The sequence below is a fragment of the Pseudomonas sp. MF6755 genome (genome assembly GCF_016405635.1).
Classification (GTDB): domain Bacteria; phylum Pseudomonadota; class Gammaproteobacteria; order Pseudomonadales; family Pseudomonadaceae; genus Aquipseudomonas; species Aquipseudomonas haemolytica.
Genome location: NZ_JAEKDA010000019.1, coordinates 1 through 57671, shown reverse-complemented (window position 1 = coordinate 57671; position 57671 = coordinate 1). Strand labels below are relative to the sequence as shown.

The following is a 57671-nucleotide window of genomic DNA, read 5'->3' as shown; positions in this document are numbered from 1 at the left end:
ATGACCAAGCTGGCCCAGTGCGACCTATGCATCATGAGCCCCGAGCGTTGCCATTACGACGCCGGCACCTGCCGTGACCCGGGCTGGGGCGAAACATTCTGCATGACCGACCATGTGGTGTACCTGGCCAATTCGTCGGGGGTCAAGGTCGGCATCACCCGCGCCACCCAGTTGCCCACCCGTTGGTTGGACCAGGGCGCCAGCCAGGCGCTGCCGATCATGCGTGTCGCCACGCGCCAGCAGTCTGGCTTCGTCGAAGATCTGTTCCGCAGCCAGGTGGCCGACAAGACCAATTGGCGCGCCTTGCTCAAGGGGGACGCGCAGTCCGTGGACCTCAAGCAGGTGCGTGATGACCTGTTCGCTTCCTGTGCCGAAGGCTTGCTGGGTTTGCAGGAGCGCTTTGGCCTGCAAGCCATCCAGACCATTGCCGACATCGAGCCGATTGAAATCCGCTACCCGGTCGAGCAGTATCCGACCAAGATCGTCAGCTTCAACCTGGACAAGAACCCGATTGCCGAAGGCACGCTGCTGGGGATCAAGGGCCAATACCTGATCTTCGACACCGGCGTTATCAACATTCGTAAATACACGGCTTACCAGCTCGCCGTGCATCAGTAGAAGGATCCCACGCATGCGCACCGAACAACCGAAGATGATCTACCTTAAGGACTATCAGGCGCCGGACTACCTGATCGACGAGACGCACCTGACCTTCGAGTTGTTCGAGGACCACAGCCTGGTCCACGCGCAGTTGGTGATGCGCCGCAACCCTGAGCGCGGCGCCGGCCTGCCGCCGCTGGTGCTCGATGGCCAGCAGCTTGAGCTGTTGAGCGTGAACCTGGCCGACCAGGAACTGACGGACGCTGACTACCAGTTGACCGACAGCCACCTGACACTGCAGCCAAAAAGTGAGACGTTCACCCTCGACACCACGGTCAAGATCCACCCGGAAACCAACACCGCCCTGGAAGGCTTGTATAAATCCAGCGGCATGTTCTGCACCCAGTGCGAGGCCGAAGGCTTTCGCAAGATCACTTATTACCTCGACCGCCCGGACGTGATGAGCGTCTTCACCACCACGGTGATCGCCGAGCAACACAGCTACCCGGTGCTGCTTTCCAACGGTAACCCGATTGCCAGCGGCCCCGGTGAAGACGGCCGTCACTGGGCGACCTGGGAAGACCCGTTCAAGAAACCGGCCTATCTGTTTGCCTTGGTGGCCGGTGACCTGTGGTGCGTCGAAGACAGCTTCACCACCATGACCCATCGTGAAGTAGCGCTGCGCATCTACGTCGAACCGGAAAACATCGACAAGTGCCAGCACGCCATGACCAGCCTGAAAAAATCCATGCGCTGGGATGAAGAAACCTACGGCCGTGAGTACGACCTCGACATCTTCATGATCGTGGCGGTCAACGACTTCAACATGGGCGCCATGGAGAACAAGGGCCTCAACATCTTCAACTCCAGCGCCGTGCTGGCCCGCGCCGAAACTGCCACCGACGCCGCTCACCAGCGTGTCGAGGCCATCGTCGCCCACGAGTACTTCCACAACTGGTCGGGCAACCGCGTGACCTGCCGCGACTGGTTCCAGCTGTCGCTCAAGGAAGGCTTCACCGTGTTCCGTGACTCCGGCTTCTCCGCCGACATGAACTCGGCCACGGTCAAGCGCATCCAGGACGTTGCGTACCTGCGTACACACCAGTTCGCTGAAGACGCCGGCCCTATGGCCCACGCGGTACGCCCGGACAGCTTTATCGAGATTTCCAACTTCTACACCCTGACCGTATACGAAAAAGGCTCGGAAGTGGTCGGTATGATCCACACCTTGCTCGGCGCCGAAGGCTTCCGCAAAGGCAGCGACCTGTACTTCGAACGCCATGACGGCCAGGCCGTGACCTGCGATGACTTCATCAAGGCCATGGAAGATGCCAACGGCGCCGACCTCAGCCAGTTCAAACGCTGGTACAGCCAGGCCGGTACGCCGCGTCTGGCGGTCAGTGAGTCCTACGACGCCGCGGCCAAGACCTACAGCCTGACCTTCCGCCAGAGCTGCCCGGCAACCCCGGACAAGGTCGAAAAACTGCCGTTCGTGATTCCGGTGGCACTGGGCTTGCTGGACGGGCAGGGCGCGGGTATCGCCTTGCGCCTGGCCGGTGAAGCGAGCGCTGGCGGCACATCCCGGGTGATCTCGGTGACTGAAGCCGAGCAGACGTTTACCTTCGTCGATGTTGCCGAAAAGCCCTTGCCTTCGTTGCTGCGTGGCTTCTCGGCGCCGGTGAAACTGAGCTTCCCTTACAACCGCGACCAACTGATGTTCCTGATGCAGCACGACAGTGACGGGTTCAACCGTTGGGACGCTGGCCAGCAACTGTCGGTGCAAGTGCTGCAGGAGCTGATCGGCCAGCATCAGGCGGGCCAGCCGCTGAAGCTGGATCAACGCCTGATCGACGCGCTGCGTTCGGTATTGAGCGACGAAAGCCTGGATCAGGCCATGGTCGCGGAAATGCTTTCGCTGCCGAGTGAAGCCTACCTGACCGAAATCAGCGAAGTGGCGGATGTGGACGCCATCCACGCCGCCCGCGAGTTTGCCCGCAAGCAACTGGCCGACAACCTGTTCGAAGGGCTGTGGCTGCGTTACCAGGCCAATCGTGACCTGTCCAAGCAAACGCCCTACGTCGCAGAAGCCGAGCACTTTGCCCGTCGCGCCTTGCAGAATATTGCGCTGTCCTACCTGATGCTCAGCGGCAAGCCCGAAGTGTTGGCGGCCACCCTGGATCAGTTTGATACCAGCGACAACATGACCGAACGCCTGACCGCCCTGGCGGTGCTGGTGAACTCGCCGTTCGAGGCGGAAAAAGCCCAGGCGTTGGCGGTGTTTGCCGAGAATTTCAAGGACAACCCGTTGGTCATGGACCAGTGGTTCAGCGTACAGGCAGGCAGCACGTTGCCGGGCGGGCTGGCACGGGTCAAGGCGTTGATGGAGCATCCGGCGTTTACCATCAAGAACCCGAACAAGGTGCGCGCATTGGTTGGCGCGTTTGCCGGGCAGAATCTGGTCAACTTCCATGCGGCGGATGGCTCAGGTTATCGCTTCCTGGCGGACCTGGTGATCCAGCTCAATACCCTGAACCCGCAGATCGCCTCACGCCAACTGGCGCCGCTGACGCGCTGGCGCAAGTACGATGGTGCGCGCCAGGCGCTGATGAAAGCGGAACTGGAGCGCATTCGGGCGTGTGGTGAGCTGTCCAGCGATGTGTTTGAGGTGGTTAGCAAGAGCCTGGCGTAAGTTGGGGGGACCGCCGACGGCTATTGCGCGGGTGGTCTTCAATCCAAATGTGGGAGGGGGCTTGCTCCCGATAGCGGTGTATCAGTCAATGTACTGGTTGGCTGAACCACTGCTGTCGGGAGCAAGCCCCCTCCCACATTCCTGACATTTCCTGTCAGGAGCCTCTGCTAAGCTGCTGCACCTCTAACCCAGTTCTGGTGATATCAACCTGTCGCACATCACACGCCTATTAACGTTGCTCCAGGTCCTGTGGGGCAAAAACGAAGATTTCACGGCTGGATATCTGTGTGTAAGTCATACTGGCAAGCATGACTTTCGACTCGCCCCTCGCCGCTTATCAACACGCCATCGCCCAGCAAGGGTTCGTCCCCGACGATGCCCAGCGCCAGGCAGTGCAAGCCCTGCAAGCCTGCCACGAAGCCTTGCACCAAGGCCGTTCGCCGATTACCGGGGTTTACCTGTGGGGGCCGGTGGGCCGTGGTAAAACCTGGCTGATGGACCAGTTCTATCAAAGCCTGCGCGTGCCCGCGCGGCGTCAGCATTTTCATCACTTCATGGGGTGGGTGCATCAACGCTCGTTCCAGCTCACGGGCACCCAGGATCCCTTGCAGGCGTTGGCCCGGGAACTGAGCCAGGACGTGCGCGTGTTGTGCTTTGATGAGCTGTTTGTGAATGACATCGGTGACGCGATCATCCTCGGCCGCTTGTTCCAGGTGATGTTCGAGGAAGGCGTGGTGATGGTGTGCACCTCCAATCAACCGCCTGAACAGCTATACGCCGGTGGTTTCAATCGCGAGCGTTTCCTGCCGGGCATCGATGCGCTCGAGCAGCATATGCAGGTGGTGGCGGTGGACGGTGGCGAAGACCATCGCTTGCATCCGGGTGTGGGCATGCAGCGCTACTGGGTTAATCAACCGGATGCGCTGGCTGCGGTGTTCAAGAACTTGAGCCAAGGGCAACGCGTAAGCAGCGGGGTGGTGAGCGTAGGTTACCGTTCCATTGTCGCGGTGCAGGCCAGTGCCACGGTGCTCTGGTGTCGTTATGCCGAATTGTGCGAGCAACCCCTGGCGGCAATGGATTTCATGCTGCTGTGTGATCGGTTTGAGGCCATCCTGCTCGAAGACGTCCCCAACCTCAGTGCACAACGGCGCCCCGGGCGGATTGCCCGCGGCACCGAGGACGGTGCTGAGCGTGTGGCGGCCGGAGATCGCGATTTGCCGGAACTGTCGGTGCACGATGACAGCGTGCGGCGCTTTATTGCGCTGGTGGACGAATGCTACGACCGCAAGGTGCCGCTCTTTATCGAAGCCAGGGTGCCCTTGGAGAGCCTGTACACTGAAGGCTACCTGGAGTTTCCTTTCCGTCGCACCCTCAGCCGCTTGCGAGAGATGCAACTGCAACGCTTCGCCGTCTAGGAAGAATCGCCGTTCCGGGGCCGTTTGCGCGTTTTGATGCCTGCAACCTTCGCGCTTTCTGTCGGGCATTTGTAGTTAATCTCCTTCATCTGCTGCCGACTCCGCGCTTACAATCGCAGCTCTCAAAGGGAAACGAATCCCTGGTTGTCGTTATCGAGGAAGGAAATGGACACCCCAGACATCCTGGTGCTGCAAGCCAGCTACACCAACGTGGTGCACGCCGAAGCCATCGGCCTGTTGCTCAATCATTATGCTGAAGATCCGATGGGCGGCGGCCACACCTTGCCCGCCGATCTCTTGCAGCAACTGCCTGCCGAGCTGGCCAAGCGCCCCCATGCATTCAGCGTGCTGGCGTTTGTCGGCGGCGAGCCAGCGGGGTTGGTCAACTGTTTTGAAGGTTTCTCGACCTTTGCTTGCCGCCCGCTGGTCAACGTCCACGACGTGGTGGTGATGGCTCAGTTTCGTGGCTTCGGCTTGAGTCAGAAAATGCTGCAAAAGGTCGAGGAAATTGCTCGGCAGCGCGGCTGCTGCAAGATCACCCTGGAAGTGCTTGAAGGCAATGAACTGGCGCAATCGGCATACCGCAAGTTTGGATTTGACGATGCAGTGTTTGATCCGGCCCATGGGCGTATGTTGTTCTGGAATAAGCCACTGTAATAAATAACCGACGAAAAAAAGGCGCCATTACATGGCGCCCAATAAACCTTTGCCAACGGAGCAGGATGGCAATGGGTGGTGCGGATTAAATAAAGATTAAATCAACTGTTTGGTTGTTCCTTATCGACGGTATCGACCTTCAATGTCTTTCCGTCGGCAGAGGCAGTTCGCTGTTCAGCCGCGCCATGGGTTTCCTTCTGAATGAAGCTGAAGTTGTTGTAGAACTCCTTCGATCGCTCTGAGCCGCCCTCTGCAAAGGCGGCGGCGGAGGTCAGGGTCATCAGGCTGGCAAGCATCAACGTCGAGAGTTTCATTGCGGTATTCCCATTAAGAGTGATAGGTGTCTGGCCGTTCCTTGATCAGAATCATGGAGCGACTATGGCGCTATCTTATTAAGTGGGAATTAACTGAAAGTGCCGGCAAAGTTAACGGTTTTGTTAACTTTGCCGGAAAGGGTTATAGCTTCCACCCAGTGCAAAGGTGCTGGAGCATACCCTCCCGGTGAGGGAGGGTATGGTTCAAATACGAGAGGGCTGGGCGAACTATATTCCCGTAACAAAACCCAGGATTACTTGAGCACCACTTCGCTGCCATCGGCCTTCTTTGGCTTGATCAGGCTGAAGTCGATCAGCGCCTTCTGCTTGGTCTCGTAAGGGTTGCCGATCAACAACGGGCGTGGCTTGAAGCTGTCGCTGACCAGGCTCTTGCTGTGGTCCAGCTCGTCAAAGCTCAAGCCGGCCATGTCAGCCCAGGTGTGGATAAGTTGCGAGCTGCTGTAAGGCCGTTGCAGGTCGCCGGCAAAGCTCCAGTCGTGGCTTTCGCGCCATTTGGGTGAGGCGTAGGCCATGAACGGGATGGTGTACATCGGCGCGGTCGGCTTGCCTTCGTTGCGGCCAAGGGTGTCGTGGCCGACCGAATCGAACACGTCTTCGCCGTGGTCCGAGAGGTACAGCAGGAAGCCGTTGGGGTCGGTCTTGGCGTAGTCCTTGATCAGGCTGGAGACCACGAAGTCGTTGTACAGCACGGCGTTGTCATAGCTGTTGTAGGTCGGCAACTGCGCATCGCTGACGCCCGCCGGAACGCCCTGGCGGTCGGTGAACTTGTCGAAGGTCGGCGGGTAACGGTACTGGTAGCTCATGTGGGTGCCCAGCAGGTGCACCACGATGAACTTGCGTTCGGCAGTATCGGCCAGGGCCTTGGAAAACGGTGCCAGCACATCGCCGTCGTATTGGCGAGCGTTCTGGTTGCGGTTGTTGTTCAGGTACACCTGTTCGTCGGCCTGTTCGGAAAAGGTCGTGAGCATGGTGTTGCGCTTGGTCATGGTCTGCTGGTTGGTGATCCAGAAGGTCTTGTAGCCGGCCTGTTTCATCACGCTGACAATCGACGGCGTCTTGAGGTACAGGTCAGGGTTTTCTTCGTCAGCAAAGGTCAGCACCTGTTGCAGCGCTTCAATGGTGTAGGGGCGCGGGGTGATGACGTTATCGAATACCGCCAATTGGTCGCGCAGCTTATCCAGTTCCGGCGTGGTGTTGCGCGGGTAGCCGTAGAGGCTCATGCGCTGGCGGTTGGTGGACTCGCCGATGACCAGTACCAACGTGGACGGTTGGCCGGCCATGCTGTCCTTGAGGTTTTTCAAGGGCGGGATCTGGCTGGCACTGGTCAACATGCCTTGCATATTGTCGAGTTGCTCGGTGTAGCGGCGGTAGGCAACGATCATCTGCCAAGGTACGGCGGGTTCGATGCGGGTTTCGAAACGGTCGATGGCCAATTCCATGGTTTCACTGGTGGCGATCTGCTTGACCAGCGGATACCCCACAACCGCCAATACAATAGCGACTGCTGCGACGATCGACTGGCCGCGAGGCAGGTACACCGGACGCAGGCGCGTCCAGAGGAAGACGGCGAAGGCGGTGTGGGCAATGAAGGCCAGCACGATCCACCAGGCAAAATATTGGGTCGCGTATTCGCCGGCTTCAGAAATGTTCGATTCGAACATGATGAAGATGACGCTCTGGGAGAATTCCTGCTGGTAAATGAAGAAGTAACCCAGGCTCGCCATGGAGCAGGCCCACAGTACCACGCCGATCAAGGCGGCAAGCAAGCGCGTACGGCGCGGGAACAGCAACATGGGCGCCAGCCACAGCGCACTCATGAAGAAGGCTTGGCGGAAACCACTGAAGCCAGACGTGCCGGTCAGTTGGATAAGAAGTTGGGTGATACCCGAGAAATACCAGAAAAACAGGAATAGCCAACCAAGGCCGGCCCAATCAAAGCCTTTCGCAGTCGTCGTGCTGCGTTTGAACATCGCCATCCAGCGCCCCATCAGAGAATGATTGTCGCGCACAGGCGCGCGACATCGGGCCGCTCAGGAAGTGAGCGGCATCGCGGAACGGGAGTATCAGGAGGGGAGTGTGAAAACTTTGTGAGTTTTCTGTAGGTATTACCTTACCAGGCGCTCAGGCGCGGTTTCAGCAGAGGGCTGGCTTGCTATCCGCGGGCTGGTCAAGCCGGGCTTGAAGGTATGAGCGCAGACGCAGGACTTCCTGTTGCAACTGATCGCGCTCGTCTTTCAACTGGCGCAGTTCATCGCGACGGAGGGTGACGTAGAGGGTCTGTGGCGGGCGGGTCATCTGTGTTGTGCTCATTGCTTACCTCGCAAATAGCCGGTAGATCGCGGCATCGGAACCCTTGAATCGCGGTTCTCGTCACCAGTCGGGAGCAAGTTTGAATTCTTTTTGCGGGCAAGGGAACTTTTTTATTTTTGGTGGTCGTGTGACTTTTTGCGGGCTGATGGTGAAACGATGGCAACTTTTTTGTCATGAAACTACACGGATCCGCTCTGGACTAACCCTCATTAGCCTCATTGCGCTATAAACTATGTCACACATTTTTTAGTAGTTAGGAGCATCAGCACATGCAACTGGGGATTATCGGACTAGGCCGCATGGGCGGTAACATTGCGCGGCGCCTGATGCTCAATGGGCATACCACCGTTGTATACGACCGTAACGAAGCCTTCGTCAAAGGCTTGAGCGAGGAGGGCGCTACCGGCGTCGCCGACTTGAAAGCCCTGGTGGCCGGCCTGCAAAAGCCCCGCGCCGTCTGGGTCATGTTGCCGGCAGGCGCGCCTACCGAAGACACCATCAATGCGCTCAGCGAACTGCTGGAAGACGGCGATGTGATCATCGACGGCGGCAACACCAACTATAAGGACGACGTGCGTCGCGGCAAGGCCCTGGCGGAAAAGGGCCTGCACTACGTCGACGTCGGCACTTCGGGTGGCGTCTGGGGGCTGGAGCGTGGCTACTGCATGATGATCGGTGGCGATGTCGAGACCGTGCAGCGCCTGGACCCGATCTTCAAGAGCCTGGCGCCGGGCCTGGGCAACATTCCGCGCACCAAGGACCGTTCGGCCTCTGCCGACCCGCGTGCCGAGCATGGCTACATTCATGCCGGCCCTGCGGGTTCGGGGCACTTCGTCAAGATGATCCACAACGGCATCGAGTACGGGATGATGCAGGCGTTTGCCGAAGGTTTTGACATCCTCAAGACCAAGAACTCGGAAAACCTGCCAGAAGACCAGCGCTTTGACCTCAACGTTGCCGATATCGCCGAAGTCTGGCGCCGTGGCAGCGTGGTGTCGTCCTGGCTGCTGGACCTGACCGCCGATGCCCTGGCCACCGACCCGAAACTCGACGGCTACTCTGGCTCCGTAGCCGACAGTGGTGAAGGCCGCTGGACCATTGAAGCGGCGATGGAGCAGGCGGTGCCGGTGCCGGTGTTGTCGACTTCGCTGTTCGCGCGTTTCCGTTCCCGCCAGCAGAGCACCTACGGTGACAAAATGCTGTCTGCCATGCGCTTCGGCTTTGGCGGCCATGTGGAGACTTCCAAAAAATGACCGCTACCGGCAAGAAACCCAAGGCCGAACCTGCACCACCGACTACCCTGTTTCTGTTTGGCGCCCATGGCGACCTGGTCAAGCGCCTGCTTATGCCGGCGCTGTACAACCTGAGCCGTGATGGCCTGCTGGGAGATGGCCTGCGTATTGTGGGCGTTGATCACAACGCCATCAGTGACGCGGACTTCGCCAAGAAGCTTGAGGACTTCATTCGTACCGAGGCCGCCAACAAGGTCAGGGGTAGCGCTGAAAATGCCCTCGACCCTGCGCTGTGGGCGCAATTGGCCAAGGGCATCAGCTACGTTGAGGGCGATTTCCTCGACGACAGCACCTATGCCGATATCGCGCAGAAGATTGCCGACAGCGGCACCGGCAACGCAGTGTTCTACCTGGCGACCGCACCGCGCTTCTTCAGTGAAGTGGTGCAGCGCCTGGGCAGTGCCGGGTTGCTGAATGAGACGGACGAGGGCTTTCGCCGCGTGGTCATCGAGAAGCCGTTTGGTTCCGACCTGGCCACCGCCGAGGCGCTGAACGCCTGCCTGCTCAAGGTGATGAGCGAGAAGCAGATCTATCGCATCGACCATTACCTGGGCAAGGAAACGGTGCAGAACATCCTGATCAGCCGTTTCTCCAACGTGCTGTTCGAAGCGTTCTGGAACAACCACTACATCGACCATGTGCAAATCACCGCGGCTGAAACGGTCGGCGTGGAAACCCGGGGCAATTTCTTCGAGAAGACCGGGACACTACGGGACATGGTGCCCAACCACCTGTTCCAGTTGCTGGCGATGGTCGCCATGGAGCCGCCGGCAGCCTTTGGCGCCGACGCAGTGCGCGGCGAGAAGGCCAAGGTGGTCGGTGCGATCCGCCCCTGGTCCCTGGAAGATGCCCGGGCCAATTCGGTTCGCGGCCAGTACACCGCGGGCGAAATCGCTGGCAAGTCGCTGCCCGGCTACCGCGAAGAAGCCAACGTCGCGCCCGACAGCAGCACTGAGACCTTCGTCGCCCTCAAGGTGATGATCGATAACTGGCGCTGGGTCGGTGTGCCGTTCTATCTGCGTACCGGCAAGCGCATGAGCATTCGCGACACTGAGATCGTGATTTGCTTCAAGCACGCGCCCTATGCGCAGTTCCGCGATACCGAGGTCGATGAACTCAAGCCAACCTACCTGAAAATCCAGATCCAGCCGAACGAAGGCATGTGGTTCGACCTGCTGGCCAAGAAGCCTGGGCCGACCCTGGAGATGGCCAATATCGAGTTGGGCTTTGACTACAAGGATTTCTTCGAGATGCAACCGTCGACGGGGTACGAAACCCTGATCTACGACTGCATGACCGGTGACCAGACCTTGTTCCAGCGTGCCGACAACATCGAGAACGGCTGGCGTGCCGTGCAGCCGTTCCTCGATGCCTGGAAGGAAGATGACGGTATCCAGGCCTACAAGGCCGGTGAAGATGGCCCGGCGGCGGCCGACGCGCTGCTGGCCCGTGATGGCCGCACCTGGCACAGCCTCGGATGAGTGACGCGACGATACATCCCATCCGATTTGTCCTCAGTGATGTGGACGGGACCTTATTGCATCCCGACCACAGCCTCAGCCAGCGCACCGCCGATGCGATTCGTGCAATGCGTGAGGCCGGGGTGCTTTTCAGCCTGGCCAGCGGGCGTCCGCCCAAGGCTATGCGGCATCTGATCGAGACGTTTGGCATCGATGTGCCAGTGGCCGGGTTCAATGGCGGTACGTTGGTCAACCCGGATGGCAGCATCCTGGTTGCTCACCATCTGCCTGCGGAGGCGGCACTGGTCACCCTGGCGCTGTTTTCGGCTGAGCCGGACGTGGAAGTCTGGGTGTTTGCCGATGGCGACTGGCTACGCCGTGATCCGCCGGGGCCTATGGTGCAGCGCGAAGCCGATGGCTTGGGCTATGGACCGGTGGTGGTGGAGAGTTTCGAGCCTTACCTGGATCGCGTCGACAAGATCGTCGCCGCCAGTAACAACACGCAGTTGTTGGTGGAACTGGAGGCGCAATTGCAGCCGAAGGTTAAAGGGTTGGCTCAGGTGTCGCGTTCGCAGCCGGTGTACCTGGACGTGACCGCGATGCTGGCCAACAAAGGCGAAGCCCTGAGAACCCTGGCCGAGCACCTTGGTGTGCCGCTGGAGCAGACGGCCGCCATCGGTGATGGCGGCAATGATCCGGCGATGTTTCATGTGGCGGGATTATCGATTGCGATGGGGCAGGCGGAAGAAACCGTCAAGCGCCAGGCCAGTGTGGTTACTGGCAGTAATATCGAGGACGGCGCTGCGCAGGCGTTCGAGCGGTTTATTCTCGCGGAACGTTAAACCCGGAAGTTTCACCGCACAACTCCCAGTCCGTGTTTCGCACGGGCTGGAAGTTGCTGTATTGAATTACTTCGGCATTGCCCAGTGCTGCAACTGATAGCCATCTTTGTCGAGTTCGGCGCGGGCCTGCAACAACAGGTCTTCAAGTTGAGCTGGATCGGTATAGGTCGTCGATGACAGCTGTTTGCTACCGATACGGGTATTGGTACGGTCGATGACACTCAAGCTCAGGGCGCCATTGCCATCGTGCCAGGCCACGCACTGGAAGGGCTGGAAAGCACGGTCTGCAATCAAAAGAGCTTCGTTGATGCGCAGCGGAGCGTTCATTTGGGTCTTCTCTCTGTATGCCCATTCAAGTGAGTACCGGCGGTTGGGCGGACCGTGCGGTGGGTTACTTGTACTGATGCACGATGGTGGGGTGCGGGTCACATGCTAGAGCAAGAATTTTTAACTTTCCCTGATTAACGTCATGTAAGCGGCTGTTTTGAAAGCTGAATGAAAGTTTCGACGGCCGACAACTTGTCCAGCTACATGGCTTTTTGCCCGCACTTATAGCGAAATAGTACAAGACCGGCGTCAAGATCTTGCTAGGGTTAGCTTCAGGCACCACAAACTGTTGTTTCTAAATAACTTTAATAATCTTGGCGCCAAGGAACAGTCATGCTTGTGACACCCGTCCAACGCCGCTTGCTGGTGGTCGACCCCTGTGACGACTGTCATGGGTTATTGCCCGGCTTACGCACCGCCGGTTGGGAAGTGGACAGCTGTGCATTGGAGGCGGTGGGTGATCGCTCCTGCGATGTGGGCCTGCTGCGCTTGCAGCCCTACCATCTGGGGCGCCCTGAAGCGGTAAAAGAGTTAATTGGCCGCAGTGGTACCGAGTGGATTGCCGTCCTTAGCCAGGATGTACTGCGCCTGCAGAACGTCGGTGATTTTGTCTGCGAATGGTTCTTCGACTTCCACACCTTGCCGTTCGACGTGTCCCGGGTCCAGGTGACCATCGGGCGTGCGTTTGGCATGGCGCGCCTGCGTGGCAAGGGCCACGCCCCGGTGGATGAGCCCCACGAATTGTTGGGCGACAGTCGCCCCATCCGCGAACTGCGCAAATTATTGGCCAAGTTGGCGCCTACGGAGTCGCCCGTATTAATCCGTGGCGACAGCGGTACCGGCAAAGAGTTGGTGGCCAAAACGTTGCACCGCCAATCCCAACGGCATGCCAAGCCGTTTGTTGCGATCAATTGTGGCGCCATCCCTGAACATCTGATCCAGTCCGAACTGTTCGGCCACGAAAAAGGTGCGTTCACGGGTGCTCATCAGCGCAAGGTAGGGCGCATCGAAGCCGCGAACGGCGGCACTTTGTTCCTGGATGAAATCGGTGATTTACCGATGGAACTGCAAGCCAACCTGTTGCGTTTCCTACAGGAAAAGCACATCGAACGCGTTGGCGGCAGCCAGCCGATACCAGTGGATGTGCGGGTGTTGGCGGCGACCCATGTCGACTTGGAAGCTGCAGTGGAGAAGGGCGCCTTTCGCGAAGACCTGTATTACCGCCTGAATGTCCTGCAAGTGGTCACTGCGCCCTTGCGCGAGCGTCATGGCGACGTGGCAATGCTGGCCAACCACTTTTCACGCTTCTACAGCCAGGAAACAGGTCGCCGCCCGCGCAGTTTCAGTGAAGAGGCGCTGGTGGCGATGGGGCAACATCCGTGGCCGGGCAATGTGCGTGAACTGGCCAACCGCGTACGCCGTGGCCTGGTGTTGGCAGAGGGGCGCCAGATCGAAGCCGTTGATCTGGGGTTGCAAGGCCAACCGGCAATCTCGCCGCCGATGGCTACACTGGAAGACTACAAGCACCGCGCCGAGCGCGAGGCGCTATGCGATGTGCTCAACCGGCACAGCGACAACCTGAGTGTCGCGGCCCGTGTGCTGGGGATTTCCCGGCCGACGTTCTACCGGTTGCTGCACAAACACCAGATCCGCTAGGGCGGGTAGTGGGAGGGAGCTTGCCGCCGATGAGGGAGTGTCAGTAAACACACCTATGACTGACCCACCGCCATCGGCGGCAAGCCCCCTCCCACACTTACAAGTGTTCGCATTTCAATCAAAAGTAATACGGGAATTTCAGGCTGAACGTAAAGTCCGGCGCATCATCGGTCATGCCGATCGCCAGGTTCGGCACGATAGTCAGGTTATCCGATGCGGCAATCGTCATGCCCACGTTGAAATAGCCCGCGTTGGCATCGCTGGAGATCACCGATTGCCAGTCGCGGCCTTCTGGCTTGAGCTTGCTCTTGCGTTGCACCAGGTCGGAAACCGAGAACGACATGCTCATCTTCTCATTCAGGGCAAACGCGACGCCGACACCGAACTGGAAGCTGTCACCCAGCCGCACTTTACCAGCGGTCTTCTGATTGATATCACTGCTGATGTCATCAAACGAGTCTTCAAAGTTGTGGGTATAAGACAGCGAACCAAACAGCACCGCCGGGTCGAAGGTCTTGACCAGGGAAATGCCCGGTGTGACCGACCATACCCCATTGCCCGTGGGCAGGCTTTCCGGCAAGTACAGGTTGTCGTTGTTGGGTTGCCTGACCAGCTTGATACCGAAGGGCTCTTTACCCGTAGGTGCCTTGACCCGTACAGACACCACCGCATCGGGTAACGTCGGCGTTTCGTCGAGGAACTTGTAGGCCACACCAAAGTTGACATCACCAATGGTCGGGTCGCGGGTCACGGAGCCTTCCGAGGTGGCGGTGGCATCGTTGCCGGCGCCGGCCGACTGGTAGGTTGAGTCGCGATAGACCACCGGTACGTTCAGGTCGAACTGCCAGCGGTTATCGACGTTGTAGCGTCCGGTCAGGTCCAGGGTCCAGCTATCGGACTTGATCCGGTCCAGGTTGATGTTGCCGAGGAAGATTGAGTCCAGCGCCAGGAAACCATTAAGGGTCAATTGGCGCGCGTCATAACGGGCATAGGTGATGCCGGTTTCAACGCTGAACTTGCCATTGCCGAAGAAGCCACTGGCCTCGTTGTACAGGTTGCTCACACTTTGCGCAGGGGCGGAGTCGTCCTTGAGGGATTGGCCGTAGGAACTGCCGCCACCGCCGGCGCCACCGGATGCCGCCGCAGCGCCGGTACCTGCGACGGTGGTGCCGCCGTTCTTGAAGTCGGCGGGGGACTTGGCCAGGCGTTTGGGCGCGGGCGTTGCCGGTTGATCTTCCACCTGGCGCACGCGTTGCTCCAGCACGGCCAAGGCTTTTTGTTGCACGTCATAGCGTTGCTTGAGTTCCAGCAGTTCCTTCTTCAGGGTTTCGATATCGGCATCTGGCGCGGCATACAGCAGGGATGCGGGCAAGAGCGTACTTAAACAAACCACCGCACGTAGCGATAACGATCGATGCATGAAATAAGCCGTCCTTTTCTAATGCGAAAGTGTCGAAGGGTCAGCGTAGTTCAATAACCGAGTGTGCGTAGGCCTTTGAGCTGATCCAAGTTGCAGTTCAACGCGGCGTTGTCCAAGCCGTTATTGTTCATCACAACGTTGATCTGAGTGATATTTCTGACAAGGTTGGTATTGCCGGTCAGCACCGTACCTTGCAGCACGTTGCCGCCGCCGATCTGTTGCAGGCTATTGCCTTGGTTGTGGTTAGCCTGGATCGCCATCTGCACACCGCCGTTGTTGGCCGATACGCTCACACGGCCCGCCGCGCTGTCGCCGGTCACGGTGCCGCCAGCCATCAGCACATGCCCGGACTGAACGTTATTAGCGGGGGCAACGCCATTCTCGACGTTGATGCCGACGTTGTTGTAGGCGGTGTTGCCATCGCCGGCCGTGCGCACGCTTTGAGTCACGCCCTGGCCGCTGCCGAGGCCGGCACCACCGACTACATTGCCGGTGCCAGTGTTTGGCGGCGTGCCGGTGCCTGTCGAGCCGGTGGTTTGCACATAGAATTGCGGGGTGATGGTGGTTTTGTCGATCTGCATGTTGGCCGTGCCGGTGATGCTGTCACCGACCGCATTGGTCCAGGTGCTGCTCATGACAATGCCGAAGCTGATGATACGTCCCGGCATTACATACCGGCCGCGCAGCTCGGCCATCTCCGAATCCTTGAGTTCGATCGGCTTGAACCCCGATGAGGCATAAACGGGCATTGAGGCTGCCAGACACAATGCCGTCAGCCAACGGGAAGTGTTCATCTGCTGCTCCTGGGGCGTCCTGCCCCTTATTGCGCTTCTAGAAGAAGTCGCTCTGGATAAAACCGAAATCCATCAGCTCGGCATCGCCTACGGGCCTGAACTCATTCATCTGGCTCTTGGCGGTCAGCGGCATGGGCGGGTCGAGCAAGACGTTGGTCTTGTCGTAACCTTCACCCAGTACGGCGAACACAATGCCATTCCAACCTTTGACAAAATCGTCACGCGAGTAGCGCTTGTGGCCCAGCACGGGGTCGCCGATATACACCCAGTCCTTGTCGGCCCGCTGCAGCACCACGAAGTGCTTGTAGCCACGGATCTCCAGCAGCACCACCACGGGGATTTTCACGGTCACCAGGGTGTCTGGCGCGATCTTGTAGCCCCGGGCACGCATGCCGATGCTTTCGAGGTAGCGCTTCATGTCCAGCATGGAAAAGCCCTGGGTTCGTACCAGGTCCTGATCGGCAGTGACCAGCATGCCTTTGATGAGGTGTTCTTCGTCGACATCCAGCCAATAGGCCTGGCGCAGGATAGTGGCGAGTGCCGCAGCACCGCAGCTGAAATCGGTTTTCTGTTCCACCAGGTTGGCGAACCGGCGCTCACGAATACTCTCGACCTTCTTGAAGATCACCGCACCGCCGGGCATGGCGGAGATCGCCATGGTGCCTGCCCAGGTCGTGCCGGTGAGCAACATCAAGAGGGTGAGGGTCGCGAGGCGCATGATCGAATGACCTGTTGGACACTGGAATAAAAAAGGGCCTTGTTGCCAAGGCCCCGTTGGATCAGAAGCGTGAGCAGACGCTGCAGCCTTGGCCGATCGCCAGGCTGTTGCTGCCTTGGTTGCCTGAACCCGATTGCAGGTTCACGCCGACGTTGCCGGAGTTGCGGTTAACCGAGTTGTCCAGGCTTGCGTTGTTGGACACGTATTGAGGCTTGCCGCCATAACCATGGCTGCTGGCGGCTGCGTTGAGGTAGCTGTTGTTGAGCGAATTTTGCTCGGTGTTGGAGGCCGCTGCGATGTTCTTGCCATCGGCCGTAGTGATTGCGAGGTTGTTTTTACCCTGGTTGCCTTGCCCGGCCTGGCCGTTGTAACCCACGTTGCCGGAGTTCCCAGTGATGGAGCCGTCCAGGGAGGCGTTATTTTGCGTGCCTTTGTTGACGAAGTTGTTGCCCGCACTGCCTTGATCCACATCGATCACCGCAAACACCGTGGCAAAGTCGCCTTTGGCACTGGAGATGGCACCAGCGTTGTCGGCCTGGTTGCCGGAACCCGACTGCGCATTCACCCCGACGTTACCGCTGTTGCTGTTGACCGAGTTATCGGCCGAGGCGTTGTTTTCGGTGTTGGTGTCGTCGAATTTGTTGTGTTCGCTTTTTTGTACATCAGTGACGACAGCAGCAACAGTACCGGTGGGTTGAGGGGTAGGGTGCCAGCCACCACCCGCTTGAGCAGCAGCAGCCATGAGCGCAGCGAGAGCGAAAACCAGTGGTTTCAGAGCCATTTGAGGTTTCATGGTGTTTCTCCTTGCTTCTAATTAGTTGGTTAAGTGTTGGTACGGTCTAACTAACGTCTACCAAGGGTTTACTTGATAGTGATGCCCAGGGTGTTAGCCACTCGGTTCCCCACCCCGGCACTCTGGTTCACCTGAATCACTCCTCGGCTGCCGGTGAAGGCCTGGTCGCTGGTAACGACCTGGCGGCTGCCAGTGGTGGAGGTGAGCCCTGAGTCGGTTGCCAGCGTCGTCGTGTTCTGTTGCAACAGGACGCTGTCATCGATGCTTTGCGGGCCAGGGTTGAGGCTGATCCGCACGGCATTGACTGATTGGTTATTGGCCCCGGCCGACTGGTTGATGCCCAGTACACCGTTGCCATTGGTAAAAGAGCTGCCCTGGATCGCCGCCTTGGCGTTCAGGGACGGGTCGACCTTGCCATTGAGGTTCTGGATGTCGACGTTGGTGGCTTGGCCACCGAGCGCAACGGCGCGGCTGTTGGACATTTGTTGCTGGTTGCCGGCCGCCTGATTGATCGACAGCACACCTTCGTACTGCTGGCCGCTGTTGTTGACCACGGCGGTGTTGTCGGCCATGGCCGAGGCGCTGCCCAGCAGGGCGAACAGCAACAGGGCGCGATTCATCACTTGCCCCCCATCATGTTGCCGAGGTTGTTCAAGGGCGCCATGCCGCGCTGGATCGAGTCGCTGATTTGCCCGCCCATGCTGCTGCCCGCACCGTGGCTGGCCGCTGCGCCCGTGCCCAGTGTCGACATGCTGTTTTGGGTGGCGCCCAGGCCGGACAAGCTGCCATTGGGCTGGATAGAGCGAGCGAGGCTGGAGCCGCTGCTGATGCCGCCAATGTCCACGTCGCTGAGTTCACCCGACATGGCGTTGATGATCTCTTTGCTCGGATTGGCGTTGGCGGTGGTGGGGTAGGGGTCAGGGCCGAAAGAGGCACGCCCATACATGTGTGCTTGAACGTTACGTCCCGTCACGATGACGCCGTCACCCGCATAGCTCGCAATGCTGATGCCGGCACTGAGTGCGCAGCTGACCAGCAGTACGTTCAGAGATGCGTGTGTGAGTGTGTTCACGGCGACGTTCCTTATTCTTCACGCTGACCCTAAACAGCGTTGTCAGAGAAAGAGCAGAAGCCGTGCCGCTTTTTGTTTGTTGTTTTTATTCAATAGGTTGGCGATAAAGCAAGGCAAAGTGATGGCGATGCTGTTTCATCGTTGAAACGGTCCCCCGGGCTTGAGATATGCCCATCCTCGTCTTCGCGCTGTCTCAGCGATGTAACACCACCCATGACAATACGGTGAAACCCCACGAGGCGGGCGATTCAGGCGAGGCAGGTGTTTCAAAAATGGACACAACGGGCGCGAGCGCACCCGCTCTTGCCGCAATACTCAGCCCTTGGGCGCTTTGCGCGGGATGGAATTGAGTACGGGGCTGCCGTCCTGGTTCTGGGTCAGGTAGACCGGCAGCACCTTGGGCAGGGAGGGGACGAGGTTGCTGACCTCGCTGATGTTGTAGATACCGCCGATGCGAATCGCGCCGGTACTGGCGTCTGCGAGCATGACCGGTTTTTTCAGGTAGCGGTTGATCAGCGGCAGAGCGTCCGTCAGCGTCAGGTTATCGAGCACCAGCTTGCCCTGGCGCCATGCCAGCGCGGTGTCATCGGGTTTGATGGCGGCGACGTGTGGGGTGGCTTCACCTTGACGAAAGCTGGCCTGCATACCTGGGCTCAGCGGCACACTGGCGTGCACCCCGTCGCTGGAAATCTGCACCGAGCCCTCAAGCAATATCACCCGCACTTGCTCTTCATATTCCCAGACGTTGAACTGGGTACCTGTGACCCGTACCTGGCCTTCACCGGCCCGCACGATAAATGGGTGGTCGCGATCATGGCTGACCTTGAAAAACGCTTCGCCCTTTTTCAAGGTCACCCGGCGCTGGTTCTTGTATTGGCTGTAGACCAACTCGGTGCCCAGGTTCATCTCCACTTGGCTGCCATCGCCGAGCGTGACCTTAGTCAGGCCATCGGCCGCTTCGAAATGCTCATAGGAGCTAGGCAACCAGCCCGCCTCCCAGCCAGTAAGGGCGGCAAGCGGCAATGCCACGAGGCAGACCGCTGCGGCTACCGCGTAAGTGCGCAACCGGCTGCGCGGCTTGAACGGCACCACGGCAGGGGCGGATTCGTTGCGGGGCAGATGATCGGCCACGTCCCAGATTTCCAACATGGCCGTATATTCGAAGGCGTGCAGCGGATGGGCGTCGTGCCATTGCACAAAAGCCTGACGTTCGCCCGCCGTGCAATCACTGGCGTGCAGGCGCATGCACCAATGCGCTGCGGCGTCGGTAATAGCGTCATATTCGGCTTCTGAAAGGGGCTTTTCGCTCATTAACTCATCCTGATTTCCCACATTCTAACCTCCCAATGCCGATGGCGAGAACCGCCATCATGGCGATTGCACATCAATTGGAACTTATTCTTATTGGGTACTACCTAAAATCCCAGGACAAGTGTCCGTAATCCCCTCAATGGAGTACGAATATGTTGAAGAAAACCTTAGTCGCCCTGTGTGCAACCACCGCGCTGCTCAGCGCCGGCGCCGCCCTGGCCGATAAGCCAGGTGCGGGCTGGATCACCATCGAAAAGGCCATCGAGGTGGCGAAGACCAAGGCCGGGTACATCGAGGTCTACGCGGCGGAAGCCGACAATGACGGCTACTGGGAAGTCAAAGGGCGAAAATCCGACGGCATCGTTTATGAAGCTCGAATCGACGGCGCTTCTGGCAATGTCCTGCGCGATCAGAAAGACTGACGCCACCCGGGGGCCGGTTCAGGCCCCCGGATCCAGCAGACGCCCAAGATGGGTAATCAGGTAGGTGACTGAGTCGGCGTTGGCCAAGATTGTGTCGATGCGTTTATCGGGGTCATTCATGAAAATCTGTCGGGCGTTATCAAGGTCCTTGGCACCCGTGGTGTTGAGGACTTTTTGTTTGACGTGATAGGTAGCGGTTTCAGCGCCGAAGTCTGCCCATTTCGACTCTAGATCATCCCAGGTCTTGAACAGCATCGTGGCGGGGGTCAGCATCGACAGAGCTGTCTTGTGCAAATCTTCCAGAGTGGTTTTCATCAACTGAGCACCCGGCTTGTTCGCGTCAATCAGGTCAGAGAAAGGCCGCATGCTGTCGAGGTACGCGATGTCTTCGGTGCGGAATTTCAAGTGCGTCAATTCATGAATCAACACGCTACCCCTGGCGTGTGCGGATATGTCGAAGGGTGTGGTCAAACGATTCTGGTAATCATCCATGGCTGGATCAAAGAAACGATTGAGTAAATACAGCTTGCGTTCGCGGTCTTCGGATATGACAAAGGCATATTCCTGCGCGCCCCCCACGCGACTGGTCCCACTGACAAAACGTTTTGAGTCGGGGCCAGTTAAAGTGGCATCACTCAATTCAGCAAGTATTCCATCAACCATTTTTTCGGTTCTATCGAGCTGATCAGAGGTGAGGCTGATGACACCGAACATTTCGCCCAAAAGCTTACCGACCCGGCTATTGGGATCCAGCAGGTTTGAAAAATGAGCAATATTGCGCTTGCAATTGACGGTGTAGTAAGTCGCTACATTCAACGCTTCATTGATCACTTGGGCCTTCCAGCTGGACAATGCGGCAATCTGTCTTATGCCGGTGGCCTCTATATTGATTGCCAGGCGTTCGTCGCTTCGCGTTCTATAGCGCGACAGGGCTTTGCCAAAACGCGGGTTATGACGACTGAGGTCCAGTACCCAGGCGCCCTGTGCATTGCGACCGATATACGGCCCGGTGTGCTCGTTGTTGCCCAGGCGCCAACGTTGTGCGGTTCGCTTGACTGAATAAACTTTACCGCCCAGTGGCACGTAGTCCTTCAAGCTCTTCTTATCGCAATAAACATGGTTGATGGGGCATTTCTCCAGGTCCTTCAGGGCAATGTCGTGATCTTCGAAAGGCTGCAACTGCGTACGCGACGCCGCCGTGACATGCAGGCTGGCCAGGCTTGTGGCGGTAGGCAGTGTTTCGTCCTCAAGCTCGGCCAGCGGTACTTCCTTTTCCGTGGGCGGTGGTTCCGCGCAGCCTTCAAGTTCCGTACGCAGTGAGGCTAATTCAGCCACACCAGAGATGAAATCTTTCAGTGCTGGCGTCCATTCATGCAACTGCAGTGCCTCAGCCGAGCGCTTGAACAAGCGGTAGCTACGCCACACAACCAGCGGATAGGCCAGTTTCCCAGCCATAAATTCCACGGCCTTGGGAATGTCATCACCCAACAGGTCGACCGCTTTGTTCCATAGCATCTGGGCGTCTTTCTCGAACTGGCCGGCAAACATCTTGAGCAGCATCTGCGTATTGTCATTAAACAGGTCGTGCAGGGCATTGCCGCTTATGGCGGGCGAGGCCAGACGGATGTCGGTGGAGGGGCGGCGGTTGTTTTTCAACAAGTTCCGGTACGTGGCCTGATGCGGTGCCTCCAGGTGGTTCAAGGTCCACTCCTGGAGTTCTCCCGGCCGTTCCAATTCATCGAGCAATGCTTGCTCGTTCGCATATTCCTTGAACACATGGTTTTTGCTATAGGGCGCGTGCAGTACCAAAGGGCCGACGCTCTGGGTTTTCGGGCCTATCAAGTACATGCCCAAGGCCTTGACGGCCGCGGCGCCCTTGGTGGCAATCAATGCCAGGGAGCGAATAATGGCCGACGCACCGGTAAGCATCCCGCGCGCCAGGGCGTCGGGCATGTTGAAGACCTGTTGGACCATACCCAGCGCCCGTGTTGAAAGTCGTTCTCGCAGCTTTTGCTCATGGGCGTATTGCAGGGTTTGCCAGGGCAATTGCCGACAAAACAGGTCGCGCCGTTTTCGCCCTCCCTGCGTCTGAGGGTTGAGCTGGTCTTGCAGGAGCTTCTGGTAGTGGGTTTTCAGATCCAGTTGCCGGACCATCTGGATCACCGCACTCGCATCCAACGTGGCCGGCAGGGGCGTGGCCGTTCGAGAGCGTGGGCGGATGTTCTCGGCGTCCAGATCTGGCCAATGGCGCAAGGCAAACTCGGTCAGGCTGTAGACATGAACGTCGAGGGCCGGGTGTGCGGGGATCAGTACGTCATCCGGGTCGATGTGCTGCCCGGGGAACCGTGCCTGTAGCAACGCTAAAAGTGCGGTGCTCGTATGCTTGCGGATCGGCGTTATTCCATGCAGGTAGTCTTTTTCGTCCGGGGCGCTGTTGCGGTACTGCTCAAGCAGTTCTACCTGGTGGATCTGCGCCTGGGCCGACGCCATGCCCAACCAGGCGGGTAGGGCCTGCTGGTTGATCATCGCACCGGCCACCGTAATGGCCCGTGCCAGGTTGGTGGGCGCAGCCTGTGCCAATACCGTATCCAGTCGGTCTTGCAGCGCCCGTGCGGGCAACCTCATGGAAAGCAGGCGATCAACGCCGTCCATGACGTAGTCACTGTAGGTTTGCAGGCGATTGTTCAACACGTTGTCATCAATGCGTTGCAAGGGGCCCAGTCGATACACCTGGTGGGGCACACGCAGGGAGGCCAACAGGTTTTCCAGCAGGCTCAAGCGCCTGATCGGGTGCGCCAGACGCTGTGTCATCTCTTCGCGCAGGGCTGTTATCGAGGTAAAGACCTCGTGGCCGTGGCGCGGCGTCCACAGTACGACATGACCCGAGCGCTCGGGGTCGATACCACCGCGTTCCGTCAATAAAAACGTATTGGCAAGGGGCTGCACTTTCTCGGGTGTACCCGTGGCCAGTGTTAACGCATAGGCATCGGGTAGAAAGCCGTTGATACCATGACGAGTCAAGCGCGTCAGGCTTTCGGCGCGCAGCACGGCGTCAAGGATTTGCTGGCTACGCGGCGCCAGGGTGTTGTCCAGCAGCCTCAATTCAGCTTCGCTGCGCAAACCCATGAGCATCGAATGGGCATGTTTGTCGCGGCTGTTGGCAAGAAACAGGACCGGCAAGTCGCGCATCGAGTGTTTGGCGAAAACCAGCAGTACTTGCTCGATTACGTTGTTAAAAGTGTTCAGGGTCATGCTGTGCAATTTAAGCGCGATGCCCGGGTCGGGTTGGCTGTAGAACCAAGTCCGGGACGAGGCCGCAACCGGCGAGGCCTCGAGGCTCAAACGTTCGATGAAGTGCTCAACCATGCTCAGGGACGATACCGGTGGGCGTTCTTCACGCTCTTGAGCCTGGGTGGCGTAGGTGTTGATAAACACCTCATGGGCCTTGAGGTCCTGTTGCTGTTTTTGCAGTTCAGTATTCAATGCCAGCGCGACCATGCTGCGTAAGGTCGGATGCTTTTGGCGTTCTGCGGCAAGTGCCTCCTCTGCGGTCTCAAGGCGTTGAAGGTGGAGCTTGGCACGCTCTGCCTTCACCGTAGAGGGGCGGTCGTTGCCACTGGTGACGGGGTGGACAGTCCAGCGCCCGCCTGTATCCAGTGTCGTCAGGCGGTGGTCGAGCATCATGCGTATGTCCAGGGCGTAGTCAAGCAACGCCGCCAGGTCCACTTGGCCATCGCTGCGGCGGTAGAGCTCCAGCGCGTGGTTCATATTACTGGTCTGCTTGAGCGCAATGTCTTCGACCATGCTGGTGAAAATCCCGGCCGTGGCAGGCTCTACGGCGATGTTAATCTGGTCGAGACCGATAAACGTGTTGCGCTCATCCAAGGACAGAAAATTGAGCAGCTCATCTTCGTGTCCTGCGCTCTTGAGCATGCTCAATAACGTGTCTTTCAGATCATCCAGGTCTTCGACCACCTTTAAACCGCGCGTTTGCGTGTAAAGGTAAGCGTGTGTCTCGCTGAGCGCCAAAGTGCCGGCCAGCTCCACATAATGTTGGTAGGGCGCGTACAGGCGTACCTTTTCCACGCTCAGGTTGCGGGCATATGTGCGGCGAGTGGTCTGATCACTGAGGAACATGGCCTGGAGCATATGGCTTTCGTCGGCACTGATGATGGTTTGCTGGCGTTTGAGCAGGATATCGACGCGAAACTTATCTGCCATGACCTGCGCGAAAAGGTTCAGGCGTGAGGTCCCGCTATTTGTATCCTCGTTCCAGTACGTTTGCAGCAGGCTGTCCAGTAGCCTTGAAAGTATGTTGGAGATTTGTTGGATCAGCATTTCCCAGTTCAGACGGTCTTGTTCAAGCTGGGCTGGGGTGAAAGCCGTTGTGTCACGTTTCGGGTTGACGAATTCGCGGGTTTGTTCTTTGGGCCAGGCATGTTTCACATAGAACTGCAGCAGCGCTTCGCTTAAAGGTAATGAAGCGACCCAGCGACGAGGGCCACCTGCCGTCTCTTGGGTAAAACAGTTCACCCGGGTGTCGCGTTGGTCCAGGCCGGGGAAGTGAGCGCGCGCCATGATGCCCAGCAGTGTGCCAAGCATGTCGGGCAAGGTAGGGATTTTTTGCAGTTGCTCCAGCATCGCCTGTACGTTGGCTTGTTGGCAGGCCTGGAGGGTCTGCTCCTGGTCCTCTTGCACGGAGCCCTCGACGATCTCGCTGGTGAGCGTTATGGCGGTGCCGATGGGTAACACATTGCGTTGCGCAATCGATTGGAAGCTCAGCAACTCAACGCGCTGTAGCGGGTCCGCCAACTGCTCGCCAAGCTCGGTGAGCAGCGTGGTGTGATCTTCAGCGACCTGTATGCCGCCATAAGGGGTGTACAGCAGGGCCTTGCAACCGTCCGGGCTGGGGCTCATCACGAAAGCGCCGGCGAGAACTATCGCCGGTTGCCCTGCAACGTTGATCAGCAGCTTTTCCACGCTCATAGGATGTGTGTGCACCTGGGGGGCGCGTCGGGCGGCGTCGGTGGCGTAATACCGGGTGTGCAACCACTCCAGGTCCTTGACGGTGAGCCCCAGCGCACGTTCGCGCTCGCTCGGTGTTTTTCGGCTGTTGGACAGCAGGAACTCGTCGAAAAAATACGGCGGGGTTACGCGGACCATCGTCTGTCTCCATTGTGCTTGGGGAATGACAGGCTAAATTCGCGTCCAGGGTGAGCAGGGGTAAATAATCAGCCCCTGTGCAAGTTGACATCAGGCGCCGGGCGTGGTGTTTAATCGACGGTCTGGATGTTCATTCGTTGCCCCCTCCAATCATAAAAACGGAGCTTCAAATGTCTGCGCAGTCTCCGACAGTTGCCACGGCTTGCACCTCAATCGGCTTCACCGAGCTGGTGACATTGCTAGAACAGGTTTTTGTGAGGCACGGTACCTCGCCAGAGGTAGCCGCTGTCCTGGCGCATAATTGCGCGAGTGCCGAACGCGATGGTGCTCATAGCCATGGTGTGTTTCGTATTCCCGGGTATGTGTCCACGCTCAACAGCGGCTGGGTGAACGGCCGGGCGGTGCCGGTAGTGGAGGACGTGGCCACAGGTTTCGTGCGCGTCGATGCCAGCAATGGTTTTGCCCAACCGGCCTTGGCGGCCGCGCGTTCATTGCTGGTGGCCAAAGCGCGTAGCGCCGGGATTGCGCTATTGGCCATCCATAACTCCCACCACTTTGCCGCGCTGTGGCCGGATGTCGAACCCTTCGCCGAAGAAGGCCTGGTGGCACTGAGTGTGGTCAACAGCATGACCTGCGTAGTGCCCCATGGTGCGGACCGGCCGCTGTTCGGCACCAACCCGATTGCATTTGCGGCGCCACGGGCAGACGGCGCGCCGATAGTGTTCGACCTCGCGACCAGCGCCATCGCCCATGGCGATGTGCAGATCGCTGCGCACGAAGGCAAGCGCCTGCCGCCGGGCATGGGCGTCGACAGCCTGGGCCAGCCGACTCAAGACCCCAAAGCCATTCTGGAGGGCGGGGCGCTGTTACCGTTTGGTGGCCACAAGGGCTCGGCGTTGTCGATGATGGTCGAGTTATTGGCAGCAGCGCTTACCGGTGGCAACTTCTCGTTTGAATTCAATTGGTCGGATCATCCTGGGGCCCGCACGCCTTGGACGGGCCAATTACTGATCCTGATCGACCCGAGTAAAACTGCTGGGCAAAACTTTGCCGAGCGCAGCCAGGAGTTGGTGCGGCAGATGCATGCGGCGGGGTTACGGCGGTTGCCGGGGGATCGGCGCCATCGCACACGGGCGAAGTCGCAAGAGACAGGTATTGAGATGCAGATGAAGGTGCTTCGGCAATTGCAGGAAATGGCCGCAGGCTAGTCAAATGGGGGGCGCGCCAGCGGCGCAGCCCCCCATGGCTCAACTGCGACGACCGAGCAACAGGCCGACAACCAGGCCAAAGCCTGCGGAGATGGCCACGGTCTGCCACGGGTGGCCACCGATGTAGGTTTCAGTGGCATCCACCACGGGCTTGCTGCGTTCGCGCACGCTGGACACTGAGTCCAGGGCTTGCTTGAGCTTGATGGCGACCTGCTCGCGCAGGGTTTCACCTTCCTCACCCACGAGGGAGGCGCTGCTTTTGAGCAGTTTGTCCGATTCCTCGATCAGCGCGGTCAATTCGCTGAAGGCTTGGTCCTTGATTTGATCTTCGACAGCTTGGGCGGCGGTTTTGCGGGCCATTGGGTGACTCCTTGCAGGTGAATGTGACAGTGAACAATGGAGTATTGGGCAGCGGCAAAAGTTGCAGTTTTTTTCCCGGGTCGATCATCTGAGGCAAAATCCGAATCGGGAACTTTAGACCTACAGTGTAAGATGTCGCCTATTTGTGTAGCAGGTAATTCAACATGAGCTTCAATCTCGCCAACAAGACCCTCGCCGAACGCGCCGAGCTGGAAGATGAAAAGTCCCGCCTCTACGACCTGTGGCAAACCAACCTGGGCAAGGCCAAGGGTGAGGCCGCACGGCTGTTCGGTGAGCGTGCCAAGCGCAAGGGCAAGTGGGCCGAATGGGTGCGTGCGGAACTTGACGGCATGTCGCCGCCGGAGTTTTCCAACATGGTGCGCAGTGAAGTCAACAAGCTGATGGCGGCGGCTAAATAAAGCCCGCCACAATGGCCTCGCGCACTTTGAGCAGCATCGGGTCGAGTTGGGCTTGGGTACGCCAGCCCAACTCCACCGGGTAGCGCGGCAGCACCAGCGGGCAGGGCAGCACACTTAGGCCGGTCATTTGCGCAATGGCTTGGGCCGCATGCCCGGGAATCGTCGCCACTGCGGCGCTGCCTTTGAGCAGATACGGCAGCGCGGCGAAATGGCTGGTGGACGCGCACACCTGGCGGCTCCAGCCTTGTGCCGCCAAGCCTTCATCGGTAATGCCGATAAACCCGCCTGACGACACCAGCACATGTTCCCGTGCAACGAATTCCTCCAGGTCGATGTTCCGCTGGTCGGGCGCCAGGCTGTGCGGGTCTACCACGCAGCGATAGTCACCTTCGCCCAGCACCTGTCGACTCAGCCTGCGTTCGGCAAAGCCACCGGCGGTGATGGCCAGGTCCAGGTCACGGTCAAGCAGGGCGCCGGCGACGATCTGGCTGTGGGTCTGGCGAAAGATCACTCGCAGTTTCGGCAGGCGCTGGGCAATGGCGTCCATCAGTCGACGGCCGTAGGCAATCTCGAAGTCGTCGGACAGCCCCAATACCACCGAGCGCCCCCCGTAATGGAGATTATCCGGGCTGATCATCGCCAGGCTCTGCCGGCAGCGGTCCAGCGCCTCGCTGATCACCGGCTTTAACTGATTGGCGCGCAATGTGGGTGCCAGGCCGCGACCGGTGCGTATGAACAGTTGATCGCCATACAGCTCTCGCAAACGCCGCAGGCCAGCGCTGATCGCCGATTGCGTCACGCCCAGGCGCAATGCTGCGCGGCTGGCACTGGACTCATCGTGCAGGGCTTCGAAGGTTTTCAGCAGGTTCAGGTCGACCTGGGCGATATTCATTTGGCTCATATCAATTAGCACTGAGTTGGGCTTTATTCATGATCGAGCCTGACCTGAAAATGGGCAACCCTTATCACTGGAGTGAGCGTAATGCCCGTATCGACTGTCGCAGCCCTGCAAATCGGCGCCTTGCCTGGCGGCAAGGCTGAAACTCTGGCGCAGATCCTGGCCTATGAAGATGAAATCCAGCGCAGTGGCGCGCACTTGGTGGTGATGCCCGAGGCGTTGCTGGGCGGCTATCCTAAAGGCGAAAATTTTGGCACGCAGTTGGGTTATCGCCTTCCCGAAGGCCGTGAAGCCTTTGCGCGGTATTTTGCCAACGCCATCGACGTGCCGGGTGTGGAGACGGAGGCGCTGGCCGGATTGTCGGCGCGTACCGGCGCCAGTCTGGTGCTTGGGGTGATCGAACGCAGTGGCAGCACGTTGTATTGCACTGTGCTGTATTTCGAGCCGGTGGGCGGTCTGGTTGCCAAGCACCGCAAGCTGATGCCCACCGGTACCGAGCGGCTGATCTGGGGCAAAGGCGATGGCTCGACGCTGCCTGTGATTGACACGGCAGTCGGGCGTATTGGAGGTGCTGTGTGCTGGGAAAACATGATGCCTTTGTTGCGTACGGCGATGTACGCAAAGGGCGTAGAGGTGTGGTGCGCGCCCACCGTGGACGAGCGCGAGATGTGGCAGGTGAGCATGCGCCATATCGCCCATGAAGGCCGCTGCTTTGTGGTCAGCGCGTGTCAGGTGCAGGCATCGCCGCAGGCGTTGGGCGTCGAGATTGCCAACTGGCCCCAAGATCGCCCGTTGATTGCCGGCGGCAGTGTGATTGTCGGGCCCATGGGGGACATCCTGGCTGGGCCACTGTTGGGAGCGTCGGGGTTGTTGACGGCGCAGATTGATACTGAAGATCTGGTGCGGGCACGCTATGACTATGACGTGGTGGGGCACTATGCCCGGCCGGATATTTTTGAATTGGTTGTGGACGAGCGTGCCAGGCCGGGCGTTCGCTATATCACTGACTGAACAGGGTAAAAAGTGTGGGAGGGGGCTTGCCCTCTCCCACATTTAATCTTCAGCGTTTGGGGGGCTGGGATTTCAGCCATTCTTCACGGGTGATTTCCCAGATCTCCCGTGGGAGCGTGCCTGCGACAAACTCACCCTCATCCGTCCTGATCAAACGCATACCCGTACGCTCTGAAATGCGCCGCGACACCAGGTTCGGCGCCGCCTTGGGCGCGCGCAGCACGGGGCGCTCAAGCACGTCGAACCAATAGTCAGTCACGGCGGCACTGGCTTCGGACATAAACCCTTGCCCCTGCCACTGCGGCCCGAGCCAGAAGCCCCGGTTATCATCCTGCTCGTCCGTCAGGTTGATATTGCCGATCAATTGTTCTGGCGCGCTTTTAAGGCAAATCGACCAGTGCCATTCCTTACCACGGGCCATGGCGGGCAGGGCAAGCTGTTGCAGATAGATTCGCGCGCCGTCCTCCGGGTAGGGCCAGGGCACCATGGCATTGAGGTAGCGCACCACTTCCCAATGCGCAAATTGCTGCTGGATCGCCTCGGCATCCTCCAACACCAGCGGGCGCAGGATCAGGCGTTCGGTGACGAGTGTCGGTTGCATGGCGGTTACCAGGTAGCGGTGTTGGGCAAATCCAGGGTACCGCGTTCTACAAAACGCATGGTGCCGAACACCCCGCCCGCCAGTTTGCCGCGTAGCACGTAGGGCAGGTTGTTCAGGCTTTGGGTCTGGCTCAGGCCTAACGTCTGGCGCAACACAGAAAACGCTGAAACGCTGACTGGCACCATCAGAACGGTCTCGGAGAAGCGTGGAATGCTGCCGGCCTGGTCACTCACACCCGACGCCAATGGCCGGCCATTGACCTCCAGGTCCAGGGCCACACCGTTGTAGTCGATCGCGGTTTCATTGGGGTTCTGCACCCGCAGTTTCACGGCGAAGCGCACTTCCAGGTCCTGGCTTTGCAGCGGCTCGATGCCCACGACATTGATGTTGACTGGGTCGCGGTTGGGGAACAGCGCGCAGGCGCTCAAGGTCAGCAGCAACAGCGATAGAACCATGAGCTTGCGCATATAACAGTGCTCCTACTAGTGGGTCACGTCCGGGTCTTGCATGACCTTGAGGGTCGAGGACTCCGGATCGAATTCATCTTCTTCCAGCTCTATGAACTCTTCGGGCAGGAAAATGTTCAGCAGGATTGCACAGAACGCGCCCACGGTGATCGGCGATTCGAAGATGTTGTGCAGGGCCTTGGGCAGGTCGCGCAATACTTCCGGCACGGCGGCAACGCCCAGGCCCATGCCGAGGGAGATCGCCACGATCAGCACATTGCGCCGATGCAGGCCGGCTTCGGCGAGGATCTTGATCCCGGCCACGGCCACGGTGCCGAACATGATCAGGGTCGCGCCGCCGAGTACCGGCTTGGGCATCAGTTGCAGCACGGCGCCGATCATCGGGAACAGTCCCAGCAGCACCAGCAGGCCGGCGATAAAGTACGCGACGTAGCGGCTGGCCACGCCGGTCAATTGGATCACACCGTTGTTCTGGGCGAAGGTCACCATCGGCAGGCTGTTGAAGGTGGCGGCCATCGCCGAGTTGAGCCCGTCGGCCAGCAGGCCGGATTTGATGCGCTTGATATACAGCGGGCCCTTGACCGGTTGTTGGGAAATCATCGAGTTGGCGGTCAGGTCGCCGGCGGCTTCCAGGGGCGAAATCAGGAAGATCACCGCCACCGGGATAAACGCCACCCAGTCGAACGAGAAACCGTACTTGAATGGCACCGGCACGCTGATCAACGGCACCTGGGGCAGGGCGGCCATGTCGACGCGGCCCATCCACCACGCCACCAGGAAGCCGAGGCTCAGGCCGATCACGATCGAACCCAGGCGCAGGAACGGATTGCTGAACCGGTTGAGAACCACAATGGTCAGCAGCACCAGCGCCGCCAAGCCCATATTGCCCGCGGCGCCCAGATCGCTGGCGCCGTAGCCACCGGCCATATCGGTGACCGCCACCTTGATCAGCGACAGGCCCATCAGGGTAATGATGGTGCCGGTGACCACCGGAGTGATCAGCTTGCGCAGCTTGCCGATGAACTGGCTCAGCACCACCTCGATAAATGCGGCGAAAAAGCAAATGCCAAAGATTGTCGAGAGGATTTCATCGGTGCCACCACCCCGAGCCTTGACCATGAAGCCGGCACTGAGGATCACGCTGATAAAGGAAAAGCTGGTGCCTTGCAGGCACAACAGGCCCGAGCCCACCGGCCCGAATGTGCGTGCCTGCACGAAGGTGCCCAGGCCCGAGACGAACAGCGCCATGCTCACCAGGTACGGCACTTCGCTTTCCAGGCCCAGTACGCCGCCGACGATCAGGGTCGGCGTGATAATGCCGACGAAGCTGGCCAATACGTGCTGCAGGGCGGCAAATATCGCGGCGGTGAAGTGCGGACGGTCTTCCAGGCCATAGATCAGGTCGGATTTATAGCGCGGGCGGGGGGCTTGAGCGTCAGACAAAATGAGGGCTCGGGTCAGAAAATGGAGGCGCAGGATGCCAGAAACCGTCGATGGTCAGAAGTGTAAAAAAATATTTATGAAGACCCTGCGCTAAAGCATCGACCCGGCCGATATCGGGTATAGGCCCACATTACAACGACAACAGTGGTGACCAAGGTCCGGGCAGCGCGTTGACGCTGACGGATCGTTTCGCGGCAGGGACGCTCGCAAACACTACTTCTGAGAGCAGCCCTATGTCCCTCCGTCACCTGAACATTGCCCCTCGAGCGTTTCTCGGTTTCGCCTTCATTGCGGTGTTAGTGGTGTTATTGGGCGTGTTTGCGGTCAACCGCATGACGCAGATGCGCCAGTCCTCGCTGGACATGAGCGCAAACCAACTGCCCAGCGTGACGTACCTGGGCACGATCACCGAAAACGTGCTGCGCCTGCGTATCCTGTCGTTTCGCGTATTGGTCAACCGCGAGCCTGCCGCCCTGCAGGAAGCCGAAACCCGCATCGGCGTGTTGGCCGACAAGGTCAAAACCGCCCAGGCCGGGTACGCCACGTTGCCGGCCGGCCCGGAGGAAGCGGCGCTGTACAAGGCCTTTGGTGTCACCTTGGACAATTACTTGAAAGCCCAGGCCGACATGCTCACCTTGTCCAAGCAAGGCAAGGTCGATGACATGCGCGCACTGATCAACAGCCGCATCAAGGACGGCACGGACCAGATGGGCGAGCAGTTGAATAAGCTGATCGCCATTAACGCGGCCGACGCGAAGAGCGCGGATGCAGCGGCCGGGCAGAGCTACGAAGGTGCGATCACCGGTGTGGTGGCGGTTTCCGTCGCCGCCGCATTGCTCACGGTGTTGCTGGCCTGGTTGCTGACCCGCAGCATCGTCACGCCGTTGCGCAAAGCTGTGGAAGTCGCTGAAACCATCGCCGCTGGCAACCTCAGCACCACCATCGAGGACGATGGCAAGGATGAGCCGGCGCGGTTGCTCAGCGCCTTATCGGCGATGCAAACCAGCCTGCGCCAAACCATCCAGCACATCGCCGGTTCGGCCACGCAGCTGGCGTCAGCCGCGGAAGAGTTGAGCGCTGTCACCGAGGAAGCCTCCCGCGGCCTGCAGCAACAGAACAATGAAATCGACCAGGCCGCCACGGCCGTCAATGAGATGACGGCGGCGGTGGAAGAGGTGGCGCGTAATGCGGTCTCCACGTCCGAGGCGTCCGGGCAGTCCAACCAGGCGGCGCGGGAAGGCCGCGATCGGGTAATGGACACCGTCGGCGCGATCCAGACCATGACCCAGGACGTGCAAACCACCGCGGTGATGATCGAAGGCCTGGCCACCCAGGGCAGGGATATCGGCAAGGTACTCGACGTAATCCGCGCGATTGCCGAGCAGACCAACCTGTTGGCGCTTAACGCCGCCATTGAAGCCGCCCGTGCTGGTGAGGCCGGGCGTGGCTTTGCGGTGGTCGCCGATGAAGTGCGCGCACTGGCCCATCGCACCGCGCAGTCGACCCAGGAAATCGAGAAGATGGTCGCCGGCATCCAGAACGGCACCGGTGAAGCCGTGCAGTCCATGCAGCAGAGCAACCAACGCAGCCAGGCCACCCTGGAAATGGCCCGCGCTGCCGGCGTGGCCCTGGAGCAGATCACCGAATCCATCAGCCTGATCAATGAGCGCAACCTGGTGATTGCCAGCGCCTCGGAAGAACAGGCCCAAGTGTCCCGTGAGGTGGACCGCAACCTGGTCAACATCCGTGACCTGGCCACCCAGTCGGCGGCGGGGGCTAACCAGACCAGTGCGGCCAGCCATGAGCTGTCGAGGTTGGCGGTGGATTTGAATGGGATGGTGGCGCGTTTTGTAATCTGATCTGGGATACGGTCAAAAATGTGGGAGGGGGGGACCGAGTACATATCCGTTGCTGCGGTAACGGCTGCTATTGGTTCCGCTCTTACAGCGGCTCACTTTTGGAAGGACCGGAGTGCCGGCCCAGCCAAAAGTAAGCAAAAGGTCCTCGCCCCACCACTCGGGACCTCGCTCCGGCTTGAATCCGTGGGCCGCCGCCCCGCGCCATCCATGGCGCGGGGCGGCTAACCCGGCGTCCTGCCGGGTTACCCACGGATTCAAGCCTGCGTTCGGCCAGCGTGGTTTAACGGGGCGCCTGAGATCAAGATCAAGAGCGACTCGCTACGCATCGTAGATACGCTGGCGGCGCTTCTGCTTTTCTGTGCGAACGGGACAGTTAAGCGAACGAAATGCTCAACGCAGCGAAGATAAAATGTGGGAGCGGGCTTGCTCGCGAAGGCGTCGGCCCAGCAAACATTGAGGTTGACTGACCCACCGCTTTCGCGAGCAAGCCCGCTCCCACAGGGGTACGCGCACGCAGCATCGATCAGGTCGGCTATAAGGCCGCCTCGCTGTGTTTTTGATCTTGATCTTAGCCGCCCCGCGCCATGGATGGCGCGTGGCGGCGGCCCCCCAAATCAATGTCCGATTGCGGGCACACCGAGCCTAAGCGAGGTGCCGAGTGGTGGGGCAAGAGCGTTTTGCTTACTTTTGCGCTGTTCAAAAGTGAGCCGCCGTAAGGGCGGAACCCATAGCGGCCGTTACCTAAATAACGGATATGTACTCGGTCAAAACCCCAACATCCTAGTCGGCAGTCAGGCCACCATCGAGGGCAAGCCCCCTCCCACAGGGGTTCACTGTTTCCAGACGGTCGCGTTCACCAGGTTTTGCGGCCGCTCGCCTGATAACGCCTGCAGCAGATTATCCACCGCACATGTGGCCATCGCCTCCCGCGTCTCATGTGTCGCCGAGCCGATATGCGGCGTCGCCACCACGTTGTTCAAGCGCAGCAACGGCGAGTCGTGGCTGAGCGGTTCTTTCTCGAACACATCCAACCCCGCAGCGCGAATGGTGCGCTGTTGCAACGCTTCGACCAGCGCGGCCTCATCCACCACCTTGCCCCGGGAGATATTGATAAATATCGTCTCCGGCCCCATCAGTGCAAACTCTTCAGCGCCAATCAACTTTTCGGTTTCAGCCGTCAACGGCAAGGTCAGGCAGACAAAGTCCGCCTCTTTGAGCAAATCCTGCAGGCTGCGGTATTGCGCGCCAAAACGTGCCTCCACCGCCGGCTTGGGCGAATGGCTGTGGTAGATCACCGGCATGCCAAAGCCAAAATGCCCCCGCTGGGCCAAGGCTTCGCCGATGCGGCCCATGCCGATGATGCCCAGTGTCTTGCCGTGCACATCGCTGCCGAAGTGCGCCGGGCCGATGTTCTTGTTCCACTGGCCGGCGCGCACCATGTCCGCCAGTTCGACCACGCGCCGGGCGGTTGCCAGGATCAGCGCAAAGCCGGTGTCGGCGGTAGTTTCAGTGAGTACATCCGGGGTGTTGCTGAGCAGGATGCCGCGTTGGGTCAGGTAGTCGATATCGTAGTTATCGACCCCGACCGAGACGCTGGCCACCGCTTCCAGTTTGGGCGCCAGGTCGAGCAGCTTGGCGTCCAGGCGCAGGCTGGCACCCAGCAGGCCCTGAGCCGTTGGCAAGGCATCACGCAGTTTGGCCAGGCCGGTCTCATCCAATGCGTCGATCAGTGTGACCTCAGCCTGCTCATGCAGGCGGGCCATCAGCGGTGCGGAGAGTTTTTTGTACAACACGACAGACTTTTTCATGAGGTCTTTACCTTCAACTCCAGGGTTGGCACCCGCACGCGGTCACTGGCGCCGGGCTTGAGGAAAATGGTCAGCACCACCGACAGCAGCAACGCGCCGCTCATCAGCAGGTACGAAGCGCCGGGCGAGCCGGTGCTGCTGTTGAGATAACCCACCAGGTACGAGCCGCCGAACGAGCCCAGTGCGCCCATGCTATTGATCAGCGCCATGGCGCCGCCGGCGACGTTGGCCGGGAGGATTTCCGGGACGATGGCGAAGAACGGGCCGTAGGGTGCATACATGCACGCTCCGGCGATCACCAACAGGGTGTAGGACCACCAGAAATGTTCGGCGCCCAACATGTAGGACGCGTAGAAGGCGATGGACGCAATCAGCAGCGGCGGCCACACGAAACGCTTACGTTTCTGCAGTTTGTCCGAGCCCCAGGACACCACCAGCATGCCGATCACCGCCGCCAGGTAGGGCAGCGCCGAGAGCCAGCCGGCTTCGACCATGTCCATCTGCAACCCGGCCTTGAGGATCGACGGCAGCCACAGCACGAAGCCATACACGCCGATGCTCCAGCAGAAGAACTGCAGGGCGAGGATGATGACCTTGGGCGAACGGAAGGCCTCGGCGTAGTTTTTCACCGCCTTGATGCCTACCTGTTCAGCGGCCAGGGCGGTTTCCAGGTCTTTTTTGTGCTGTTCACTCAGCCACTTGGCGTCGGCGGGTTTTTCATCCGCCAGTTTCCACCAGATAAACGCCCACAGCACCGCCGGCAGGCCCTCGATGATAAACATCCAGCGCCAGCTGAAATGCTGCACCAGGTAGCCTGACACCACCGACATCCACAGCATGGTCACCGGGTTGCCGAGGATCAGGAAGGTGTTGGCCCGCGAGCGTTCGGCCCGGGTGAACCAGTGGCACAGGTACACCAGCATCGCCGGCATCACCGCCGCTTCGACCACCCCGAGCATGAAGCGAATGGCGATCAGCATGTAGGCGTTGGACACCACGCCAGTCAGCGTCGCCAGGCCGCCCCAGAGGATCAGGCTGACGAAAATCAGTTTCTTGACGCTGCGCTTCTGCGCGTAGATCGCCCCCGGCACCTGGAAGAAAAAGTAGCCAAGGAAAAACAGCGCGCCGAGCAGGGAGGACATGCCCGGTGTGATCATCAGGTCTTCGGCCATCCCGGAGGCGGCGGCGAAGCCATAGTTGGCGCGGTCCAGGTAGGCCAGGCTGTAGGTGATAAAAACGATAGGCATGATGTACCACCAACGGCGGGTGGCAAGTTTCACGGTTTCCATGGGGTTGCTCCTGAGCTTGTTGTAGTTGTGGCAACAGGTAATGGGTCAAGCAACGGATCGGTTGGGTAATTCGCTGCGGCTGGGCAAGCCTTCCATATCGCCACGGCTCTGTACGGCGCGGCTGCCGATCCAGTTGCCGCGTTGTACCGCTTCGGGAAAGCTTGAGTTTTCCAGCAGGGCGCTGATCATGCCCACGGCAAAACCATCGCCGGCACCGACCGTGTCCACGACTTTTTCCACGGGTACGGCGGCGACAAAACCCTGGTCCATGTGGGTGCGGTAATAGGCGCCTTCGGGGCCGAGCTTGATCGCCACGGCTTCGGCGCCCAAGTCGAGATAGAAGGCGGCGATATCTGCCGGGTCGTCAAAACCGGTGAGCAGGCGACCTTCACCCAAGCCCGGCAGTACCCAGTCTGCAAGCCCAGCGAGGGCGTTGATTTCGCGGATCATCTGCGCCTGGCTGGCCCACAGGGAGGGGCGCAGGTTCGGGTCGAACGACACGCTGCGCCCGGCCTTGCGCATCTGGGTCATCAGTTCGAAGGAGAGTTCACGGGTGGCATCCGATAGCGCCGGTGGAATCCCGGTAGCATGCAGATGGCGGGCTTGCAGCAGCGCGGGGCTGATGGCCGCGATAGACAAATGGCTGGCCGCTGAACCTCTGCGGAAGTACTCCACCTGAGGATCGGCGCCGGCCTCTTCCCGCGACTTGAGTTGAAAACCGGTGGGGTGCAGCGGGTCGACGGCCACATGACGGCAATCAAGCCCCTCCTTGCTCAGCGTGTCGACCACAAAGCGCCCGAGGGAATCGTTACCCACCCGGCTCAGCCAGGCGACGTTGAACCCCAGTCGCGACAGGCCGATGGCGACATTGCTGTCGGCGCCGGCAATGCGCTTGTGAAATTGCCCGACCTGGGCCAGATCACCGGTCTGCTCGGCGACAAACATCGCCATGGTTTCGCCAAACGACAGGATATCGATCTCAGACATGGGCGTTCTCCACACGGGGTTGGCCAAGGTGGGCGAGGGTGGCGACCTGCTGCGCGGTGACCTCGATCAAGTCATCGCCCTGCAATGGAAATTCCACCGCTCGGGTAATACCTTGAGTCATGTGCTTGAGCAGTTGTTCCCACAGATGCAAGTCGGTGGCGCCGGGCGGCAAGGCCACGAGCTTGCCATCGTCGCGGCGGGCTACGGCCTTGCAGTGCAGGTAATCCACATGGCGGCCCAGCAGGCGTGCGGCGGTGAGTGCGGATTGGTCCTGCCACTGCCAATTGCCGATGTCGAAGGTCATTTTCACCGGCAAACCCAGGCGTTCGACTTCAGTGAAAAACCGTTGCATCGGCTCGATGCGCCCACCGTGCAGGGTTTGGTCGTTTTCCACCAGCAGCTTGACCGGGTGGCGATTGAGCAGGGCGTGCAGGCTTTCAAGGTCGTTGGTGTCGGTGAAGTAGCCGAGGGAGACTTTCAGCCAGCCCGAACCGAAGGCTTGCGCGCGGTCCAGGGTTGCGGCGAGCTCGGCGTTGGGCTGGGCGCGGCCGGCGACCCAGAGCTCCAGGGGCGACGAAAACACGCTGTCCAGGCCCTGCTCGGCGGCGGCCTGGGCCAGTGTGGCGGGGTGTTCACTGGTCAGTAGCTCTTCACGCCATTCGATGCGCTGTGCACCGGCAGCGCTGAGTAACGCGACAAAACTCAATTGGCCTTGCTGGCGTACGAGGTCGGCGCCGTAGCTGGAAAGGCTGATGGACACGGGGTATTTATGCATTGTTGTTTACCTCTGAAACCGGTTTCATTTTCGTGCGCAGAACAAAATGTGGGAGGGGCTTGCTCCCAATAGCAGTGTGCCAGTCAGCTCATCTGTAGCTGATGTACAGCTATCGGGAGCAAGCCCCTCCCACCGGGATTTGGGTGGAGCCGCGGATAATCAGCTCGGGCAAAAAATCCAGGGTGCGGGTCGGTGCGGTGTCGCCGCGCAAGCGCTTGAGCAAACAGTCGAAAGCGCTGGCACCAATCGCTTGCGTCGGCTGGGCGAGGGCGGTGATGCCAGTGCCCACCAGCGGGTACCAGTCGAGGTCATCCAGAGCGATCAGCCCCACTTCGCCGAACAGGTCACAACCAAGATTCTTCAGCGCACGGGTACAGGCCAGCGCAGCCACGCCGTTGGCACAAAACAGCGCCTTGGGGCCGGGTTGGGCCAGAAAAATGCGTAGGCGGTTTTCCAGCTCGCCGTCCAGTTCAACCACGGCGCCTGTCAACGCGGGGCGCTTGGCAATTTCGGCCTGGAAACTCTCCAGGCGCTCCAGGCGTGAGCTGGTGCCATCGGTGGCCTCGCTCACCAGCAATACGTCGCGGTAACCCTGCTGCTCAAGGTGTTCCACTGCGATACGCACCGCCGCCGGGTTATCCAGGCCCACCAGGTCGCTGTGCAAGGGCTCGACCTTGCGGTCCACCAGCACCAGGGGCATTTCCCGTTGCAGTTCCAGCAGTTGGTCGAGGTGATGGCCGAGGGTATTCACAATCAGCCCTTCGATGTTGTACGAGCGCAGCGCCGCCAGGTGCTGGCGCTCCTGTTCGTCATCGCGGTCGGTATTGCACACCACCAGGCTGTAGCCGTGCTGGCGGCAGGCGGTTTCGACGCCGTGCATCACGGCGATGGAATAGGGGTTGCGGATATCGGCCACCAGCATGCCGATCAGGCGCGTGCGCCCACGCTTGAGGCCGCGGGCCATCTGGTTGGGGCGATAGCCGAGTGCATCAATGGCGTGTTCGATGCGCAGGGCGATGGCATCGGAGAGTAGGGCGCGGTCATCGCCGATAAAGCGCGACACGCTGGCCTTGGATACGCCGGCGTGTTCGGCGACGTCGAGCATGGTCACGCGGCTGCGCTGGGCGGCGGAAAATGGAGTCACGGTGACGGGCCTTTCTTATTGGAGGTGTGGTTGACAGTTTGAGTGACTGAAACCGGTTTCAGAAGACACCAACTCGGCTGACACGTCAAGCGTCTGTCAGCAAATTGCGTACCGCGGCCGGTCTGCCAGGCGACGGATGGTATTGCCTACCTGTTAGTTCTGACAGTTACCACATTGCGCAATACAGTATCTAATTCATGCGTAATCGCGATGACGCAGGAGCGAAAAGCATGTCCAGTTCTAACCCATTCGTATCGCACCAGAGCGTTGTGCTACACGCCGGGGGCGGAGCCGTTGCAATGCATGGTGATTTTGAAGAGATCGTGGGCGTAGACCCAACTGATCCTGAAGGGTTGATTCCTCTCGCGGTGTCATTGGTCCCGTTGCAATGCCGCATTCCGCAGTGGATACCCGGACCGTCACCTGGCAGAGTCGAGACCCTCAAGCTCTGGTGGCGCATACGGGGTATTGATGTACTGGCAGACGAGCACCCCTTTACCGGTCCCTTGGACCCTGCTGACTTCCCTTATTCGCTGTATGTACCCGATGACTACATGCGTGAAATTGATGCAGTGGTTCAACTCTATTTTACGATTGAGGACGAGAGCGGTTTTGGAACACCTTCCAATCCGTCGACGTTGACCGTTGACAATAATGCCCCGCGATTTGCTGACGCGGACGACCACGCTGAATTCGTAGATCCGGATATCGCTCTGACGGGTATCACGGAGGCGGTGCTTGCAGCTAACCCGTTCATAGAGTTCCTTGTACCGGATTATATCGGCAGGCAAGGATGGGATCAGGTCGGATACTACTTGGATCATAATGTGCCGCCGGTTCCTGCGATTCAGAAAGACCGAGTGACGTTTGTATTCACTGATGAAGCACTGATCTTGCGCGTTCCTGCGCACCTGTTTCGCAATCTTAGAAACGGTAGCAACCATCTGCAATATCGCCTCTATGACCGTGCCGGTAACTTTTCCGGTCTAAGCGCTCCGCTGAGTTTTCAAGTCGATCTCATACCTCTGCCTAATAACCTCCCTCGCCCCCAGATCCGCCCGCCGGCGTACGGTGACGCGTTGATTGATCGCGCAGATGCGCGAGCGACGGTCGAAGCGGGAATCCCGTCCGAATACGATGATTTTGCCCCGGGAGATAACGTCGTATTCATTTGGGACGGTCGCCAGGTACTACCGCCGCAACCCATCACAGGCTTTCCATTTTGGGTGAATATACCGTGGAGCATTTTGCGTCCACCGGGTACGTTGGCGCGTGAACAGGTACGCGTAAGTTATGAAATTCACCGCCCTGGCATTACTCCAGTCCCATCGCCCTCCGAACTCTTTTGGGTGGACTTGACCATCGCGGGGCAGGATCACGCTAATGCGCCGGCCAGGCTTAATGGCACCTTGTCGCGGGTAGATGTCTTCGGGTTAGGCTCTGGTTTGCATAATGAACTGGATAACCGGGATGAGGTGCTGGGCGCCCAGGTGTGGGTACAGTTGTATTTAGACCCTCAGGCTGGAGAGCGATTGACGCTTCATTGGGGGGCAATGGGGGCGGTTGCTCACTACGATGTTCAGGCAACAGATGTATTCAACCAACCGGTGAGATTTTTACCGGACGTACCTGGCAGCGTGATTGTTGCCGGCGGCAACGATCCAGAACTTCCAGTGTTTTATGTAACAAGTAATGGAGTCAATGAACAGGATTCATCCAATACGTTAGTCAATGTACATATTGAACCCTTGATCGTACTGACGCCGCCGACAGCTGAACATACGTTGCTGGGGGGGGCCAAGTATTTGACGTGTGATTCCATACCGTCTATTTGCAGGGGGGTGATCTGGAGCATACCGCCTGATGAGGCTTTCCAGTTAAACGATGATATTGAGTTTAGTTGGGAGGGCTACTCCACAAACAACGGCAGCGGCCTTCCTATAGAACATACAGACTTTTTTGCCACGGTATCTTTAGATACGCCAGAACGCGTGGCCAACGGTGTGCAGGTGACGGTTTTGCCTTGGGATACAAAAATCGAGCCGATGCGCAATTATGCATCGGCGCTGGCCCGTTATGTTTTGCTCCGCAATGGAGTGCCTTTCGGTAAATCGACCGATCGTTTGCTCCGAATTGATCGGACATCTGCCGGGTCCGGCAAAGTCTGCAACGCGGGTGATGAGGGTTTTTGTGATGAACCTTAGGCGCATGGATATTGATTGAGCTCCTATGTTCTTGTTCGGTGGAAATGTGCGCTTCGTGAGTGTGAAGATTGTTTTCTCACAGTAAGCGTGTGCACTTATGAAATTGACGGTGGTTCAATTAAAAATAGGTGAAAAAATGAAAAGCAGGAATAGAAAAAATCTCGGGAAAGTACCCGGTATCAATGCGGTACCGATCACATTAGATCCGGCAACTATTGACGGCCTGGTTGACCCGGTCAACTATCCCGGTCTGATATCTCGCGCTAAAGCGGATGAGCCGTTTCTGAACATCGAAATTCCCACCTCGACGTGGGTCCCGGTCCCCACCAACCCCGCAAGGGCCGATGTGCTGGATATTTACCTTGACGATAAAGGTAACTTTGAATCCGGGCATGTCAGCAGTGAGACGGTTTTTTTTCCTGGGGCTGTTCCTGCCTCTTATTCTGTCCGGATTCCGCAACGGTTATTGACAGAGGGCGCTCACCATTTCAGTTACGTCATCACCACTTCGGGAGCTGTAGGCAGTGAAGCCGGCTCTGCACAAGTGCCTTTGGTTATTGACCGTACCGCACCTTACGACAGCTTCCCTTACGTGCCGCCTCGCTTGACGCTCCCGGCGGGTTGGCCGGGTAATGTCACGGAGGCGTATCTGGCTTCGTTCGATGCCGCTGGCGGTATACCGTTTGGCATTCCAGACTATGCAAGTGAAGGGGCCGATCCCGGGGACGAGTGGGAGTTGTTATATGAAGGGGCCAGCCAGGTCATTGCGCGAGGATCGGTATTTCCTGATGAGGTCGTGCGCTTTACCAGAGACATGGCAGAGGCCGCCGATGGTCCCAGGAAGCTAAAATACCGTTTGGTCGATCGCGCGGGTAACGTGAGTGATCTTTCATTCGAACTACCGATCACTGTTTCACTCGCCCCCGCACCTACGCTGGGCGTGGCGGGTGTCAGGGACGCGCTGTCTTTGGTGGGGGCGGGGGATCGCTTGATCGATCGAGCTGATACGGCTAAGTCTTCCGGTATGTTTGTCATTATTCCCACCTATGACGCGGACCGCTTGGCGGACGAGTTTTTCGTGCACCTGACCACCACACATGGCACGCAAGAGCTGGGCCCCTTTCCCTTGGGGGGATCACCGCTGCCATATGACTTCCATGTGGCCTATGCAACCCTTGCCGCGCTGTACGGCACCAGCATCGGCCCTATAAACCTTTCAGTGGAGTACTCGGTAAGGCGTCACGGCACACTTTATAGAGTACCTACCGCCTCGAATATCGAGCTGGATTTGGCCGAGGGTGGGCCAGACTATCCAGAGAAGCCCGACCCCGTTAACACGAACCTGTTGCCTCCGGTGCTGACCGGTGCTGGCTCGGGTAAGACAAATGAGCTCGATGAAGACGATAATGGGTTAGATGCCAATGTGGTCGTTGAACTGTGGAGTGATCTTCCACCTCCTTCGGCCCGGGATTTTACATTACACCTCAAATACATGAACGATCTGGTGGACAGCAAGCCCGTGGTTGCCGCCACTGCAATGCCAGGCGACGAGATCAACATGAAGGTCCCGTGGCCCTACATCCAGCGGCATGCCAACAACACTATCCCGCTGTACTATGAAATTGAGATCGCCGGTACCCAGAATCGAGCGCTTTCACCTTCTCAGCCTATCAACGTCAATGCCAACGTCATTTCCTTTCTGAAACCGAGCGTAGAGGGGGCTCTGGCCGAACTTCCCGGACCACCACTGATTCCCGGAGAGATTCGCTGTGGTGCGTTGCGGGCACCGCTAAGACAAGCTCGCGTGCAGATTCCACCTCATCCATTACTGCAGCAGGGCATGATCATCACGGTGAATTGGACTGGTTGCAGCGACGACGACGGGGCTGTACCTATTCCTGCGACAGTCGGTACATTTCCTTATGGGCCTATTTCATTCGCAGAGGCGCAGCTAGGTTTTACGGTGGCCGTGGGGCCTTACGACACCTATATCAAGCCTATTAACAGGGCCAACCACAGCATGGGCTCTGTGGTTATTTCCTATACCGTGCCAATTCTCAACCCTTCACCGGTGACGTCGGCAGAGGCCATTCTGCTGGTGCGTGGTGTCGTGGCCGGTCCGGGCTATTGCGACGGTTCGCCATGGCCTGGAACGCCATAAGCCATAGATAGAGAGAGGAAGGCGCGAGAAGCGCCTTTTTCTCATTGTCAGCCTACGTTCTATTATCAGTGTTCGTTCGTAAACCACAGATTAATCCTACATACCTGTTCGCCCCGCCGCCCTAATCTGCGGCCCGTCGAGGCTTGGTCCCTTCTCGCTGGGTACCGGTCAATACGCTCCTTTGGGAAGTTAATTTACGGGTATGTACGCAATGAGTATCAACGCACTTTTTAAAAAGCATCCATTGGCACTTGCGCTTCAAGTGCCTGTCGTCGGTTTTTGCATGCTGGCCGCCTCTGTAGTGGAAGCACGTTCCGAGTTGCACCCAGGCATGGAACGTACCATTGGACAGGACCATCGCCAGGATGACTGGGTGATAGGAAAAGGGGCTCATCTGACCTCCAATGGCGCTACCTTGAAGCAGTCCCGTGTGTCGGCTGGCAAGATGACATTGAATGCTGGAACCTACGCTCAAGATATCCACGCTTCCGGCGGCTCCCAGCTCACCCTGAGCGGTACAACGGTCGTGGCAAGGAGTTCGTCCGCCTTTGCCATCAACCTGCAGAGCAGCCAGGCTGATATCCACGGCAGCACGATCACTAACCACAACGGCGTGGGTATTTACGCTGGGCGTAGCCCGCTGGCGGAAGGCGGCTCTACGGTTAACGTTTTCAACAGCACCATTAACGGCTCTAATCGTGGCGCATTCTCCGCTGGATTAAGCGAGATGAATTTCACCGGTTCTGAGATCAACGGTACGGATGCTGACGGGGTCGGCATCCTGTTATGGGGTTCAACCGCGACCGCCACAGACAGTCGCATCAGTGGCGGGGCGAATGGCGTCGTTCTGAGTTATGAAAATGACGACCTCAACACCAGTACTTTGATTCTGGACCGTACCAGTGTTGAAGGGCGAAACGGAGCCGCACTGCTGGTCGAGGGGGATGACTATGGAAGTACAGAAGCTGATATTCATGTACGTAATGGCTCGACGCTGACCGGTAGCAACGGCACTATCCTCGAAGTCACTGGCGGTTCCTTCGCCAACATGAATGTCGACGGCAGCACATTGTTCGGTGACGTAGTGGTCGAAGAGGGCAGCACTGCCAAGCTGCAGCTCAACAACGGTTCCTGGCTGACCGGCCAGTTGAAAAACGTCGCCGAGCTGAGCGTGAACAACGCTTCCCACTGGGTGCTGGTGGGTGACAGCGAAGTCGGCGACCTGAAAATGGCCGGCGGCAGTGTGCATTTTGGTGGTGCGGATGAGTTCTATCAGCTGGATGTCGACAGCCTGTCGGGCGAGGGCACCTTTGTGATGCACACGGACTTTGGCAGCGGCCAGACCGACTTGCTCAACGTCAACGGCATTGCCGAAGGCAACCACAGCCTGCTGCTGGCGGCAACGGGGTCAGAGTTGGTGACTGCCGAGCCTATCCGTGTGGTTGCCACCCAGGGCGGTGATGCCAAGTTCGCTCTGGTCGGCGAAACGGTTGACGTCGGTGCCTACAGCTACGGGCTCAAGCAGGAAGACACCGACTGGTACCTGGACCCCAACCGTCGCGGTACCAGCAACAGCACCAAGGCAGTGATGGCGTTGTTCAACACGTCACCGACAGTGTTGTACGGCGAGATGACCTTGTTGCGTACCCGCATGGGTGAGCTGCGCTTCAGCCAAGGCAACAACGAAGGCTTCTGGATGCGCGGCTACGGTAACAAGTACGAGGTCAGTGGCAACCAGGACGGCGGTGGCTACACGCAAAACCAACGAGGCTTTACCCTGGGGATCGATACGCCGCTGTACGGTGGTGATGGTCAGTGGATGGCCGGTGTGATGGCAGGTCACAGCACGTCCGACATCGACCTCAACCGCTCTGGCGGCGGCAAGGTCGACAGCTACTACGTCGGTGGTTATGCCACCTGGCTCGATGATGAGAGCGGCTTGTATTTCGACGGTGTAGTCAAGCTCAACCGCTTGCATAACGAAGTCAATGTGAGCATGAGCGACGGCAAACGCGCCAAAGGCAACTATACCCAGAACGCAGTAGGGGCTTCGGTTGAAGTCGGTCGACATATCACCTTGGACGACGACTTCTTCATTGAACCCTACGGGCAACTCAACGCTGCAATCACCCAGGCCCAGAGTTATGACCTGGACAACGGGCTGCAGGCCAAAGGTGACCGTTCGGCCTCGGTAGTGGGCAAGGCCGGTGTCACGGTGGGCAAGAATATCCAGTTGGACAGCGGTGGAGTGGTGCAACCTTACTTGCGTACCGCACTGGCCCATGAGTTCAACCATAACAACAAGGTCACGGTGAACGGCGAGCGCTTTAACAATGACGTGTTCGGCTCACGTATCGAAATGGCCGGCGGTGTGGCGATGTCGGTGTCCAGGAATGTCAAGCTGCATGCGGACGTCGAGCACACCCGTGGCAAAACCGTCGATCAGCCATGGGGTGTCAACTTCGGTGTGCGTTACGACTTTTAATGCACGCGTTCATCTGAACAGGGGAGGCTTCGGCTTCCCTTTTTTTCGCATTTAGATCCGCAGACTCAGCCTAGCCAAACAACCCGGCGGCGATGTTGATCGAGAAACCCAGGATCGCCGTATTGAACAGAAACCCGATCAACGACTGCCCCAGCACCACCTTGCGCATGCCACGGGTGGCAACGCCCACATCCGAGGTTTGCACCGCCACGCCGATGGTGAAGGAGAAATACAGGAAGTCCCAGTAATTGGGGGTGAGTAGGCCCTCGGCAAAGCGCAGCGCCGGCTCCTTGCCTTGCCAGGTGTAATAGAGCCGGGCGTAATGCACGCTGAAAATCACCCCGATCAGCAGCCATGAGCCGATTACCGTCAACCCGGTAAAACCGTAGTGCAACAGGCGCTCGGAGGTGGCCAGGTCTTTGCTGCCCACCAGTTCGAAGGTGATGGTGGCCAGGCTGGCGATGGCGGCGATGCACACCATGAACAGCACCAAACCGGCGTTCTCATCTTCGACCTCGGCGATGCGCTTGACGTCTTCGGCCTTGGCGCGGATGGTCAGCCATAGCATCAGAACCAGGTAGGTCCAGACGCCGGCGTTCCAGCCGATCAGGATTTTGCTGGCGAGGGTGTCGGCCGGCACCAGGATGCCTACGGCGAGGCCCAGCACGGCGGCGGTGGAGAGGCGAGGGTGGGTGCGGGCGAGGAAGGGCATAGTGGCTCACAGCTGGTTTAGGTGTGAGCAGACTGTACCTGATCATGTAGGTACCTAAGAACTCCTGTGGGAGCGGGCTTGCTCGCGAAAGCGGTGGTTCAGCCAATGAATCTATTGACTGACACTCCGTATTCGCGAGCAAGCCCGCTCCCACATTTTGATCGCGTTCGGCTGGATTAATCTTTCGTGTGGCGCTTGCGCACCAACTTCATCACCACCACAAAGAACACCGGCACAAACACCACCGCCAGTGTCGCCGTGATCATCCCGCCAATCACACCGGTACCAATCGCCTGCTGGCTCGCCGAGCTGGCGCCCGTGGCAATCGCCAGCGGCACCACGCCGAGAATAAACGCCAACGACGTCATGATGATCGGCCGCAAGCGCAACCGTGCGGCTTTCAAGGTCGCGTCGATCAAGTCCTCGCCCTGGTCATACAGGTCCTTGGCGAACTCGATGATCAGGATCGCGTTCTTCGCCGACAAGCCGATGATGGTGATCAAGCCAACCTTGAAGAACACATCATTGGGCATGCCGCGCAAGGACACGGCCAGGACCGCACCGAGTACACCCAGTGGCACCACCAGCAATACCGAAGTCGGGATCGACCAGCTTTCATACAGCGCCGCCAGGCACAGGAACACGATCAGCAACGACAGGCCCAACAGCAGCGGTGCCTGGGAGCCCGACAGGCGCTCCTGCAAGGACAAACCGGTCCATTCCTGGCCCAGCCCTGCGGGCAACTGGCTGACCAGGCGCTGGATTTCTTCCATCGCCTCGCCGGTACTGTGCCCCGGCGCTGCTTCACCGCTGATAGCGATGGCCGGGTAGCCGTTGTAACGGGTCAACTGAGTCGGGCCTTGGGTCCACTTGGCTTCGACAAAGGCTGACAAGGGCACCATCTTGCCGGCGTTGTTGCGCACGTTGATCTTCATCAGGTCGGCCACCTGGCTGCGCTGGTCACCCTCGGCCTGCACCACCACGCGCTGCATGCGGCCCTGGTTGGGGAAGTCGTTGATATACGCCGAACCAATCGCCGAGGAGAGCACATTGCCGACGTCGGCAAACGAAACGCCCAGGGCGTTGGCCTGCTTGCGGTCGACTTCCAGCTGCACTTGCGGCGCTTCGGCCAGGGCGCTCTCGCGTACGTTGGCCAGGATCGGGCTTTTTGCCGCCGCTTCCAGCAATTCGGTACGCGCGGCCATCAACCCGGCATGGCCGACACCGCCACGGTCCTGCAAGCGGAACTCGAAACCACTGGAGGTACCCAGGCCGTCCACCGGTGGCGGCAGGATCGCATAGGCAATCGCATCCTTGAGCTCGCTGAAGGCCATGTTGGCGCGGTCGGCAATCGACGACGCCGAGTCATCGCTGCCGCGCTCCGACCAGTCCTTGAGCGTGGTAAACGCCAACGCTGCGTTTTGCCCGGAACCGGAGAAACTGAAGCCCATGATCATGGTGGTATCACCCACCCCGGGCTCCTCGGCGTTATGCGCCTCGATCTGTTCGGCCACCTGCACGGTGCGGTTCTTGCTGGCGCCCGGTGGCAGCTGGATATCGGTGATGGTGTAGCCCTGGTCTTCCACCGGTAGGAACGAGGAGGGCAGGCGGCTGAACAACAGCCCCATGCCCACCAGCAGCACCAGGTAGATCAGCAGGTAGCGGCCACTGCGCTTGAGGGCATAGGCCACCCAACCTTCATAGCGGTTGGTAAGCTGGTCAAAGCGTTTGTTGAACCAGCCGAAGAAACCGGCCTTGGCATGGTGCTCGCCCTTGGCAATCGGCTTGAGCAAGGTGGCGCACAGGGCCGGGGTCAAGGTCAGGGCAAGGAACGCCGAGAACAGGATCGAGGTGGCCATCGACAGCGAGAACTGCTGGTAGATCACCCCCACCGAACCCGGCATGAACGCCATCGGCAGGAACACCGCCACCAGCACCAGCGTAATACCGATGATGGCCCCGGTGATCTGGCCCATGGCTTTCTTGGTCGCGTCCTTGGGCGACAGGCCCTCGGTGGCCATGATGCGCTCGACGTTTTCCACCACCACGATGGCATCGTCCACCAGGATGCCGATGGCCAGCACCATGCCGAACATGGTCAGCACGTTGATCGAGAAGCCCAGCAACAGCATGGTGGCAAAGGTGCCCATCAACGCAATCGGCACCACCAGGGTGGGAATCAAGGTGTAGCGCACGTTCTGCAGGAACAGGAACATCACCGCAAACACCAGCGCCATGGCCTCGAGCAAGGTGTAGACCACCTTGGTGATCGAGACCTTGACGAACGGCGAGGTGTCGTACGGGATCTTGTATTCCACATTGGCCGGGAAGTAGCGCGACAGCTCGTCCATCTTCGCCCGCACCAGGGTCGCGGTGCTCAGCGCGTTGGCCCCCGGCGACAGCTGCACGCTGACGGCGGTGGACGGTTTGCCGTTAAGGCGTGTGGAGAACTGGTATTCCTGGCTGCCGACTTCCACCCGCGCCACATCCCCGATGCGTACGGTGGAGCCGTCAGGGTTGGCCTTGAGCACGATGTCGGCGAATTCCGCCGGCGTCGACAACTGGCCCTTGACCAGGATCGCCGCAGTGATTTCCTGGGTGTTGGTGCCCGGCAAGTCACCGATGCTGCCCGCCGATACCTGGGCGTTCTGTGCGCTGATCGCGGCGTTGACGTCGGCCGGGGTGAGGTTGAAACCGATCAGCTTCTGCGGGTCGATCCAGATACGCATGGCCCGCTCGGCGCCATACAGCTGGGCCTTGCCGACGCCGTCCAGACGCTTGAGTTCGTTCATCACATTGCGTGCCAGGTAATCGCTGAGCGCAACGTCATCGAGCTTGCCGTCGTTGGAGGTCAAGGTCACCAGCAACAGGAAGCCGGCGGAGACTTTCTCCACCTGCAAACCTTGCTGGGTCACGGCCTGGGGCAGGCGCGGCTCCACGGCTTTAAGGCGGTTTTGCACATCCACCTGGGCCATTTCCGGGTTGGTGCCCGGTTGGAACGTCGCGGTAATCGTCGCCGAACCCAGGCTGCTCTGGGATTCGAAATACAGCAGGTGATCGGCGCCGTTGAGCTCTTGCTCGATCAGGCTGACCACGCTTTCATCCAGGGTCTGGGCCGAGGCGCCCGGGTACACCGCGTAGATTTCCACCTTGGGTGGCGCGACGTTGGGGTACTGGGCCACCGGCAACTGCGGGATGGCCAGCGCACCGGCCAACAGGATGAACAGGGCCACCACCCAGGCGAAAATCGGGCGGTCAATAAAGAACTGCGGCATGACGGGTTATTCCTTTACGAGCGGGCTGTCGTCCACTTCAACTTTTTCGCCGGGGCGCGCGTGTTGCAGGCCCTCGACGATGATGCGGTCGCCGGGCTTGAGGCCACTGGTGACGATCCAGCGATCCTCGATCACCGCACCCAATTCCACCGGCTGCTGGCTGACGGTTTGCTCGGCATCCAGCAGCAAGACCATCGGGATACCGGCGCTGTCGCGGGTGATGGCACGTTGCGGCACGCTGATGCCTTGCTTGTCGACGGCTTGCTCCAGGCGTACCCGCACGAAACTGCCGGGCAACAGGTCGAGGTCCGGGTTGGGGAACTCGCTGCGCAAGATGATCTGCCCGGTGCCCGGGTCGACGCTGATCTCGGCGAACAGCAATTTGCCCGGCAACGGATACAGGCTGCCGTCGTCCTGGATCAGGGTGGCCTTGGCCTGGTCCTGCCCAACCTGCTTCAAGCTGCCGGCACGAAAGGCCCTGCGCAGGTCGTTCAGCTCACGGGTGGACTGGGTGAGGTCGGCGTGGATCGGGTCCAGTTGCTGGATGATCGCCAGCGGCGTGGCTTCGTTCTGGCCGACCAGCGCGCCTTCGGTCACCAGGGCGCGGCCGATGCGCCCGGAAATCGGCGCAGTCACGGTGGCGTAACCCAGGTTCAACTTGGCACGCTCGACGGCGGCCTTGTTGGCAGCGACTTCGGCGTTGGTCTGGCGCACGGCGGCGCGGGCATTGTCGTATTCCTGGCCGCTGATGGCATTGCCTTCGACCAACTGGCTGTAGCGCTGCTCTTGCAGGCGTGCCTGGAACGCGTTGGCCTCGGCCTTGCTCAAGTTGGCCTGGGCGCTGTCGAGGTCGGCCTTGAACGGCGCTGGGTCAATACGGAACAGCACGTCGCCCTGTTTCACATCGTGACCTTCGTTGAACACTCGCTGCATGACCACGCCGGCGACCCGGGCGCGTACTTCGGCAATCCGGGGTGCGGCGATACGCCCGCTGAGTTCGCTGGTAATGGACAGGGGCTTGGCCTGCAGGGTTTCGATGCGCACTTTTGCCAGGGGCATTTCCGGCGCCTCGTCCGCAGACTGACCACACGCGCTCAGCGCCAGTGTGAGGGCCAGCAGGCAAAACGGCGCAAATAGATTCTTCGACATGCTCTTATCCCAATATTGACTGGCGCATCCTAGGGTCACCTGCGCCTTAGTGCTGTGAAGCTGTGTAGCTCGTCTGTGAAGAAGTGTAAGGTGCGGCGCGCGTGGCGTCGGGGGCGTATATCCTTGCACAACCTTGCTTACAATGAAGATCAAATGTGGGAGGGGGCTTGCTTCCGATAGCGGTGAATCAGTCGACCTTTGTGCAACTGAACCACCGCTATCGGGAGCAAGCCCCCTCCCACATGGGATTTGTGTACGACTTATCACTGTATTTTCTGGAAACACCTTCATGCCCAACATCCTCCTGGTGGAAGACGACGCCGCACTCTCCGAGCTGATTGCCAGCTACCTGGAGCGCAATGGCTACCACGTTTCCGTGCTCAGCCGTGGCGACCATGTACGCGAACGTGCGCGCCTCAACCCGCCGGACCTGGTGATCCTCGACCTGATGCTGCCGGGCCTCGACGGCCTGCAGGTCTGCCGTTTGTTGCGCGCCGACTCGGCGGGCCTGCCGATCCTGATGCTGACCGCCCGCGACGACAGCCACGACCAGGTGCTGGGCCTGGAAATGGGCGCCGACGACTATGTCACCAAACCCTGCGAGCCGCGCGTGCTGCTGGCCCGGGTGCGCACACTGCTGCGCCGCAGCAGCCTGTCCGAACCCCAGGTCGCCAACGACCGGATCATCATGGGCAACCTGTGCATCGACCTGTCGGAACGCACCGTCACCTGGCGCGAACAGGCGGTGGAGCTGTCCAGCGGGGAATACAACCTGCTGGTGGTGCTGGCCCGGCATGCCGGTGAAGTGCTCAGCCGCGACCAGATCCTGCAGCGCCTGCGCGGCATCGAATTCAACGGCACCGACCGGTCGGTGGACGTGGCTATCTCCAAGCTGCGTCGCAAGTTCGACGACCACGCCGGCGAGGCGCGCAAGATCAAGACCGTGTGGGGCAAGGGCTATCTGTTCAGCCGTTCCGAGTGGGAATGCTGAACCATGTTCCGTGTGTTGCTACGTCTCTACCTGATCACCATCGTCACCTACAGCGCGGCCATCTTTCTGATTCCCAAGCTGGTGATCCAGCTGTTCGAACACCGCTACATGAACTACAACATCGAACAGTCCCGTGGCCTGCAAAAGCTGATGGTCAAGCAATACCAGCGAGCACCGGTAGAGCGCTGGTCCCAGGTCACCGACCAGTTGAGCCAGGATTTTGCGCCGTTGAAGGTCGAACTGCTGCTGCGCCAGGACGCCCGCTACACCCCCCAGGAAGAACAGCTGCTTGAGCAAGGCAAGCCGGTGATCCGCCTGGGCGAGTGGGGCTGGATGGAAGAAATCAGCTCGCCGATCAACCAGCAGTTCGCGGTCAAGCTCACTGTGCCGCCGGACCCGCTGGACATGAACCTGCTGTACTGGTCGATGAACGTGCTGATCGGCGCCGCATTGCTGGGGTGCCTGCTGGTGTGGCTGCGCCCGCACTGGCGTGACCTGGAACGCTTGAAAAGCACCGCCGCGCTCTTGGGCAAGGGGCACCTGGCGGAGCGCACGCGACTTCCGGCCAGCTCCAGCATCGGCAGCCTGGCGACGGTGTTCGACGCCATGGCGGACGATATCGAGCATCTTTTGAACCAGCAGCGCGACTTGCTCAATGCGGTCTCCCACGAACTGCGCACGCCGCTCACACGCCTGGATTTCGGCCTGGCTTTGGCGCTTTCCGAAGACTTGCCGGACGCCAGCCGCGAGCGCTTGCAAAGCCTGGTGGCGCATATTCGCGAGCTGGATGAGCTGGTGCTGGAATTGCTCTCCTATAGCCGCCTGCAAAATCCGGCGCAATTGCCCGAACGAGTGGAAGTGGCGCTGGACGAGTTTATCGACAGCATATTGGGCAGCGTCGACGACGAGTTGGAAAACCCCGAGATCGTTATCGACGTGGCGCTCGACTGCACCGTGGAGCGTTTCAGTCTCGACCCGCGCCTTACTGCTCGCGCCTTGCAGAACCTGCTGCGTAACGCCACCCGCTACTGCGACAAACGTATCCAGGTGGGCGTCAAGGTGTGTCCCAATGGCTGTGAAATCTGGGTGGATGACGACGGCATTGGTATTCCGCCGGACCAGCGCGAACGCATCTTCGAGCCGTTCTACCGCCTGGATCGCAGCCGCGACCGCGCCACCGGCGGCTTTGGCCTCGGCCTGGCGATCAGCCGGCGTGCCCTGGAAGCCCAGGGCGGTACCTTGACGGCCTTGGCGTCGCCGCTGGGTGGGGCGCGGTTTCGGGTGTGGTTGCCCACCCGGGCTTGATTACAGCACCTTGACCGCACGGCCGATGGCTTGGATCGGTCCGGTCGGTTTGCCGGTGGGTGAGCCGCTAGGGTCTTCCAGGGTCAGCTCGAACAGTTGGTTTTGCGTGAGCGGCGGTAGTTTGTCCAGCGGCACCGACAGCGTCTGGCCCGGCTTGACCAGGCCCAGGGACACCGGACCTTGCCAGCCATCGCCCTTGGTCCAGAACTGCAGGGCTTTGTCCGCCGGCACTTCCATTACACCCAAGGGGATCAGCTGGATCTGCTGATTATTACTGGCTTGGATCACCCAGCCCGGCGCCTGATTCTGCGGCGCCACCAGCACCACTACAAAACTTGGGTCGGCGATGGGCGGCCGGGTCAGCAGCAGCGTCGCCAGCACGACGCTGGCCGCCAGCCCCGTAGCGGCCAGGCCACGCCACAAGGCCAGCAGGTTCCACCAGGGTACGCAGGTTTCCGGCGTCGCGAGTGAGCCTTGTATGCGCCGCCATAGTTGCGGGGAGGGCGGCACCGGTTCGGCCAGCGCCGTCAGCGGTAACATGCGTTGCTCCCAGGCATCCACCGCCGTGCGCAACTCGGCGTCGTGCTTGAGGCGTTGCTCAACCTCGGCGCGTTGCTCGGCGGGCAGGGTGCCCAGTACGTATTCACTGGCCAGTTCGTCGTTGTTCATGCCATGCACTCCCGCAGGGCGGCGAGGCTGCGTTTGATCCAGGCTTTGACGGTCCCCAGCGGGGTGCCTAGTTTGCGCGCGATTTCGCTGTGGGAATAACCGTCGACATAGGCATGCAGGATGCAACGGCGGCGGGCCGGGTCAAGCTGTGCCAGGCAGGCATGGATCTGCCCCGAGCGGGCCGGGAACTCAAAGGTTTCGGCAGGTTCCGCGGGTTGTTCATGCGCTTCGCTCAAGGCGATGTCGCGGCCGGCGTTACGCACGACGTTCAATGCCAGGTGCCGAGTGACGCTGAACACCCATCCTCGCGCCGAGCCTCGATTGCGGTCAAAACCGGCGGCACCGCGCCAGATCTTGATAAACGCGTCATGCACGATATCTTCGGCCCGCGCCTTGTCGCGGACGATGCGCAGGGCTACGCCGAGTAAACGGCTGCTGTCTTGCTCGTACAAGCGGCGCAGGGCCTGTTGATCGCCACGGGCGCAGGCCAGCAGGCAGGCTTCGTAATCAAACAAATGACTTCCCCAAGACAAACCGCCTGTGCAGGACCGAGCAAGTCGGCTCCTGCACAGAGGGTGTAATTTCCTTTGGGCAGCGTAGTCGAGTTTGCTCAGTTAGCCGCCCAGAAAATATAGTCCGCCTGGTATTTCACGACCTCTTGCGTGCCTTTGTTGGCGGCGGTGCATTCGCTGCTCGGCGCTACGCCGCCCTTGAGTGCGACCCGCTGGATATAACTCACGCCAGTCATGGCGCCTTTGCCTTCAGCCGGGTTGGCCTTGACCAGTTGATAGGGGAGGTTGCCCGGGCTCGACGGCGCCACGGCCAATTGGGTGCCGGTGACCTTGGAGCCGTCCTTGGCCTGCCAGGTGGCCGGTGGGCCGAAGTAAGTGCCCACCTGCTTACCGCTGCGGTCATTCAGCACGGCCTTGGGTCCGACAAAGGTCCATTCGGTCTGGCCGGCTGCGCCAACCTTGTCGCTGCACTCATAGGTTATTTCGCCGACGCCTGTGGTTTCCATCGACACCTTGTGGCCATCCGGCACCTTGATGCTGTCGGGCAAGCCGCCCTGAGCAAAGGCGGCAGGGCTGGCGATGAGTAAACCGGTGAAGCAGAGCAGGGCTTTCGCGTTCATGGTGTTTCTCCATTGGGTAGAACAGCAGGGTTGCTGCAGGTAATACCCATCGCCCGGCCGATTGGATGCAGCGATTAGAAAATAAAGTTTGGAAGGCGCACACTGTGCGCCCCGCTTTACCCGAGGAGAGATTGGCAATGACTGGTGTCCACACGTCTGCTCAACAGGGTTTCTCGACCCAGGCCGTGACCTACGCCCAAGGCCGGCCAGACTATCCACGGCAACTGACCGGCTGGCTGACCGAGGCGCTGCACATCAGCGCGCAGTCGACGGTGATCGACCTGGGCGCCGGCACTGGCAAGTTCACCCGTTTGCTCAGCAGCCTGGCGCCGACGCTGATAGCCGTCGAACCAGTGGCGGCGATGGGCGCGCAGTTAGCCAAGCTGTTGCCGGATGTACGCCTGGTCGACGGCACCGCTGAATCCATCCCCTTGGCGACCGCCAGCGCCGATGCACTGGTGTGTGCCCAGGCCTTTCACTGGTTCTCGACCCGCGCTGCACTGGCGGAAATTCATCGCGTGCTCAAGCCCGACGGGCGTCTGGGCCTGGTGTGGAATGTGCGCGATGAGTCGGTGGACTGGGTGGCGGCGATCACTGAAATCATTACCCCTTACGAGGGCGACACCCCGCGTTTTCACTCCGGACGTTGGCGTGAGGCTTTCACCGGTGAGTATTTTTCCGACCCCGAAATGATCTGTTTCCCGTACAGCCATGTTGGCAGCCCGCAGGAAGTGATCATGGATCGCTTTCTTTCCGTGAGCTTCATCGCGGCGTTGCCAGCTGCGCAGAAAGCTCGAGTGACTGAGCAATTACGCACGTTGATTGACACGCACCCGGCGTTGAAGGGGCGTGACACCGTCGCCTTCCCGTATCAGACCCAGGCTTACCGGTGTAACCGACTGAGCTAAAACGCATAAAGTCAGATCATATTGGTATAAGTGGTTATAAGAAAAATCGCTATCCTGCGGCCAGAAATTTATAAGGCCGCAGGTAGTTGCAATGGATGTGGGTAATATTGGTTTCGTGGTTGCCGGCCTGATCGTAGGTTTTATCGTGGGCATGACCGGTGTCGGTGGGGGCTCGTTGATGACCCCGATCCTGTTGTGGTTCGGCATCAACCCGGCCACTGCGGTGGGGACCGACTTGTTGTACGCCGCCATCACCAAGTCTGGCGGTGTGCTGGTGCACAGCAAGAACAAGAACATCGACTGGACCATTACCGGCTGGCTCACCCTGGGCAGCGTGCCGGCGGTGTTGTTGACCCTGTGGTTCCTCGCCAGCCTGCACACCGACCCCAGCGCGATGAACGCGGTGATCAAGCAAGCCCTCGGCGTGGTATTGCTGCTCACGGCCCTGGCGATTCTGTTCAAGAAAAGGCTGTTGGCCTTTGCCCAGCGCCATGCCGGCGATGACTACCATATGCACCCGCGCAACTTGAACGCACTGACGGTAGTCACGGGTGCGATCCTTGGCACCATGGTCGCCTTGACCTCCATCGGCGCCGGTGCCCTTGGCACGGTGGCGTTGTTTATCCTGTATCCATTCCTGGCCACGCGGCGGCTGGTCGGCACCGAGATCGCCCATGCCGTGCCCTTGACCCTGGTGGCGGGGTTGGGCCATGCGAGCATGGGCAATATGGATTGGCAGTTGCTGGGCTTTTTGCTGATGGGCTCGTTGCCGGGGATCTACTTTGGCAGCCATATGACCGGCAGGATTCCTGACGGGGTCTTGCGGCCGTGCCTGGCGGTGATGCTGATGGCGGTGGGGTATAAGCTGGCGTTCTGAGTGGTTCCGTGGCGGCCTGACAGCCGACCAGGATGTGGGGGGGTGACCGAGTACATATCCGTTGCTGCGGTAACGGCCACTTAGGGTTCCGCTCTTACAGCGGCTCACTTTTGGAAGGACCCAAAAGTAAGCAAAAGGTCCTCGCCGGTATGACTCACCCACATGGGTTACAAATCAGTTCACGCACATAGGTAACAGTTTTTAACTGGCAGGGTCGATTTCGCGAGGATCTGACCATGCCCTGGAAAGAGCTGAAAC

At 59.5% G+C, this 57671-nt stretch carries 48 protein-coding genes (1 of these 48 running past the window's edge); 20 read left to right on the top strand and 28 right to left on the bottom strand.

All coding sequences use genetic code 11. The features are described from left to right. From JFT66_RS23685 to JFT66_RS23670, 4 genes are all read left to right on the top strand, one after another. Nucleotides 1-618, top strand: the 3' portion of a protein-coding gene (locus JFT66_RS23685) for a DUF2797 domain-containing protein (RefSeq protein ID WP_034119331.1). It extends 213 nt beyond the left edge of the window; 618 of the gene's 831 nt are visible here — the last part of the coding sequence; the start codon falls outside the window, past its left edge; the stop codon is at nucleotides 616-618. 13 nt (nucleotides 619-631) lie between these two features. Continuing rightward, a complete protein-coding gene (gene pepN, locus JFT66_RS23680) occupies nucleotides 632-3289 on the top strand; it encodes an aminopeptidase N (RefSeq protein ID WP_034119330.1) in 2658 nt (885 codons plus the stop codon). Between the two features lie 308 nt (nucleotides 3290-3597). Beyond that, on the top strand, nucleotides 3598-4704 hold the full coding sequence (gene zapE, locus JFT66_RS23675) for a cell division protein ZapE (protein WP_153838282.1): 1107 nt from the start codon (nucleotides 3598-3600) through the stop codon (nucleotides 4702-4704). A gap of 165 nt (nucleotides 4705-4869) precedes the next feature. Continuing rightward, nucleotides 4870-5361, top strand: a complete 492-nt coding sequence (locus JFT66_RS23670; protein ID WP_034119328.1) for a GNAT family N-acetyltransferase — start codon at nucleotides 4870-4872, stop codon at nucleotides 5359-5361. A gap of 101 nt (nucleotides 5362-5462) precedes the next feature. Here JFT66_RS23670 and JFT66_RS23665 read toward each other — a convergent pair whose 3' ends face one another. From JFT66_RS23665 to JFT66_RS23655, 3 genes are all read right to left on the bottom strand, one after another. Next, a complete protein-coding gene (locus tag JFT66_RS23665) occupies nucleotides 5463-5675 on the bottom strand; it encodes a hypothetical protein (protein WP_034119327.1) in 213 nt (70 codons plus the stop codon). A gap of 254 nt (nucleotides 5676-5929) precedes the next feature. Beyond that, nucleotides 5930-7672, bottom strand: coding sequence for a phosphoethanolamine transferase CptA (locus tag JFT66_RS23660; RefSeq protein ID WP_034119326.1), 1743 nt, complete (start codon nucleotides 7670-7672; stop codon nucleotides 5930-5932). 157 nt (nucleotides 7673-7829) lie between these two features. Further along, the gene (locus tag JFT66_RS23655; protein WP_153838280.1) at nucleotides 7830-8006 is read right to left on the bottom strand and encodes a DUF6026 family protein; all 177 of its coding nucleotides are present in this window, start codon (nucleotides 8004-8006) and stop codon (nucleotides 7830-7832) included. Nucleotides 8007-8275: 269 nt separating this feature from the next. Between JFT66_RS23655 and gnd the strand changes: the two genes are divergently transcribed. From gnd to JFT66_RS23640, 3 genes are read left to right on the top strand one after another with little or no spacing between them, the layout of a single operon-like run. Next, nucleotides 8276-9259, top strand: coding sequence for a phosphogluconate dehydrogenase (NAD(+)-dependent, decarboxylating) (gnd, locus tag JFT66_RS23650; protein WP_034119325.1), 984 nt, complete (start codon nucleotides 8276-8278; stop codon nucleotides 9257-9259). After that, nucleotides 9256-10779, top strand: a complete 1524-nt coding sequence (zwf, locus tag JFT66_RS23645) for a glucose-6-phosphate dehydrogenase (protein ID WP_153838279.1) — start codon at nucleotides 9256-9258, stop codon at nucleotides 10777-10779. The genes gnd and zwf overlap by 4 nt, the downstream gene beginning before the upstream one ends. Further along, complete coding sequence (locus JFT66_RS23640; protein ID WP_153872127.1) at nucleotides 10776-11600, top strand: HAD family hydrolase; 825 nt, start codon at nucleotides 10776-10778, stop codon at nucleotides 11598-11600. Before zwf ends, JFT66_RS23640 begins: the two co-directional genes overlap by 4 nt. A gap of 66 nt (nucleotides 11601-11666) precedes the next feature. Here JFT66_RS23640 and JFT66_RS23635 read toward each other — a convergent pair whose 3' ends face one another. Further along, nucleotides 11667-11927 carry a hypothetical protein gene (locus JFT66_RS23635; RefSeq protein ID WP_034119322.1) on the bottom strand — a complete coding sequence of 87 codons (261 nt, stop codon included), beginning with the start codon at nucleotides 11925-11927 and terminating at the stop codon, nucleotides 11667-11669. A gap of 333 nt (nucleotides 11928-12260) precedes the next feature. Between JFT66_RS23635 and JFT66_RS23630 the strand changes: the two genes are divergently transcribed. Next, nucleotides 12261-13583 (top strand): sigma-54 dependent transcriptional regulator, encoded by a 1323-nt coding sequence (locus JFT66_RS23630; protein WP_198860293.1) that lies wholly within the window; start codon nucleotides 12261-12263, stop codon nucleotides 13581-13583. Between the two features lie 118 nt (nucleotides 13584-13701). Here the strand turns inward: JFT66_RS23630 and JFT66_RS23625 are convergent, their stop codons facing one another. The 7 genes from JFT66_RS23625 to JFT66_RS23595 form a co-directional block, all read right to left on the bottom strand. Next, nucleotides 13702-15003: an autotransporter domain-containing protein gene (locus tag JFT66_RS23625; RefSeq protein WP_034119320.1), complete on the bottom strand. Its 1302-nt coding sequence runs from the start codon at nucleotides 15001-15003 to the stop codon at nucleotides 13702-13704. Nucleotides 15004-15053: 50 nt separating this feature from the next. After that, a complete protein-coding gene (locus JFT66_RS23620) occupies nucleotides 15054-15797 on the bottom strand; it encodes a hypothetical protein (protein WP_198860292.1) in 744 nt (247 codons plus the stop codon). 37 nt (nucleotides 15798-15834) lie between these two features. Then, complete coding sequence (locus JFT66_RS23615; RefSeq protein WP_153872124.1) at nucleotides 15835-16515, bottom strand: C39 family peptidase; 681 nt, start codon at nucleotides 16513-16515, stop codon at nucleotides 15835-15837. Nucleotides 16516-16576: 61 nt separating this feature from the next. Beyond that, nucleotides 16577-17308 (bottom strand): hypothetical protein, encoded by a 732-nt coding sequence (locus tag JFT66_RS23610; protein WP_034119316.1) that lies wholly within the window; start codon nucleotides 17306-17308, stop codon nucleotides 16577-16579. Nucleotides 17309-17376: 68 nt separating this feature from the next. Next, entirely contained in the window at nucleotides 17377-17928 is a 552-nt protein-coding gene (locus JFT66_RS23605; protein ID WP_034119315.1) for a hypothetical protein, read from the bottom strand. After that, nucleotides 17928-18380, bottom strand: a complete 453-nt coding sequence (locus JFT66_RS23600; protein WP_034119313.1) for a hypothetical protein — start codon at nucleotides 18378-18380, stop codon at nucleotides 17928-17930. Before JFT66_RS23600 ends, JFT66_RS23605 begins: the two co-directional genes overlap by 1 nt. Before the next feature lie 315 nt (nucleotides 18381-18695). Next, nucleotides 18696-19691 carry a FecR family protein gene (locus JFT66_RS23595; RefSeq protein ID WP_198860291.1) on the bottom strand — a complete coding sequence of 332 codons (996 nt, stop codon included), beginning with the start codon at nucleotides 19689-19691 and terminating at the stop codon, nucleotides 18696-18698. Between the two features lie 152 nt (nucleotides 19692-19843). Here JFT66_RS23595 and JFT66_RS23590 point away from each other — a divergent pair, with 152 nt between their 5' ends. Further along, nucleotides 19844-20113: a PepSY domain-containing protein gene (locus JFT66_RS23590; RefSeq protein WP_034119310.1), complete on the top strand. Its 270-nt coding sequence runs from the start codon at nucleotides 19844-19846 to the stop codon at nucleotides 20111-20113. Nucleotides 20114-20131: 18 nt separating this feature from the next. Here JFT66_RS23590 and JFT66_RS23585 read toward each other — a convergent pair whose 3' ends face one another. Beyond that, on the bottom strand, nucleotides 20132-25276 hold the full coding sequence (locus JFT66_RS23585) for a dermonecrotic toxin domain-containing protein (RefSeq protein WP_198860290.1): 5145 nt from the start codon (nucleotides 25274-25276) through the stop codon (nucleotides 20132-20134). Between the two features lie 170 nt (nucleotides 25277-25446). On the opposite strand from JFT66_RS23585, the gene JFT66_RS23580 reads away from it, so the two are divergent. Further along, on the top strand, nucleotides 25447-26484 hold the full coding sequence (locus JFT66_RS23580) for an Ldh family oxidoreductase (protein ID WP_198860289.1): 1038 nt from the start codon (nucleotides 25447-25449) through the stop codon (nucleotides 26482-26484). A 39-nt stretch (nucleotides 26485-26523) separates the two neighbouring features. Here JFT66_RS23580 and JFT66_RS23575 read toward each other — a convergent pair whose 3' ends face one another. Then, nucleotides 26524-26844 carry a DUF883 family protein gene (locus JFT66_RS23575; protein ID WP_198860288.1) on the bottom strand — a complete coding sequence of 107 codons (321 nt, stop codon included), beginning with the start codon at nucleotides 26842-26844 and terminating at the stop codon, nucleotides 26524-26526. Nucleotides 26845-27008: 164 nt separating this feature from the next. On the opposite strand from JFT66_RS23575, the gene JFT66_RS23570 reads away from it, so the two are divergent. After that, nucleotides 27009-27263: a hypothetical protein gene (locus tag JFT66_RS23570; RefSeq protein ID WP_003190904.1), complete on the top strand. Its 255-nt coding sequence runs from the start codon at nucleotides 27009-27011 to the stop codon at nucleotides 27261-27263. On the opposite strand, the gene JFT66_RS23565 is transcribed toward JFT66_RS23570, so the two are convergent. Continuing rightward, a complete protein-coding gene (locus JFT66_RS23565) occupies nucleotides 27256-28155 on the bottom strand; it encodes a LysR family transcriptional regulator (RefSeq protein ID WP_198860287.1) in 900 nt (299 codons plus the stop codon). The genes JFT66_RS23570 and JFT66_RS23565 overlap by 8 nt on opposite strands. 90 nt (nucleotides 28156-28245) lie before the next feature. Between JFT66_RS23565 and JFT66_RS23560 the strand changes: the two genes are divergently transcribed. Next, a complete protein-coding gene (locus tag JFT66_RS23560; protein WP_034119306.1) occupies nucleotides 28246-29172 on the top strand; it encodes a carbon-nitrogen hydrolase family protein in 927 nt (308 codons plus the stop codon). 49 nt (nucleotides 29173-29221) lie between these two features. On the opposite strand, the gene JFT66_RS23555 is transcribed toward JFT66_RS23560, so the two are convergent. Genes JFT66_RS23555 through JFT66_RS23545 form a run of 3 tightly spaced genes read right to left on the bottom strand, consistent with a single transcriptional unit; the run spans nucleotide 29222 to nucleotide 31683 of the window. Beyond that, entirely contained in the window at nucleotides 29222-29773 is a 552-nt protein-coding gene (locus tag JFT66_RS23555) for a GNAT family N-acetyltransferase (RefSeq protein WP_198860286.1), read from the bottom strand. Between the two features lie 5 nt (nucleotides 29774-29778). After that, a complete protein-coding gene (locus JFT66_RS23550; RefSeq protein WP_198860285.1) occupies nucleotides 29779-30240 on the bottom strand; it encodes an LEA type 2 family protein in 462 nt (153 codons plus the stop codon). 15 nt (nucleotides 30241-30255) lie between these two features. Continuing rightward, on the bottom strand, nucleotides 30256-31683 hold the full coding sequence (locus JFT66_RS23545) for a nucleobase:cation symporter-2 family protein (protein ID WP_034119303.1): 1428 nt from the start codon (nucleotides 31681-31683) through the stop codon (nucleotides 30256-30258). A gap of 233 nt (nucleotides 31684-31916) precedes the next feature. On the opposite strand from JFT66_RS23545, the gene JFT66_RS23540 reads away from it, so the two are divergent. Then, nucleotides 31917-33542 carry a methyl-accepting chemotaxis protein gene (locus JFT66_RS23540; RefSeq protein ID WP_198860284.1) on the top strand — a complete coding sequence of 542 codons (1626 nt, stop codon included), beginning with the start codon at nucleotides 31917-31919 and terminating at the stop codon, nucleotides 33540-33542. A gap of 830 nt (nucleotides 33543-34372) precedes the next feature. Here the strand turns inward: JFT66_RS23540 and JFT66_RS23535 are convergent. The 5 genes from JFT66_RS23535 to JFT66_RS23515 form a co-directional block, all read right to left on the bottom strand. Next, entirely contained in the window at nucleotides 34373-35350 is a 978-nt protein-coding gene (locus JFT66_RS23535) for an NAD(P)-dependent oxidoreductase (RefSeq protein WP_034116795.1), read from the bottom strand. Then, nucleotides 35347-36639, bottom strand: a complete 1293-nt coding sequence (locus tag JFT66_RS23530) for an MFS transporter (RefSeq protein ID WP_034116796.1) — start codon at nucleotides 36637-36639, stop codon at nucleotides 35347-35349. Before JFT66_RS23530 ends, JFT66_RS23535 begins: the two co-directional genes overlap by 4 nt. 45 nt (nucleotides 36640-36684) lie before the next feature. After that, a complete protein-coding gene (locus JFT66_RS23525) occupies nucleotides 36685-37626 on the bottom strand; it encodes a sugar kinase (RefSeq protein WP_198860283.1) in 942 nt (313 codons plus the stop codon). Further along, nucleotides 37619-38401, bottom strand: coding sequence for a sugar phosphate isomerase/epimerase family protein (locus JFT66_RS23520; RefSeq protein WP_034116798.1), 783 nt, complete (start codon nucleotides 38399-38401; stop codon nucleotides 37619-37621). The genes JFT66_RS23525 and JFT66_RS23520 overlap by 8 nt, the downstream gene beginning before the upstream one ends. A gap of 109 nt (nucleotides 38402-38510) precedes the next feature. Continuing rightward, a complete protein-coding gene (locus tag JFT66_RS23515; RefSeq protein ID WP_332875122.1) occupies nucleotides 38511-39545 on the bottom strand; it encodes a LacI family DNA-binding transcriptional regulator in 1035 nt (344 codons plus the stop codon). A gap of 230 nt (nucleotides 39546-39775) precedes the next feature. On the opposite strand from JFT66_RS23515, the gene JFT66_RS23510 reads away from it, so the two are divergent. The 3 genes from JFT66_RS23510 to JFT66_RS23500 all read left to right on the top strand — a co-directional run bounded on the left by JFT66_RS23510 (nucleotide 39776) and on the right by JFT66_RS23500 (nucleotide 46395). Beyond that, entirely contained in the window at nucleotides 39776-41749 is a 1974-nt protein-coding gene (locus JFT66_RS23510; RefSeq protein WP_198860282.1) for a hypothetical protein, read from the top strand. 97 nt (nucleotides 41750-41846) lie between these two features. After that, nucleotides 41847-43910: a hypothetical protein gene (locus JFT66_RS23505; RefSeq protein WP_198860281.1), complete on the top strand. Its 2064-nt coding sequence runs from the start codon at nucleotides 41847-41849 to the stop codon at nucleotides 43908-43910. Between the two features lie 283 nt (nucleotides 43911-44193). Further along, the gene (locus JFT66_RS23500; RefSeq protein ID WP_442963612.1) at nucleotides 44194-46395 is read left to right on the top strand and encodes an autotransporter outer membrane beta-barrel domain-containing protein; all 2202 of its coding nucleotides are present in this window, start codon (nucleotides 44194-44196) and stop codon (nucleotides 46393-46395) included. Nucleotides 46396-46465: 70 nt separating this feature from the next. Here JFT66_RS23500 and JFT66_RS23495 read toward each other — a convergent pair whose 3' ends face one another. The 3 genes from JFT66_RS23495 to JFT66_RS23485 form a co-directional block, all read right to left on the bottom strand. Then, complete coding sequence (locus tag JFT66_RS23495) at nucleotides 46466-47107, bottom strand: DUF1345 domain-containing protein (protein ID WP_034116802.1); 642 nt, start codon at nucleotides 47105-47107, stop codon at nucleotides 46466-46468. 176 nt (nucleotides 47108-47283) lie between these two features. Next, a complete protein-coding gene (locus JFT66_RS23490) occupies nucleotides 47284-50382 on the bottom strand; it encodes an efflux RND transporter permease subunit (protein WP_198860280.1) in 3099 nt (1032 codons plus the stop codon). A gap of 6 nt (nucleotides 50383-50388) precedes the next feature. Then, nucleotides 50389-51531, bottom strand: a complete 1143-nt coding sequence (locus JFT66_RS23485) for an efflux RND transporter periplasmic adaptor subunit (RefSeq protein WP_153838266.1) — start codon at nucleotides 51529-51531, stop codon at nucleotides 50389-50391. A 289-nt stretch (nucleotides 51532-51820) separates the two neighbouring features. Here JFT66_RS23485 and JFT66_RS23480 point away from each other — a divergent pair, with 289 nt between their 5' ends. Both JFT66_RS23480 and JFT66_RS23475 read left to right on the top strand, forming a co-directional pair. Then, nucleotides 51821-52522: a response regulator transcription factor gene (locus JFT66_RS23480; protein WP_005788610.1), complete on the top strand. Its 702-nt coding sequence runs from the start codon at nucleotides 51821-51823 to the stop codon at nucleotides 52520-52522. A 3-nt stretch (nucleotides 52523-52525) separates the two neighbouring features. After that, complete coding sequence (locus tag JFT66_RS23475; RefSeq protein WP_198860279.1) at nucleotides 52526-53827, top strand: ATP-binding protein; 1302 nt, start codon at nucleotides 52526-52528, stop codon at nucleotides 53825-53827. On the opposite strand, the gene JFT66_RS23470 is transcribed toward JFT66_RS23475, so the two are convergent. The 3 genes from JFT66_RS23470 to JFT66_RS23460 all read right to left on the bottom strand — a co-directional run bounded on the left by JFT66_RS23470 (nucleotide 53828) and on the right by JFT66_RS23460 (nucleotide 55628). Beyond that, entirely contained in the window at nucleotides 53828-54496 is a 669-nt protein-coding gene (locus JFT66_RS23470; protein WP_153838264.1) for an anti-sigma factor, read from the bottom strand. It abuts the gene before it with no gap. Beyond that, complete coding sequence (locus JFT66_RS23465; protein ID WP_153838263.1) at nucleotides 54493-55011, bottom strand: sigma-70 family RNA polymerase sigma factor; 519 nt, start codon at nucleotides 55009-55011, stop codon at nucleotides 54493-54495. Before JFT66_RS23465 ends, JFT66_RS23470 begins: the two co-directional genes overlap by 4 nt. Before the next feature lie 95 nt (nucleotides 55012-55106). Next, the gene (locus JFT66_RS23460) at nucleotides 55107-55628 is read right to left on the bottom strand and encodes a DUF3455 domain-containing protein (RefSeq protein ID WP_153838262.1); all 522 of its coding nucleotides are present in this window, start codon (nucleotides 55626-55628) and stop codon (nucleotides 55107-55109) included. Nucleotides 55629-55765: 137 nt separating this feature from the next. Here JFT66_RS23460 and JFT66_RS23455 point away from each other — a divergent pair, with 137 nt between their 5' ends. Continuing rightward, the gene (locus JFT66_RS23455) at nucleotides 55766-56536 is read left to right on the top strand and encodes a class I SAM-dependent methyltransferase (RefSeq protein ID WP_198860278.1); all 771 of its coding nucleotides are present in this window, start codon (nucleotides 55766-55768) and stop codon (nucleotides 56534-56536) included. A 91-nt stretch (nucleotides 56537-56627) separates the two neighbouring features. Continuing rightward, complete coding sequence (locus JFT66_RS23450; protein ID WP_034116807.1) at nucleotides 56628-57413, top strand: sulfite exporter TauE/SafE family protein; 786 nt, start codon at nucleotides 56628-56630, stop codon at nucleotides 57411-57413. Nucleotides 57414-57671 lie beyond the last annotated feature (258 nt).

What these genes read in the sequence shown, in the direction of transcription:
- JFT66_RS23455 (WP_198860278.1), top strand. Translation starts at nt 55,766, where the DNA reads ATGACTGGTGTCCACACGTCTGCTCAACAGGGTTTCTCGACCCAGGCC.
- JFT66_RS23490 (WP_198860280.1), bottom strand. Translation starts at nt 50,382, where the DNA reads ATGCCGCAGTTCTTTATTGACCGCCCGATTTTCGCCTGGGTGGTGGCC.
- JFT66_RS23450 (WP_034116807.1), top strand. Translation starts at nt 56,628, where the DNA reads ATGGATGTGGGTAATATTGGTTTCGTGGTTGCCGGCCTGATCGTAGGT.
- JFT66_RS23625 (WP_034119320.1), bottom strand. Translation starts at nt 15,003, where the DNA reads ATGCATCGATCGTTATCGCTACGTGCGGTGGTTTGTTTAAGTACGCTC.
- JFT66_RS23520 (WP_034116798.1), bottom strand. Translation starts at nt 38,401, where the DNA reads ATGCATAAATACCCCGTGTCCATCAGCCTTTCCAGCTACGGCGCCGAC.
- JFT66_RS23475 (WP_198860279.1), top strand. Translation starts at nt 52,526, where the DNA reads ATGTTCCGTGTGTTGCTACGTCTCTACCTGATCACCATCGTCACCTAC.
- JFT66_RS23495 (WP_034116802.1), bottom strand. Translation starts at nt 47,107, where the DNA reads ATGCCCTTCCTCGCCCGCACCCACCCTCGCCTCTCCACCGCCGCCGTG.
- JFT66_RS23605 (WP_034119315.1), bottom strand. Translation starts at nt 17,928, where the DNA reads ATGAATCGCGCCCTGTTGCTGTTCGCCCTGCTGGGCAGCGCCTCGGCC.
- JFT66_RS23670 (WP_034119328.1), top strand. Translation starts at nt 4,870, where the DNA reads ATGGACACCCCAGACATCCTGGTGCTGCAAGCCAGCTACACCAACGTG.
- JFT66_RS23525 (WP_198860283.1), bottom strand. Translation starts at nt 37,626, where the DNA reads ATGTCTGAGATCGATATCCTGTCGTTTGGCGAAACCATGGCGATGTTT.
- JFT66_RS23630 (WP_198860293.1), top strand. Translation starts at nt 12,261, where the DNA reads ATGCTTGTGACACCCGTCCAACGCCGCTTGCTGGTGGTCGACCCCTGT.
- JFT66_RS23530 (WP_034116796.1), bottom strand. Translation starts at nt 36,639, where the DNA reads ATGGAAACCGTGAAACTTGCCACCCGCCGTTGGTGGTACATCATGCCT.
- JFT66_RS23610 (WP_034119316.1), bottom strand. Translation starts at nt 17,308, where the DNA reads ATGAAACCTCAAATGGCTCTGAAACCACTGGTTTTCGCTCTCGCTGCG.
- JFT66_RS23555 (WP_198860286.1), bottom strand. Translation starts at nt 29,773, where the DNA reads ATGCAACCGACACTCGTCACCGAACGCCTGATCCTGCGCCCGCTGGTG.
- JFT66_RS23510 (WP_198860282.1), top strand. Translation starts at nt 39,776, where the DNA reads ATGTCCAGTTCTAACCCATTCGTATCGCACCAGAGCGTTGTGCTACAC.
- JFT66_RS23665 (WP_034119327.1), bottom strand. Translation starts at nt 5,675, where the DNA reads ATGAAACTCTCGACGTTGATGCTTGCCAGCCTGATGACCCTGACCTCC.
- JFT66_RS23565 (WP_198860287.1), bottom strand. Translation starts at nt 28,155, where the DNA reads ATGAATATCGCCCAGGTCGACCTGAACCTGCTGAAAACCTTCGAAGCC.
- JFT66_RS23595 (WP_198860291.1), bottom strand. Translation starts at nt 19,691, where the DNA reads ATGAGCGAAAAGCCCCTTTCAGAAGCCGAATATGACGCTATTACCGAC.
- JFT66_RS23620 (WP_198860292.1), bottom strand. Translation starts at nt 15,797, where the DNA reads ATGAACACTTCCCGTTGGCTGACGGCATTGTGTCTGGCAGCCTCAATG.
- JFT66_RS23480 (WP_005788610.1), top strand. Translation starts at nt 51,821, where the DNA reads ATGCCCAACATCCTCCTGGTGGAAGACGACGCCGCACTCTCCGAGCTG.
- JFT66_RS23470 (WP_153838264.1), bottom strand. Translation starts at nt 54,496, where the DNA reads ATGAACAACGACGAACTGGCCAGTGAATACGTACTGGGCACCCTGCCC.
- JFT66_RS23585 (WP_198860290.1), bottom strand. Translation starts at nt 25,276, where the DNA reads ATGGTCCGCGTAACCCCGCCGTATTTTTTCGACGAGTTCCTGCTGTCC.
- zapE (WP_153838282.1), top strand. Translation starts at nt 3,598, where the DNA reads ATGACTTTCGACTCGCCCCTCGCCGCTTATCAACACGCCATCGCCCAG.
- JFT66_RS23540 (WP_198860284.1), top strand. Translation starts at nt 31,917, where the DNA reads ATGTCCCTCCGTCACCTGAACATTGCCCCTCGAGCGTTTCTCGGTTTC.
- JFT66_RS23535 (WP_034116795.1), bottom strand. Translation starts at nt 35,350, where the DNA reads ATGAAAAAGTCTGTCGTGTTGTACAAAAAACTCTCCGCACCGCTGATG.
- JFT66_RS23660 (WP_034119326.1), bottom strand. Translation starts at nt 7,672, where the DNA reads ATGGCGATGTTCAAACGCAGCACGACGACTGCGAAAGGCTTTGATTGG.
- zwf (WP_153838279.1), top strand. Translation starts at nt 9,256, where the DNA reads ATGACCGCTACCGGCAAGAAACCCAAGGCCGAACCTGCACCACCGACT.
- JFT66_RS23615 (WP_153872124.1), bottom strand. Translation starts at nt 16,515, where the DNA reads ATGCGCCTCGCGACCCTCACCCTCTTGATGTTGCTCACCGGCACGACC.
- JFT66_RS23590 (WP_034119310.1), top strand. Translation starts at nt 19,844, where the DNA reads ATGTTGAAGAAAACCTTAGTCGCCCTGTGTGCAACCACCGCGCTGCTC.
- pepN (WP_034119330.1), top strand. Translation starts at nt 632, where the DNA reads ATGCGCACCGAACAACCGAAGATGATCTACCTTAAGGACTATCAGGCG.
- JFT66_RS23560 (WP_034119306.1), top strand. Translation starts at nt 28,246, where the DNA reads ATGCCCGTATCGACTGTCGCAGCCCTGCAAATCGGCGCCTTGCCTGGC.
- JFT66_RS23505 (WP_198860281.1), top strand. Translation starts at nt 41,847, where the DNA reads ATGAAATTGACGGTGGTTCAATTAAAAATAGGTGAAAAAATGAAAAGC.
- JFT66_RS23460 (WP_153838262.1), bottom strand. Translation starts at nt 55,628, where the DNA reads ATGAACGCGAAAGCCCTGCTCTGCTTCACCGGTTTACTCATCGCCAGC.
- gnd (WP_034119325.1), top strand. Translation starts at nt 8,276, where the DNA reads ATGCAACTGGGGATTATCGGACTAGGCCGCATGGGCGGTAACATTGCG.
- JFT66_RS23485 (WP_153838266.1), bottom strand. Translation starts at nt 51,531, where the DNA reads ATGTCGAAGAATCTATTTGCGCCGTTTTGCCTGCTGGCCCTCACACTG.
- JFT66_RS23655 (WP_153838280.1), bottom strand. Translation starts at nt 8,006, where the DNA reads ATGAGCACAACACAGATGACCCGCCCGCCACAGACCCTCTACGTCACC.
- JFT66_RS23575 (WP_198860288.1), bottom strand. Translation starts at nt 26,844, where the DNA reads ATGGCCCGCAAAACCGCCGCCCAAGCTGTCGAAGATCAAATCAAGGAC.
- JFT66_RS23550 (WP_198860285.1), bottom strand. Translation starts at nt 30,240, where the DNA reads ATGCGCAAGCTCATGGTTCTATCGCTGTTGCTGCTGACCTTGAGCGCC.
- JFT66_RS23580 (WP_198860289.1), top strand. Translation starts at nt 25,447, where the DNA reads ATGTCTGCGCAGTCTCCGACAGTTGCCACGGCTTGCACCTCAATCGGC.
- JFT66_RS23640 (WP_153872127.1), top strand. Translation starts at nt 10,776, where the DNA reads ATGAGTGACGCGACGATACATCCCATCCGATTTGTCCTCAGTGATGTG.
- JFT66_RS23570 (WP_003190904.1), top strand. Translation starts at nt 27,009, where the DNA reads ATGAGCTTCAATCTCGCCAACAAGACCCTCGCCGAACGCGCCGAGCTG.
- JFT66_RS23500 (WP_442963612.1), top strand. Translation starts at nt 44,194, where the DNA reads ATGCTGGCCGCCTCTGTAGTGGAAGCACGTTCCGAGTTGCACCCAGGC.
- JFT66_RS23635 (WP_034119322.1), bottom strand. Translation starts at nt 11,927, where the DNA reads ATGAACGCTCCGCTGCGCATCAACGAAGCTCTTTTGATTGCAGACCGT.